Source organism: Collimonas sp. PA-H2 (assembly GCF_002564105.1).
Taxonomy (GTDB): domain Bacteria; phylum Pseudomonadota; class Gammaproteobacteria; order Burkholderiales; family Burkholderiaceae_D; genus Collimonas.
The window spans coordinates 115,344-169,943 of sequence record NZ_PDBX01000001.1 but is presented as its reverse complement, the minus strand read 5'-3'; the positions used below and the strand labels follow the sequence as shown (position 1 = coordinate 169,943).

The window sequence follows — 54,600 nt, the reverse complement described above, 5'->3', positions numbered from 1 at the left end:
CACTCGCGTAGGGAAGGGCGTCAAAGCCTACACCCAGGCTAAGACGGCTACTTACGAGCAGCGGTGAGCTGGGCGGAGAAGACGGCGATGCGTGGCGCCAGTCCCTTGGCTGGACCTGTCGAACTGTTCGTTATTTTGTACATGCAAATCCCTGCGAGCTATTCCAAGGTGAAGCGCGTCAGGGCGATTTCCTGCGACTTGCGACCGACGGGCAAGCCTGATCTGGACAACATGGTTAGGGCATCAAGGACGCGTGCAGCAACATCGTTTGGGGTGATGACTCGTAGGTAGTGAAGATAGTCGCCAGTAAGCATTACACAGCGCGTGCATCTGCCACCGTTATTGCGGCTCCTGTGGGAGGGAATTCGTGATGGCAGGCACCAAGCGACCCCGCAAGGCATACAGGCCGAGAGGAGCATTCGTTCCGATGATGCGATGCACCCGCAATGATCTGGCGCTGGAGCTGAGACTGGCCATCGAGCTGCTGATTGCAGAGCCAAGCCCGGATGCCTACAACCAGCTCTCGACGATGCTGTTCGCAATGGGTAAGGCAAAGCGGTTTGTTGAGCGTCGTTCGATGATTGCCGATTTTCGCGCGAAAGCGGCAACGGACGATGGCAGCTATCCATTATTTGGGGGCGCCCATACTTGACCTAAGATGGGCCGTCAGGGTGCGTCAAGATCGAGCATCAATGCTATGGATCGGAACCGGTCTTGCTCAAGTTGGTTCTGATAGCATAATTCCCGGACCGTCACTGCGCAGCAGATTTTGGTCATGAAATTTCGATACGCTTGCCGTTGTAGCTGGCCCTGAGCGCCTTCTTGCACCAATACAGCGATTTTTCCTGTTTCGGCTCGCGATTGGTTAATAGGCACATAGTCGTTACGCCAAAGACGTAGAGCTTGAACCACCATGCGAGGCTGAACTCTATCGACTCTGTGGACATGGCAGTTTCGCGAAAACAATGGCGATAGGGATCGCCGGCAGGAAAGCTTTCTTTCAACACTTCGTCCAATGTGCCGCCGACGTGACTTTCCTTACCTAGAATAACGTTCTCTTCCTGACGCTGAAAATCAGCTTTGCGATGAATAATCGTTTCGATGTTCATTTTTTTTTCACTCTCCTTTCGGAAGCTGACTTAGTTGAATCAAGTCGCAATTATTATTTAAGCGCAAATTATTGATGTACCTACCGTGTTCGTATGCCTTTAAATTAGGACCAATACTGCTGACTTTCCATCAGTCGAGAACTATTCGTGACGTAGGACTTCAACACCTCATTAATTCTGTGAACGAGCGAGCTTTTCTCTAGGCTTATGTACGGCCCAGCACATTGCTGCTTCAAAGACTTTTTGTGTCAAAAAAATAGCCCTTTGAGAGGGCTATTTATCATACTGTGATTGAGAAACCAATTGTTCCATCGTTTGGCGGTAATTATCCAGGCTAGTTAGCAGGCCAGACAAAAACTATCGACTGTGTACCGCGTTTTTCCTTTACCACGACTTTTGTCTGTGCATCGCCGCCGACTTCTGCACGAATGCTATAGGTACCGGTACGCGGAAATCTGATCAGTAGTATCGGAGCGGAGCAGGTCGTTTGCAACGTCGCTTTGCCGTTCTTATCCGAAATATCGATATTGACGTCCGCTAGATAACTGCCACTTCGCGAGGCAAAGGTCGACATCAGGTCATATGTTTTTGCTGTGCGTTTCATGTAATTGGATTCATCCAAACCGACGCCGCCACACAAATAAGTAAAGCCATTTTCTGTTTTTGGCTGCACATGGAGCGTAGTGACAGAAAGCGGGGGAGCCTTAAGTTGCTGCGCTTCAGACTGCATTCCAGGAAGCGTTGGAGACGTTGGAGAGGGCGTTGGCGGCGGTTTTATTCCAGGAGGCATCGGTTGCGTTTCGTCCGGTATTTCCGGCGGGGTCGGGGGCGATTGCGCCAGTACAGAAGACGATAGGCCGAGTATTATTATCAACGAGATCGTGTTCGTATTCATTGTTGGATCCCCTATAAGCGCTTGCCTGTTTAATACGAGGAACTGCTACTGGTCCCGCTCGCTGCGCCAGGCGTGGTCGGAGTCGTTCCGGGTGTGGTGTTTGCTGGTGGTGTGCCGGCTGCCGGCGCGCCTTGTGAAGCTGGGGCTTGCATTGGCGCCTCTCGCGGTGGTATGCCATCAGGTTTTTTGCAACCAACCAAGACGATGCCCGCGATAACCGTCGCGATAAATATCGGTTTGCTTAACATATGACCTCCATTAAAGATTGGTTGGTATATCGCGTGCCGAAGAACAAAAACACGCGTTCGCGCTAGCAAGGTGTTGAAGGGTGCGCCATCCGATCGCACTTCAGTTGAAGTGCGCACCGCAGATGCCACGCAGCCTCACAACACAATTGCTGTTGGTGTCGACTTTAATATCATTCGCGTAGGTCATTTTTTCGGCTGTCAGCTTGGCCTTTGTTTTGGTTGCGATGACGTCGCCCTTGACTATCGTGGCCTGTTATTCCTGGCCGATGGATAGTCGGTTTCGCAGTTTTCGACAGGCACCAGCAACGCGCCGATCACGAGGCAGGTAGTGGTTAATTTGACTTTCATGATTACTCCTTGCCTTGATAATGTGAAATTTGTGCGGACAGTTTGCGCACTCTAATTGCACATTCAATTTAATAGAGGTAATCCGATGCTGTCATTAGGTAGGTTGAGTCAAGCCTTGACGATGAATTCCCGCATATGGGCGCCAGTCTTGTTCTTGAATGATCAGTCAATCACTGATTTTATTCAATATAGGAGTCGTGAACAATTTTGCAAGAATTCTACTTGCAGTCGCGGCGACCACGGTTTTCCGAGCATCTGATCATCTTATCTATTACACCTATTTGTGAGAATGATTTTTGGTATGGGGATTTTTACCAAGTTCCTTCCAGCTTGTTTCCGTCATTTCGACGCCAAAATGTTTGGCTGCTGCCTTGATATTTTCGAACGCGATATCGCGTTCACCGTCAGATACGTCATCTACCTGATCAAACTGCGCCAGCGCACTCCTGACATGTGAGGAATTGGTCATAGGCTCTTTGCGCTGTTTTGGAAATGCGAATGCGCTCTCAGGTAAATGATCTCGGTCCTTGCTGCTTAACTCGCCATGCTGGGCATGCGGCTTCCATGTTGTCTGGCTCATATCTCTCTCCTAGTACAGACTCCGTTAATGTCAGAGCCTCAACTGATTGCAAAGTTCTGGGTCCACTCAACAAATGCACCGATCTGAAATTTTCTGTATTTCGCTGATGTAGGCAATTGTAGTTGCTGTAAATAACTGTAAATAGGCATTGGGACTTGGTTTGACTGCACTACATTGAACCTGTCTCCTCCAACTCTCCCTAAGTTTTGGATTCCGCCCGCGGCCGCAAGTTCGCGGGCCTTTTTTTGTACTGTCATATCTGCGGTTTGATGTTGGTTTAAGTTCAGTCCGCACACCTGAGGGTGAACGTATCATCTCGTCGTGTATGTAGTTGATTCATTGCGTTATAAAAATCGCCTCAGTGCACGCTGATTTCCCGCAATACCGCGGCTCAACAGAAATGTTCCGCTAATTTTTGGAAAGCATATTCCCACGCTTGCCGGCTTCGTTAAATGCACTGCTTTTAACGCAGTTTGCAAAAAAAATCCTGGCCTAATCCGCGCGAGCGGTCAGCGCCAGCATGCGGCGATGCAATTTCTTTAACTTTTTGAAGAAAATAACTGATGCGTGATTTCACATTGTTAATCACTCGTTATTTTATTTTGACTGGGGTCGAAATATTTTTCCGGAAATTGGATTTTATTAATGGAATGCGCTGTCAGATTTCCTAATATTTAATTCGCTCTGGTACGCGCTTATAAAAATACACGCCAATGGCCTACAGAGTTGGGTTTCTCTTAGCCACATTCACATAAGAAAGGAATGCAATGAGCCTCGACACCATGACAAGCATCACCGAAGGCCCTGCGATAGTAGGTATTCAGCGGGACCGAAGTGACTTAGTAGACATGACAACATTTGCGCCTTTTTTTCTTATTGACGGCAGCTGTAGAGCACTGGTCCTGTTAGATGCAAGTTTTGAAGAGAAGGCACACATATTCGAGGAGCGATCAGCAGAAGGTTGGACGGGTAACGGGCTTGACTGGAATTCCGTTGCACAGGTGATCATTGTGGAGCAGTTGCCAAAATTGGCCGATGAACTCACGTTCGATTCTGACGCCAGCCTGTTTTCTGCTTCCGGAGATATAGCGAGTTTGACGTTGCTAGGTAATGCCTTGAAAATCACTTTCGATGATGAACACGTTCTCAGAGATATCCTGTTTCGTGCCAAGTTGCATGACTAGCGGTCGAAGTGGCGTAGCGGAGAGTCCCGAATCGATGTCTGCTCAGTCGCACTTAAGCCAAATAAAGGCCGGATCGAGTAGTGATATTCGGTCCGGCCTTTTACCATTTTGGTTAGCTGCAATTTGTCCCAGCTTTCAAAAAAATGTAATTGCGGTCCGTTAGACGGAACTATTTAAGTAGCGGTCACTCATCTCACAACGAAGCAGCTCAAATAGTTGGTAGTTGTTAGGCAGATGATTCGATCGCTTCGCGACGGTCATTCATTCAACGCTGAAGAGGATCGAGGAAATCATCATGCACAGGACTTATCTTATTGAAACTGCCAATGCGGCTTTTACGCTCATGATCACAGGGACGCAACCCAGGGGGCCCTACAGCGCGACATATGTCGGGACTGCTCAAAAAATAGACTTGCCGTGGATAGACGACATCGGATTGGAAAATAACGATCTTGACGGTGCGGCGGAAGGCGTCGATTTCAATGCCCTTGTTGCCATGTGTCATCGAGAAATTACCAAGCGTGGCGGCGAGATCACCAGCATTGAAGACATCTCTGTCGGCAGTGGACTAGGCTTTCACATTGAAGGATATTAGTCTGATGTATTTCACGATTTTGGTGAGGCTTGTGTATTCAACGCCAGAATAGAGAAAGGAAAACAGCATGGCAGAACTGAATACCTACATCGTAGAAACAACCAACTCTTTTGTAACTCTTGCTATCTCAGATGGTAAGGATGGGGGCCATATCATGCAACATATGTTGGAGCACCACGAATAGACAGTTCCCGAAAAATTGATCCCGCTAAACCGCTGGTGGAAAAATTTGACGGGGAAAAAGAAGATCCGCATTTCGATGTTCTCTTGGCGGCATGCCACAAGGAAATCGCGGAGCGTGGCGGTGAAATAATCAGCATTAAGAAAATTTCCCTAGACGTAAAAGACATTCGGCCATCGCATTGAAAAACGGCAAAGTGGCGTCGTAAGGTATCGCGAACCAATGGCTGATCGTTAGCGCTAAAGCCAAGTAAGGGACGTGCTGGATAGCGATACTCCGGTCCTTTTTTGCGACCTTGTCTGTCAGCCTCAAATGAAAGCATTAATCCGCCGTTTGCCAGCGACGGCCTGCATATCGATGCGCGGCAGACCAGCATTACCACCAAATATTTGCAGACTAGTACAAAGCGGGGCTTTCATGGTTTTGCCGGCTATCACCACGATCAGCGTTCGCATTTTCGTTGATCGGCCATCTGAGTGCTGGCGCGTATTTGAGCCCGGTGCGCCGGCATGTCTTTTTACTGACTGGCGGCAATTGCCGACCGCCACCGACGCATTGCGGGCGACTAGATTTTCTTAGTGCGGTATTGCCGTCAGGGATTAGACCGAAGGAACACGGCCGGTCGTCGGGTGATTTCGGGAGCAGTGCGAATATATCATATGGGTAAGCAAGGGGAGCATGCCGCTAGACTATAGCGTCGGCGCACTATCTGGCGCCATTCGCCTAGTGCTCAAGATGGCGGACAAACATCATATTACAGGCAAGCCGGTAGAGGTCATGCGGCAAGTCAATCGTATTTTTGTGCTGTCAGGAATCATTCTAGATCTATTCGCCGGATCTGGTTCGACGCTGGTTGTCGCAGCAATGGATGGCTCTCAATGAGGTGGATGCGAATTGTCGCCGCATGATCGGGTAGTGATTAACACCAGACTGCAAACGCTAAAACTCGCTGATGTTGCAGTAATAAATCACGAATCAACGTTTGATTGGCAGTCGTTGAAAACCACCGATGGACGAGCCAGATTTTTATGATCCATTTTTTTGCGATCTTGGCATTTGATATCTTGCGCTCGGGCGGATTGCCATATAAATTATTCATATGGCAATGAAGCGGCTCGCCTTAAAAACTCAAAAATTGCCGCCCATATGGGAATTATTTAGGTCGTTTTTTTGATCACTAAATAAGGCAAGACCCGCATAATTTGTGGGGACTTGCCATGATTCGATCGCTTTGCGAGGGTCGTTCATCCAACGTCAGAGCGAATCGAGGCAGCCATCATGCATAGGACTTATCTTATCGGAACCACCGATGCAATTTTTACGTTCGTAGTTGCAGAAATGAAACCCGGCGGTCCTTACAGCGCCACATACATTGGTACAGTGCGACGCGCTGGACGATCTCAGCCAGATAGTTCCAAATGGGAAAAAAACCATCTGGATGGCGCGGCGGAAGGCGTCGATTTCAATGCCCTTGTCGCCATGTGTCATCGAGAAATGGCCAAGCGTGGCAGGGGGATTGTCAGCATTGAAGATATCTCCGGTAGCAGTGGAATATAGACTCTCACATCGGAGGATGTTAGTCAGACGCATTTTACGATTTTAGCGAGGCTTGTGTATTCAATGCCAGTACAGAGAAAGGAAAACATCATGCATACGCTAAAAACCCACATTGTGGAAACGACCGATGCATTTGTCGCCCTGGCTGTTTCCGTTCAAGAAAATGGCGGTCCGTAACGTGCGAATTTTGTTTGAGCGTCGCGCATGTCCGGCCTCTTGGAAATAGATAGTACAAAAAGCAGCGAGCAATTTTAAAGCGCATCGCGAGTCAATGTCTGGTCTGTAAGCCGAGTAGCGGCCGGGTCGAATATCCGAGGTCATATGGAAAAACGATGCAAATGAGGGTTTTGCGGGAAAAATCCCTAATTGCGGAAACAACGATAAAAGGCCCCCATCGCTGAGAGCCTTTTAATAATTGGTGCTCGAGGCCGGACTTGAACCGGAACTCCCTTACGAGGGAGAGATTTTAAGTTTTTTGCGTAGGCCACTTGCATTCCATGCAGGTGCGTAACGGGGCTGGGGTGCGGTGTCAAACTTGGCGATGACGCACTGTTCGCATTTTTTGCCTACGCTGCCCCTCCGTACCTCTCGCAATCAATGGTTTTTTTTGTGGTTTTTTTTGAGGGCATTTCAGGGGTGATATAGGGGTATGCCGCCCTATGACGTCTCTGCGAAGGCGCATAAAATCGATGCCTTAAATTGGTTCGAGTCCAACCGTGCCTACCGGTATTCTTGAAGTTGTGGGAATGCTGGGATAGTTCTGGATTAACTCCGGAATTGATCAAAGAAAAATTTTTTGTAAGCAATGCTGAATGGAAGCCTGATATGGCTTCCATTTTTGCTTTTCGGGTGCCGTGTTCTGCTGCATCTATTCACTTCGCGCAAGCAGCAAATAGCATTTGCATGACCCGGTTACCGGGCAACGCGTTTTGGATTCACTCCAGTTGCTAAATTAACATGGTCGTTACTTAATTGTCCGCGTCGACGTTAGCAAACGCGCAGGCGGTTCAGGGACGGATATCCTCCTTAGCCGTCATTGGCTCGGCATCATCGATTTAGTTGCCTGAACGGCGATAGTGACCATTTCTATTATCATGGGGGCTTGGCATGCATATATACAGGAGGCAGTCATGGAGATGAAACGCATCAACGTCGGCAAGCTGCGTGCTATAGGATATGAACCGCGGGAGCGTACGCTGCGGGTTGAACTCGACGATGGAAGCGTCATAGATTATTCGGGTGTCGGGAACGAGGTCTGGCGCCGGCTGTCGACCTCAGGTGCGGCATGGAGCTATTACCGCGACAACATAGAAGAGGAATTCTCAAGCCGTCGAGGTGTCGCGCGGACCGAAAAGAAATCTAACCCCCTTGATGAACTGTTTAAAGCAGCCGGCGATGATGCAGAATCTTAAGCGGCATCGAGGCTTCGTGGCTGAAATTGTTGACGAGTTATGGAGTCGCGTAGTTTAAGAGGGGGCGCCAGATGGCGTGTCCATGTTTCCCTGGCCATAGATTGATTTGCCGCCGCCACTGCGCTAAAGCGGACAAAGGGATTTTCCATCACAGGAGTGAACACAATGTTCGTCTATATTTTTCGAGGCCCCGGCCGCGTGTTTGGTTTTACGGCAGCCGAGACGGGAGCGAATCTGCCTGCAAGGTTCGCTCCCTGGGTTTCATTTAAGCAGCTGGAACTGAGCCGTGACCAACCGACTCCAGGCGTTGACTCGGGAGAGTGCCTGGACGATATCGAGAAGCATGGCTTCCACATCACGGATGCTCACGTTCGCATTACTGATAAGGTTGTTTGACGCCGGATTTGATGTGTCGGTTATCGTCGGTACAGCTGACGGCCAGCGATTTCCTCTGATTGCCGCCGGCTAGAGGGCCAGCCCCGCTATCCGGCCGGGAACTGCAAACAGGATGAAAGTCATGAAAGACAAGCAAGATGCGGCGCCAGACAGCACAGCGGCGCGAGTCGCCTTGTGGCGTGCTTTGCATGTCGAGGCCGATCCGCCGCCGCATGTGCTGGAAGACGAAATCGGCCTTAAGCTGCTGGCTCCGGACGAGGACTGGCGCCGCCGCGGAGACATGGACCCACAGTTCACGCGTCCCTTCCGCGCCTCGATCGTGGCGCGTGCCCGCTTCATTGAGGACCTTGTCGTGGAACAGGCCGGCCGCGGGCTTGGTCAGTATGTCATCCTCGGCGCCGGCCTTGACAGCTTCGCACAGCGCAGGCCGGAGATCGCGTCCCGCCTAAAGGTGTTCGAGATCGACCAGCCAGGCCCTCAGGCATGGAAGCGTCAGCGCCTGATCGAACTCGGCTTCGGCGTTCCGGACTGGCTGCGCTTCGTGCCGGTCGATTTCGAGGCCGGGGAGGGCTGGCGCGACGGGCTCGCGACCGCCGGCTTCGATGACAGCAAGCCGGCAATCGTGGTCTCCACGGGCGTCAGCATGTATCTCACCAAGGATGCGAACGCTGCCACGCTGCGCCAAGTCGCGGCGCTGGCCCCGGGATCGGCGCTGGCCATGACGTTCCTGCTGCCGCTGGAGCTGGCGGACCCCGAGATACGTCCCGGGCTGGAAATGGCGGAGAAAGGCGCGCGCGCGAGCGGGACACCTTTCCTCAGCTTCTTCACGCCGCCGGAGATCCTGGCGCTAGCCCGCCAAGCCGGCTTTGGAGAAGCACGGCACGTCTCGGCGGCCGATCTGACAAGGCGCTACTTCATGCACAGGACTGATGGTCTGCGTCCGCCAAGCAATGCGGAGGAATTGCTGGTGGCAACTACATAGCTGCCGCACACTTCCGACCGACGTGACGCCCGAATGACTGCCCCATCTTGGAAGCTGCCGTAGAGATCCCTCTGGCCGGAGGGCAGTTCAGCGCCGTAAGCGTCCGCAAACCACGTTCACCACAGCCAACGAGGAACTCGGCTCTTGTACTGTTCCCACTGAATACCGTGCATGCGTGATAGCCAAGGTTCTTCGCCGAACACCACACGCAGATGAAACGCCACGGCGACGACGAAAGCATAAATGAGTAGCCCGGGGGAGCCGAATGTGGCTGCCCAACCGAGCAATATCAACGTCACCGCGATATACATGGGATTGCGCGAGTAACGGTAGGGCCCCGTTTCAACCAAACGAGTTGGCGGCGCCCAAGGAGCAAGCGTTCCCTTTCCAATAACATAGAACTCACATACACACCAAAGCAGGGCTGCGAAGCCAACTGTCAGAGGCACGAGACCCAAAGGGTGGACCAGCATGGTGCGCGCAGTGGCCCAGAGCCAAACCATCGGGACGAGGATTGCAACCACGCCTGGCAGGGCAACGAAGGCAATGAGCGCACGGAAGAACATGGGTCCCTAACAGTTTCAATAAAAATGTGAGCCGCCGGTCTGCATGAATGTTGCGAATCGATCAATCGCATCATAAACTGAAGGTACTCATTCACCCGGGGGGACGCAATGTACAAGCATCTTCTACTACCGATCGATGGTTCTCCATTATCTGAAATTGCAATTCAAAATACCATGCGGTTCGCCAAAAGCATCAATGCAAAGGTGACCGGCTTTTACGTGAGTCCGCCATACCATGCATTGTCTTTACAGATGGAAATGCTGGCGGAGACAGAAGATGATTTCGCCAAACACAGCCGGGTTCAAGCGGAACGGTTGCTTGGAACCATTGAAGACGCCGCCAGTGTGGCCGGCGTATCTTGCAATACTACGTATGCAATCGGCGCCCACCCTTATGAAGAAATCATCAAGGCAGCCAATGACAACGGATGCGACCTGATCACCATGGCGTCGCATGGCCGAAAAGGAGTGAAGGGCCTGTTGCTCGGTAGCGAAGCGCAGAAAGTTTTAACGCATAGCAAGATACCGGTGCTCGTGTATCGGTAGGATTTGATTGCGTTGGCGGAGTGAACTGGTCGCAGCATCGGATCTTGCATCCGAGCCGCATTGTCGATCATTTATTTCGTTAAAGTTGGTAGATGGCAACCAGCGAGGCGGCATATTCAAAAGGTTTTTTGTATTCCGGCAGGCTGTAATGCACGACATTGGCCATTTTTGTCAGTCGGCTTTTGAACGCCACGAGATTCGCCGTCGCGTCGGATCTCTGTAAAAAGAAGAAATAGCATGCTTCGCTGATGACGGATTTGATGGATGAGTCAACATTTTGTCCGTACAAAGCCAGGACTGCCAATGCTTGAATTTTATGGATGTACTCGTTAATCAATTCTTCTTCGATATGCGCGTCCATAGCGAACTCCCAAAACAAAATTCGTAGAAGAAATGACATGAATTCATCTTAGTAATCGAGATGAAATTTGTCCATGGCCCGGATCGGCTTTAGCAAAATTTATAAATACCGTGCGGCAATGGACTTCGACTATCTAGCGGCTTCGCACGGCCACGCGCACGTGTCAATGCAGTATCGAAATCGGCAAATCAATAGATCGAATGACGGTCGAATGAGGCGACAATTCTTTGTGGGAATTATTTGGATGCAGGGTAGTGCGGCGCTTGTCAACGTAGTTGCGGCGCCTGATTGCGCTGTGATTCAGCTTGCGCCAAAACATGCGCTTCCCGCTTGCCGGGAAGAGTATGATAGATGCCCCCTCTCTTTTTCTTATCTACTGGGGATGGGGATTCGTAATTTGGCATGTATCAAAGAATAATTTTTTCCAATAACAAGGAGAAGACTATCATGCTGCATTTCCACCATCCCTCTCATTCATCGCAGTATCATCATCTTGCATTCAAACTTGCCGTCGGCGTGGTGCTGGCCGGCTTGATTTCCGGCATTCCTCGCGTTGCCGCTGCAGATGAAACTGCGCTGGTACACCACTGGCTGATTGCCGATCAATTCAATAATCGTGTCATCGAGGTCGATCCACATACCCATCAAATTGTCTGGCAGTTCGGTAACGGTGCGGACAAGCCAGGGCCGCAGAGCATTGTCGGCATCAACGATGCCGAACGCGTCGGCGCTTTCACGTTGCTGTCTGGCACGGGCATTCCGCCCAGCTCCCCGCCGTTGCCAGGCTGCTCCGATCCGGTCAATGGCTGTCCTGATAACCGCGTAATCTTGATTGATCACCGCGGCAACATCGTTTGGCAATACGGTCAGAACGGTGGCGTGGCGGGCGCCGGCTTTAATCAGCTGAATACGCCGGTGCAAGCGGCGGTGCTGCCGCAATTCCAGCGTCGTCATGGCCTGCACGTGATCATTACCGACCAGGCGAACCAACGCATCATCGTGGTTGATCGCGCTCACCGGTTGATATGGCAATACGGCAGTACTGGAGTTGCCGGTAATGGCCCGAATCAATTGAACAATCCTAACAGCGCAGAGCAACTGGAAAACGGCAATATCCTGATCGCCGATGAAAACAATAACCGGGCCATCGAAGTCACCACCGATTTGCAGATCGTCAGGCAATTCACCGCCGGCGGGACGCTGAGCGGGGTTGCATTCGCCAGCCGGCTGCCTGGTGGCCATACCTTGATTACCGATTCCAACAACAACCGCATCGTCGAAGTCGATGGCAACGATGCGATCGTGTGGGAGTACCCCACCAACACAATGGCCGGGAGCAATGCCAATCCCTTGCCCACGCGCGCGGTTCGCCTGGAAAATGGCAACACCTTGATCAGCGATCAATTCAATAATCGCGTCATTGAGGTCACGCCAGCCAAGCAAATCGTGTTGCAGCAGGGCGCGCTCAATGTCGCCGGCAACGGCTTGAACCGCTTGAACGGTCCGTACGACGCAAAAGTGATCGGGGATTTCACTGGATTGACGCCGCCACGCGATGTTGATGGCAGCGAGTGACAGCCGTTTGGCGTAAGTTTCCAGAGGATGCCATCATTCGGCATCCTCTTTTCCTTTGTCATGGGGCATCACTATCGGCCAGGTCTGTACCCGGTTTTAGTGCGACGGATCGGGCGTTGATTCTTGCTGCGCTATTACGCCATTTTGGTGATTTGCAAGGGTAGCGCTATTTTCTTGCCGACTGTCGATCCGGTCTTGTGAGCGGAATTCCCTTCTCCTATTCAAGAAATCGCAACGATCATTGATTTGCGCCAGCATCTGATGCAGTTCTTGATCATGAATTGAGCGTCGCGCCAAAATGTGCCAGAGTGCGTTTTCGTTCCATCGATAAAACCGTGTATAAATGCTTTTCGGTTTTCCGAAATGGGGCGGAATATCGGCCCAGGCTTTTCTATTCAAGATTACCCACAATACGGCTTCAACAAACGCACGATATTCATGTTGAGTTAAGTCCAGCCTGGTCGTTCGCGACAGGATGTACGCCACTTTATCCCATTGACCGTCGCTAAGTTTTCCGGTGTATTTAATCGATTTCATTGTGTCCTTGGAGGTGAAAATTCTTTGGGTAATTGAATTTTTTCGCACATCATCATCTGACAAATACGTAAATATCTCGAATAGGAAAACCGTGGCGCATTTAACGCTGGAGAAGATGGCACTTCACAATGTTTTGTAAACTTGCTGCCTGGACCAATTGCTTGCATCGCCATCAGAGTCGACTCCCCGTACCTGAATGTAGTAGACCGTTTTTGGAGTAAGCGAGGCGATTACGTGTCGATAAGGAGGAAAACTATTCGTGTCGGCCAGTACATCGATCGGCACTTGCGGGCCGCTGGGATCACCTTTTCTAACCATGAATTGATAAGCAGTGATCGTTCGATCCATGACGGGAGCCGACCACGCCAGGGTTATAGAGTTATGGCTGACATCAACAGTCCTCACAATAGGTGTCCTGGAAAACTTCATTTCCCAATATTCTGCTGTCATGATTTTTCTAGTTCAAAAGTAGATAGGAGAACGCGAGGTCAATGAGACGGGATTTACGGTTATTTTTCAACTGGCAAACGTTACAGTCATGGCTGTAATGCCGTTCAGTCAAGACTGAACGGCATTTTTATTTGCGGAACTCGTAGGGTGGGGCACTCCGTGCCCACGCGGACGGGCCGGGGCGCGTAGCCGGGGCACGAATGGCAGGGACACGAATATCCATGATGCTGCGTGGGCACGGAGTACCCACCCTACGCCATGTCGTTCTGCCCTAACTGAACAGCATTACAGTCATGGCTGTGTTTTTTATCAAGTTCAATCGATAGCTGATTTGGGAAAATCCTGCAGCGCGCAACGATATTATTGATAAGGATCAAGCTCGATGGGGGCAGTTTTGTAGCGCCGCAGTAGGGCGCCGCCAGGAACATGGCATTCAGGTATCGTCTTACCGTTGGCGAGGTGGAAAACAATCGGCAGGTAGTCCAGCTTTACCTGACCCCACAAGGGAGGAAGCATCAAGGAATTTCTCGCTTTCGAGTATGTCTATACCCGCCAGCGTTGACCTGCGCCGCAACCTGCTGAGGCGCAGGTCAACAGCGGTTGCCGGCACCTAATCCCACAGCCAGCTCCAGAACCCGGGCAGGCGCACGACTTGCGCACTGTCGCGTACGCTTCTTGCCAAGGCCGCGCGCTCCAGCGCGGCCTTGTCGTCGTAAAACGGCTTGCTTGCAGTCGGCAGCTGGACCGCGCTTGCGCAATCCATCAGTATCTGCAAGTATTCCGCCATGTGATCGGCGGTGTAGCTATTTACATCGTGAAAACTCACCACCACCGGGATGCTGCCATCGACCGTCGGCAACTCGCCTGCCGCAATCCGCTCGCGCACGTCAGTCAACAGATGCAGCATGTTGGAGCGCCTTCTCAGGCTGGCCTTGATGCCATATATCTTGCCGTCGTTCGCGCTCAGATCCGTCAGCAAAACGTGCATGCCTTGCTGCTGGTAAGCGGCAAAAGTACGCTTGTCGTAGTTCCAGAACGGCGGGCGGACCAGCGTCGGCGGACTGCCCTGGATCGAGGTAATGTCGGCGATGCCATCGTTTAGCGATTGCGCGAATTTTTCGGGGTTGAGGAAGCGATGGTTTGCATGATGTGGCGTGGCGGTATGAAAGCCAAGCAAATGCCCTTCATCGGTTTCCTGCCGCATTATGTTGCGCCCAAAGTCCGTCTCGCCAGCGCCAGACGATCGGGTTTGCACAAAAAAGAGGGCTTTGATACCGGATTGCAGCGGATTGTGCGCAAGCGTGTTCAGTATGGACAGTGTCGGATTGTCAGTCCTTGGCCTGGCCGGGCCGTCATCGAAAGTCAGCAGGAAGCGGATTGGCGCTTGAGATTTCAAGCGCTCGGCAGTTTGAGGCGACATGGGAACCGGTTCGATGGCGCAGCCGGTGGCGCCGATCGTCACGAAAATCACGATCAGGTTGAAAATGATCTTTTTGACATGTCGCGATGAGATGGGAATTACGTTGTGCAATGGCACTAGTGACACGGGAAGCGAAGACATACGATGACAGGCAGTAGGGCAGTGATGGACTTGGGAAGGCGATGCAGCGCGAATGATACGCCCTTGGCCTGCGCTGTTCGCTGGCTGTTACAAACAACTACAGTTGCGGTGATTTCGTAGAAGTGTCTTCAATGCCGATTTCAAGCGATTTTCAGATTTTCTTATGCGTCGCGCCGTTTCATTGCAATTCCGCCTGTGCCCGCTATGTCATGCTCGTTGCCATGCCCGAAAAGCCGTAATATCGGAACAGTCATTGCCGTAGTCGCCAGTGCCATGATAAAAAGCATCGTGTACACGGAAGGCGGTAGAATCCCTAGCTTCAAGCCAAGCGTCAGGACGATCAGCTCCATGAGTCCGCGCGTATTCATCAACGCGCCGATCACGCTGGCGTCGCGATGTTCGACGCCCGATACGCGCGCCCCCAGATAACTGCCGCCGAACTTGCCGGCAACCCCGCCGATAAGGAACAAGCCAAACCACAGCCAGAAATTTGGCAAGGAAATATTTCCCGCTGTGGCCTGGATGCCTGCCAGCGCGAAAAATACCGGCATCAGTATCAACGCCACAAATCCCTCGACCTTGGCGCGCCATTCAATTTTCAGCCCGGGCAGGTCGCGCAGCACCAATCCAGCCATCAGGGCGCCGAATGCGCTGTGAAAGCCGATTTCTGCCGTGATCCAGGAAGATAGCAATACATAGCAGATCACCGCGGGCAACACGAGCGAGGTAACGCTGGACGCCGGCTGGCGCGCAATTATCCTGGCCCAAAGCGGTCGGGCTATCAGCATGGAGAGCGCGGAAAAAATCAGCAGGAGCGCCACATTGCGGGCTATATGCTGCCATGTAAAACTGCCGGTCGAGAGCGCCGTGATCATTGCCAGCAGCAGCCAGCCAAGCAGGTCCGTCAGGGATGCCGCCGCCAATGCAACTGTCGCCGTGAACCTGCCTTCCATCTGCAAATCCATCACGATGCGCGCCATCACCGGCATGGCGGAAATGGATAATGCAAGGCCGCAAAACAGCACATAGCCGAGAACCGGGACCTGCGGTGCGAGCGCCGCTCTGGATACCACAGCAATCGCGCAGCCGATCGCGAACGGGAAGACGATTCCCGATAGCGCGACAGCAAGCGGTATGCGCATTTGTACGCGTCCCTGGAGACTTTTCAGGTCCAGGTGCAGCCCAAGCTGGAACATCAGAAAAACCAGGCCGAGTTCGCCGAATTGCGACATCACCGGCATTACCGCATTGGAGAACACGATGTTATAAAAATCCGTGTTGATCGCACCCAGAACTGCTGGCCCGAGTATCAGGCCGGCGGCGATTTCCCCAACCACGCGGCTTTGTCCTAGCCGTTTGGCCAGGGCGCCGCACAACACCGTGGCAAGAATGATGATGCAAAGCTGAACCGGCCACATTGCCATTTTGAGTCCTGAAGATGGATTTGCTGAGGCGCCATGCCTGGCGTATGCAAAAGCGTTCGAAACGAAAGAGATGCATTCAATGCAGATATCGAACGCGTTGCGGATTTTACACTGCGGACGGCCCGCTGATGACCGGCAAGCGTGCGTGTATATTTGTAAGCCGTCTTCGAAGGCTGCCGCTCCGTGCTCGCGCAAAACGCGGGCGGGGCCTGCATCATGGATATCGGCACTCTCGCGTACCCATTTGACGTTCGTTTAATCCCGGTATGGTTGGTGAACCGGAAAGCTTATCAGGCTACATGGCGCAATAGTGCTCCGGGAAATTGCTCTCAGTTTTGCCGGCTATATATTTCCAGCCATGCAAAGCAAAGCAGCAGCAGAAATAAGATGGAAAAATGCGACAGCATCGGATGAGACGCGCACCACTTGGAAAACGCAGGCGACATGGCAAAGGCCGCCGGCGCAAATATGAAAAAAAATAAACCTGCTGAGATAGCTATGGTGAGCAATGTTTGTACTTTTCGCATTACGTCCTGCCTGGGATTCATCTTGGATTCTTACCCCATTCAACTTTCCAGAACGGTCTCATGTCATATATTTATTTGACTGGAATTCACGCGAAAATAAGTCGAACTGGTCGCAACCAGGGAGAGCGCATAGTCAATAGTCTTCTTATAGTCAGGCAAACTCTGGTGTGTGCGATCGATTACAGCCGTCAGAGCACTTTTGAACGCCCTCAAATTGGCATGGAAATTTCCTGCCTTGATCAAAACCAGATAGTCGCGAACGTCGCCGATCACCATTCTTACGTCGCATCGGACATTCACGCCATATAAGGTCAGCGTCGCAAGTCTCAAAATCTTGTCGACGCTTTCATTGAGAAATTTATCTTCAATAAAGGTTTCCATTTATGCGTCTCGTAAATATGGTCGTGAATGACAATAAAAGGCATCCTAATGATCCGCGTGCCCTTAGTCCATCGGACTCGATGCGGTTTAACAATTGTTAATAAATAAAATTGAAAATGTGAAATAAAGTGTGTTTCCTGATACACAAATGGTTCATCCGAACATCTTGAAACTATCCCGCGCACGCGGAAAAGGGCATTGGCGAACAGCTTGGATATCTCTGCTTCATGCTTCGAAATGGGCGTGCAGATAAATAAGGCCGATAAAAAAGCCGGAGTATCACTACCCCGGCCTGCGGTTACCTGGTTTTAACGCTACTGCTCCAGCCTTGATTCGTAATTCAGTGTTGCTTCATTTGAAGATTTAAGCGTTTGAGATCTGGCGTTTACAATGACATCCATCAACTGTTCAATGATGTCGCCAAGAGTCGTATCCTGCCGCCTTGCCAGCCGCCTTAGTTTTTTGTGATGCTTTTCGCTGATGCCGGTGATGATCTGCACATCGCCCGCCAGTACCAGTTCATCTCTTGCAAAACACAACCAGTAGATAAGGACACAAGCGAGAGTCCCCAGAACGAAAAACTGAAACTCTGCTGACCGCCTCCCAGTATCGCGCCACAGCTCGACTCCGGCCATCAGGCTTGCTAGAAGCACACTAAGCCAGATGATCGCAATTAGTCGCAGAATCTTTCTTGCTCTCCCAATATCGTCATACAAGAAACGCCTGCGGATTAGTTGTCGGAATTCTTTCATATCATTCCCCTTTAGCAGATCAAGCGACCATGGCGTCGAAAGAACGATTCGAGCGGATTGCAAAAGAATTATCTAACGTGCGCCGCTTCCCCCGAGTGATAAACCTAGTACATTTCGATATGAAAACAATGTTGTATTTTCCATGTATTGCATTCGTCATCCCGGTCGCGGCAGCTACGCTATTGATCGCTACGCGCCTCCGCTAGTGCAATCGTCAAGTGCTGCACTTTCTTTTTCAGCTGGTTGCGTTCTTCGGTGAGTGCAACGACCAACAGCATCAGCCGATGAATTTCTATTTGTTCAGGCGTGGCGTCGCTCGGCGGTTCCTCCTGTTCAGCCTTGGGCGGCAGCCGGGCTTCACGCACCTGCCTGGCTGCCTGGCGCAATTCCTTCTTGCCTCCTGCGACCGCCGCGATCTGCTGTTCGTTAGGCAAAGACGCCACGGCCGCCGCGGCGTTAATGGAAATGATGCCCGACTTTACTGCGCCGACCAGCTCCGGCGCGGCGGTCTTCTGGATTTTCTCGATTTGCCCCAGGGTCGCGCTGCTCACCCGCGCGGCGCGCGCGACAGTTTCCCGGGTCCATGGCGGATCGCCTCCGGACTGGCCGGGGGCAGCCGTCCCGGTTGGCTCGGTGCCAGCTTGTTCGGTTTTCGCCTGCGTCAGCCGCGCCGCGACGATTTCTTTCTTGCGCAGGGCGAGCACGCCGCGTTGGAAATCCGATACGCTGCGCCGCCCGAGGTGGTTGTCGATCATCCACAGGTGAACATCGTCGATGGATTGGAAGGTATCGTTCTGCAGGGTATTGAAAGGGATGCCGTGCTTCTGGCAGATGCCGTAGCGGTTATGCCCGTCCACCAGAAGATCGCCCCACAACACCAGCGCATCGCGACATCCCTCAGACAGCAGGCTGCGCTCCAGCGCAGCGAATTCGTCTTCGGTTAGCGGATCGATATAGGCACGGAGCTGTTCGTCAATAGTGATGGTCATGGTTCATAAAAAAATCAGGCATAGGGCCGCTAGTGTACGTTGTGCCGCCGCTTTTGCAGCGCACGGTGGCCCGGTATTTTAAAAAAAATGACAGAATTTGGGAGTTGGCATCCGCGCTGCCGCCCGATCGTGCTACAGATACGGCGGGGCGCTGAACTGGCGCAAGTACAAGCTCACCAATTTATTGGTTAACAATTTTTAACAGGTGTAATGCGGCGGTCTTAGATGTGATTTATTGCATCATTGATTGTTTCCCAAAAAAATAAAGATATAGTTCGTCATACTAAACAACTGTGTGAGATAAATATGAAACGTATTCTCTGTGCGACCGCATTCATAGCACTCAGCGCCGCAGCTTTCATGCCAACCCAGGCAATGGCGCAAATAGGCGTGAACATCACGATTGGAACACCGCCGCCGCCGCCAAGATATGAGTCGGTGCCGCCGCCGCGCGTCGGCTACGTGTGGGCGCCCGGCTATTGGAACTGGGACGGCGGCAGGCATGTCTGGGCCGGCGGTCATTGGGAAAGAGCGCGCACCGGCTATCAGTACGATCGGCCGGAGTGGCGCCAGGGAAGCAATGGATGGGAATTGCGTCGCGGCGGCTGGCGCCAAGGCGGAGAGCGATATGAGCAACGTCGTGATGACCGTCGTGATGACCGTCACGGCGACGACAGGCGCGATGATGACGGAGGCCGCTATCATTGCCCACCAGGACAAGCGAAAAAAGGCAATTGCTAGTTCATCCTGAAGCAAAAGGACCAAAGCCCGCATTTATGCGGGCTTTTGCGTATTTATCGAGTTCCTGGATCCAGCGCCATATTGAGGGCATGAAATTTCGTGCCCGATGTTGAATATTTCATATTTTTGATTCTTGTTAAAAAATTTGTAGATAGCTCCACTAATATGTAGAATTATCTACATGAATGTATACGCTGTACTCATTACCAGCCTTCCAACGGAAAACGCAACAATTCGCATGCGCGCATGGCGGGCGCTCAAGGCATCCGGCGCCGCCGTGTTGCGCGATGGCGTTTATCTGATGCCGGAGCCCTGCCGCGACGCATTGGAAGCGGTTGCAGCTGACGTGCTGTCAGGCGGCGGGACTGCCATGGTGCTGCGCGTTGAAGAACCTGACGGCACTGATTTCGTCGGACTGTTCGACCGTAGCGAGGACTACGCAGCATTGCTGGCAGATGCCGCCAAAGTGCAGGAAGCCTTGACGGCCGATACGGCGCTGGATGGACTGAGGCAGATCCGCAAGTTGCGCAAGACCTTTGCCAGCGTCGCCGATATTGATTTCTTCCCCGGTGAAGCCCAACGGCAAGCCGATGCGGCCTTGCAAGAACTGGCGCTGACGGCGGCCCGCGTGCTGGCGCCAGACGAGCCTCATCCGGTCGATGGCACGATCTCCCGTCTGTCCGCGGAACAGTATCAGGGACGCATTTGGGCAACCCGCCGCCGCCCTTGGGTCGACCGGCTGGCCTGTGCCTGGCTGATCCGGCGTTTTATTGATCCGCAAGCCCGGCTGCTATGGCTGGCGTCCCCCAGCGACTGTCCTGCCGATGCCCTGGGCTTTGATTTCGATGGCGCGACCTTCAGCCATGCCGGCGGCCGCGTCAGCTTTGAGGTATTGCTAGCGAGTTTCGATCTTGAGCAAAGCGCGCTCAAGCGGCTTGGTGCACTGGTGCATTACCTGGATGTCGGCGGCGTGCAGCCGCCCGAGTCTGCCGGGATTGAAAGTGTCCTCGCCGGCCTGCGTGAAGCCATCGCGGATGACGATCAACTTCTGGCGGTAGCCAGCAACGTGTTTGACGGGCTGCTGACCGCGTTTCAAAAGGAATCCGCATCGCAACAGGAGTCGTAACAACCATGGACGAATCAAGCAAACCGACTTACACCCTGTGGCAACTTGTGCTGTACTTTCTGCGCTTGGGTACGTTTGGCTTTGGCGGGCCGGTCGCACTGGTAGGTTATATGCACCGCGACCTGGTGGAAAGGCGCGGCTGGATCAGCGAATCCGATTACAAGGAAGGACTGGCGCTGGCCCAGATCGCACCCGGTCCGCTGGCTGCACAACTGGGTATCTATTTGGGCTTCGTGCACTTCCGGATCCGCGGAGCGACCGCAGCAGGGCTTGCATTCGTGCTGCCTTCATTCTTGATGGTGGTCGCCCTGGGATGGGCCTATGTTGGATTCGGCGGGCTGACCTGGATGCAATCGGTTTTCTATGGCGTGGGCGCTTCAGTGATCGGTATCATGGCCATCAGTGCGCATAAACTCGCGAGCAAGAACCTGGGGCGCGACAAACTGCTGTGGGGCATCTTCCTGTTGTTGGCGGCAGTAACCATCATCACGCAATCGGAAATCGCATTGCTGTTCATTGGCGCGGGTGTGCTGGTTTGGGTGATCCGCTGCAAGCCCAAGTTCGGTACATCGAGCCTAGCCGTGCTGCTACCGACGCAGTTACCAAATATTGCTCTCGCATCCGCGACGGACACCAATACCCTGATTCAAATTGCGCTGTTCTTTACCAAGGCAGGGGCCTTCGTTTTTGGCTCGGGTCTGGCCATCGTGCCCTTTCTCTATGGCGGGGTTGTGACGGAGCATCACTGGCTCACCGAAAAGCAGTTTGTCGATGCCGTGGCCGTCGCGATGATTACTCCCGGGCCGGTGGTGATCACTACCGGTTTCATTGGCTACCTGATCAGCGGCTTGCCCGGAGCCATCCTGGCGGCAGTGGCGACTTTTGTTCCCTGCTACCTGGCGACCGTAATCGCCGCTCCATACTTCAAGAAATACGGCAAGCTGCCGGCGCTGATCGCGTTCGTCGATGGCATTACAGCGGCAGCCATCGGCGCTATTGCCGGTTCAGTGGTGGTGATCGCACAAAGATCGATTACGGATATTCCGACTGCGCTGCTGGCGCTTGCGACTGCGGCGTTGCTATGGAAATTCAAGAAATTGCCTGAACCCGTCATCGTGATTGGCGCGGCGTTGATCGGGATAGCGATTTATCCCTTGATGCATCATTGACGCACGATAGCGACCAGAACCAGCGCCGATACCTGGATAAATTATCGATCATGGCGTGGTCATCCATGACGCGCGCCATGCCTGGCGCAGGCGTTGTTAAAACGAAAAGTATCATTGGCTGCCCAAAATGTGACGCCAGCTGTTTTAGCAAGACAGTTTACACGTTGGAGTCCTTTCTATAGGGTACCCCCCTATCCTATATAGGAGGAAGCATGGGCCATACTGTGAAAGACAAGCAAAAGCTCCTGAACCGGGTGCGGCGCATCCGCGGCCAGCTGGATGCCATCGAGCGCGCCCTGGAAGAGGAGCAGGGCTGCATGGATGTGCTCCAGCAAATCACCAGCTGCCGTGGCGCCATGAACGGCTTGCTGGCTGTGGTCCTGGAAGACCATATCCGCACCCACCTGGTCGATGCCGAGGCCCATGACGGCGAGCAGGGAGGCGGCAAGGAGCAGCTTATCAATGTCGTCCACAGCTATTTCAAGTGAGCCTGCCATGAGTGAATTTTACGAAACGCCATTCAAGGTTGAGCATGACCACGTTTTCCTGGGCGAAGGGCACGACAAGAACGGGCGCAAGACCTGGGCTGTCATCGCACTCTGCAGTGCGATGATGCTGGCCGAGATTATTGGTGGACACCTATTCGGTTCGCTGGCGCTGGTGGCGGACGGCATGCACATGTCGACCCACGCCGGCGCCATGCTGATTGCAGCGTTTGCCTATACCTACGCTCGCAAGCACGCGAACGACCCGCGCTTTGTCTTCGGCACCGGTAAACTGGGCGACCTCGCAGGATTTACCAGTGCCATCATCCTGGCGATGATCGCCATGCTGATTGGCTATGAAGCGATTGACCGCTTGCTGTCGCCGCTGCCGATACGCTTCGGTGAAGCGATCCCCATTGCCGTGGCCGGCTTGCTGGTCAATATCGCCAGCGCGTGGCTGTTGAGCGGCGCGGATCATCATGGCCATAGCCACGGTCACGCTCACGCTCACGATCAGCACGCCGGACACGGTCATGGCGAGGAAGTACAGCAGATAGAAACGCCGTCCGGCGTGCTGGCGCTGTCGATTTTCGAGGATGGCGTGCCGCCGGTTTTCCGCATCAGGGCCGAAAGCGCAGCTGCCGGGTTGCCAACACAGGATGTGACCGTGACGACCGTGCGGCCTGACGGTGCGCGCCAGGTGTTCGCGTTCGCAAGGACCGCCGATTTTCTGCAGTCGACTACGGACATCCCGGAGCCGCACACCTTCAGGGCAGTGGTGACGCTGGCCGATGGCGAGCACGCCGTCAGTTTCGCAGAACACGATCATGCAGATGATGGGCACGGCGTCGACACGCGCGACCACAACATGCGGGCAGCCTACATCCACGTCATTGCCGACGCCGCCGTCTCGGTGCTGGCGATTATCGGGCTGCTGCTGGCGAAAACCTTTGGCTGGCTCTGGATGGACCCGCTGGCCGGCATCGTCGGCGCCCTGGTGATCGCTAACTGGTCATACGGCCTGATCCGCGATACCGGAGCCAACCTGATGGATATCAATCCAAGTGGCGCGATGGCAGGCAAGGTGCGCGCTGCGGTCGAAACCGCGGGAGACAAGCTGGTCGATCTGCACGTATGGCGCCTTGGCCCAGGTCACTTCGCGGCGGTGGTTTCTGTCGTCACCCAGGAGTCCTTGCGCGGTCCCGATTTCTATCACGGCGTGCTGCGGCGATTCAAGGGGCTGTCGCACATCACGGTCGAAGTACACGCGCAGCAGCGGGCAGTTTGACTTATGAGTGCTGGCTCGCCATGTGTTGAAATATGCAAATTCGATGGAAAAACCGGCTTTTGCATCGCCTGCCTGCGGACGCGGGAGGAGTGCAGGGACTGGAAAAAGATGAAGGACAGCCGGCGGCATCAGATATTGCAGGACCGCCGGAGGCGGGAGAGCAGGCTGCCAAAATAGGGCTGGGCGCTCTCTTTTGCCGATAATCGACTGAGTCTGCGCCCCTGCTGCACAGATTCGGTCCGCTGCGGCTTGTGGCATGGATAAAATCGATTTTAAAAATAATCATTGACCTTCCCACAGGGGGAACGCTGATAATGCGCTACATCGCTTGACAAAAAATATCGTCGTTGCTTACTATGAATTAAGCAAAAACCTATAAACCATGAAATTCTTTCGCTCATCCCGCTTGATTACAGCATGCATCGTGCTGGTCAGCATGCTGTTCATGCAGCTTGCGGTGGCGGGATACGCTTGTCCGAATTTGAATATCGGACAGGCCGACGAATCGGTATCGGTATCGATGTCCATGTCGATGGACGACGATCTGGCAATGAGCGGATGCGCCGGCGCCGATAAGGCGCAACCCAGCCTTTGCCACGCCAACGACCAAGCAGGAAACCAGTCGCTGGACAAGCCGCAGATGCCGCATGTGCAGCCTTTTGTGGCCGCGGCGCTGACGCTGGTGTTCCGCAACGTCGAATTGATCGACCATGCCGTTGACACCCAACCGAACTCTCTTCTTCTGGCGCGCACTACCGCGCCGCCGCTATCCATCCGTAACTGCTGTTTCCGTATTTAACGCTCCAGATCGCCTAGCCCGTCGTCGCCGTGCCGTGTGCACGCTCGATGTTGTCTATTGCTGTCTGGAGGTTTCATGCCGTCCCTCGCATTTTCTACATTTTCCGCGCACCGCACGGTGCGCCACACGGTTCTTCTGTTATCCGCAAGAATCGGTCTCGCCGCGCTGGCAGGGTCGCTTGCGCTCGTTGCCAACGTCTACGCAGTCGAGGCGCCATTAACGCTGGCAGAAGCCCAGCGCCGCGCCATCGATCGTTCACGCCAACTGACGGCGCAGGATTACTCCATCGCCGCTGCACGCGACATGGCGGTTGCTGCCGGCCAGCTGCCCGATCCGGTATTGAAAGCCGGCATCGACAACCTGCCGGTCACCGGCCGCGACCGCGGCAGTCTCAATAGCGATTTCATGACCATGCGCCGGATCGGCGTGATGCAGGAGATTACGGGTTCCGACAAACGCCGTTTGCGCTCTGACCGCTTCCAGCTTGAAGCGCAAAAGACCCTTGCCGAGAAAACCGTGGCGACGGCGGCCATTGAGCGAGATACCGCGCTGGCCTGGCTTGACCGCTACTACGCGGACGCGATGGCAGCGGTTGTCGCGGAACAGGGGGCGCAAGCGAGGCTGGAAATCCAATCGGCCGAAGGCGCCTACCGCGCCGGCCGCGGCAGTCAGGCCGATGTCTTCGCTGCCCAGAGCGCGCTGGCGATGTTTGACGATCGCGCCAGTGAAATCCGGCGCCGTGTACGCAACGCCAATACGATGCTGGCGCGCTGGATTGGCAATGCCTCGGATCTCGCTTTGGCAGAAAAACCTGCTACCGACGCCATCCGCCTGGATCTGGCGACCCTCGACAGCGCGATTGCACATCATCCTGAAATCGCGGTCTTGAGCAAGCAGGTCGAAGTCGCCGAGACAGACGCAAAGCTGGCGAAAGCCAATGAAAAGGCCGACTGGACCGTGGAGGTAGGGTTCCAGCAGCGTAGTGCGGCGTATTCCAACATGGTGTCTGTCGGCCTGTCGATCCCGCTGCAATGGGACCGGAAGAATCGCCAGGACCGCGAGCTGTCTGCCAAGCTGGCAGTGGTGGAACAAGCCAAGGCCGAGCGTGAAGACATGCTGCGCAGCCATGTGGCGGAGACCAAGAGCATGATCGAGGAGTGGCAAAACGACCGCGAGCGCCATGCACGTTATGAGAGCGAACTGATCCCGCTGGCCAATCAGCGCACGCTGGCAGCGATCGCTGCCTACCGGGGTGGCAAGGCTAGCCTGGCCGATGTGCTGGCGGCGCGCCGCAACGTGATCGATATCCGCATCCAGGCATTGCAACTGGCGACGGACACCGACCGCCTGTGGGCGCAACTGAATTTTCTCTTTCCGACCGATGCTGCGATGACGCACGCGGCAATGAACCAGGATACCCAATGAAGAACAAGAAAATATTCATCGCCGCAGCAATTGCGGCGCTCGTCGGGGCCGGCGGCTACGGTCTGTATTCGGCTGGCATGCATCATGGCAAGAAGATGGCCGCATCCATGCCGGATGACGCAACTGCGGCGCCGGCCGGCGAGCAGAAAGCCGCCGATTCAGGCAAGAAAGTGCTGTATTGGCATGATCCGATGGTGCCGGGGCAAAAATTCGACAAGCCTGGCAAATCGCCATTCATGGATATGCAGCTGGTGCCTGTCTATGCCGGCGATGCGTCTGACGAAGGTAAGGTCAGCATCAGCCCGCGCGTGCAGCAGAATCTGGGCATCCGTACTGCCGCGGTGATTCGGGGCAAGCTGACGTCGGCAGTGATGGCTGTGGGCAGCGTCGCTTATAACGAGCGCGATGTCGCGCTGGTGCAGGCGCGCAGCAATGGCTTCCTGGAACGGCTATATGTGCGCGCGCCGCTCGATCAGGTACGCAAAGGGCAGGCGCTGGCTGAATTATATGTGCCGGAATGGGTGGCCGCCCAGGAAGAATACCTCTCAGTCAGGCGCATGCAGGGAAACGGCATGGACAGCCTGCTTGGCGGCGCGCGTCAGCGCATGCGCCTGGCCGGCATGAACGACGAGCAGATCCGCCTGGTGGAAGCTAGCGGCAAGGTACAGGCGCGCCTGACGCTGTTTGCGCCGATCAGCGGCGTGGTGTCCGAGCTGGCCGTGCGCGAAGGCATGACGGTGATGGTGGGGGCGCCGATGTTCAAAATTAACGGCTTGGCCACGATCTGGGTCAATGCCGATGTGCCTGAAGGGCTGGCGGCCCAGGTGCGGCCTGGCAATGCGGTCGAAGCGCGCACGCCGGCACTGCCGGGGACGGTGTTCAAAGGCAAGGTCAGCGCGATCCTGCCGGATGTGAATTCTGCGACGCGCACGCTCAAGGCGCGCATTGAGTTGGCCAACCCGTCCGGCCAGCTGGTGCCGGGCATGTTTGCGACGATAAATTTCTCTTCCAACGTAAGTAAAGACATCTTGCTGGTACCTACCGAAGCGGTAATACGGACCGGAACGCGCAATGTCGTCATGGTGGCGCAAGGAGATGGAAAATTTGCGCCGGCCGAGGTTGAAATCGGCAGCGAGAGCAACGGCCAGACCGAAATCCGTAAAGGATTGGATGCCGGACAAAATGTAGTGGTCTCCGGTCAGTTCCTGATCGATTCCGAAGCCAGCTTGAGCGGAACCGAAATCCGGATGGCAGACGTGGCTGCGCCGGCAGCAAGCCAGGCCAGCGGGCCGACACATCACGGCGCAGGCAAGGTTGAAAGCATCACCAAGGATGAAATCACGATCTCGCATGGACCGATTCCCAGCTTGCAATGGGGCGCGATGACGATGGGCTTCAAGACGCCGGCGGCTGGCCTGCCGGGCAATATCGCGGTTGGCGATAATGTCGTATTTGAGATCCATGCTGATAAAGATGACGCATTCCAGATAACGACGATTGCCCCGGCTGCCGCCGGCATGAAAACACCAGCCGGGCCGGCAGGAGCGGCGCCATGATCGCGCGGCTGATCCGCTGGTCCATCGCCAACCGCTTTCTGGTGCTGCTGGCGACGGTGATGGTGACCGCCTGGGGCATGTGGTCGCTGTCGCGCACGCCGCTGGATGCAATCCCCGATTTGTCGGATGTGCAGGTGATTATCCGCACCAGCTATCCGGGCCAGGCGCCGCAGATCGTCGAAAACCAGGTCACCTATCCGCTCACTACCACCATGTTGTCGGTGCCGGGAGCAAAGACGGTGCGCGGGTATTCCTTTTTCGGCGATTCTTTCGTCTACATTCTGTTTGAAGACGGCACCGATCCTTACTGGGCGCGTTCTAGGGTGCTGGAATACCTTAACCAGGTGCAGTCGCGCCTGCCGCCGCAAGCCAAAACCGCGCTTGGCCCGGATGCCACCGGCGTCGGCTGGGTCTACGAATATGCACTGGTCGATCATAGCGGCAAGATGGATCTGTCGCAGTTGCGCGCCTTGCAGGACTGGTTTCTCAAGTATGAGTTGAAAGCGGTGCCGAATGTCTCGGAAGTGGCCAGCATAGGCGGCATGGTGCGGCAGTACCAGATCGTGCTCGATCCGGACAAGATGCGCGCCTACAACATTCCGCAAGCGAAGATCATCGCCGCCGTGCAGAATGCCAACCAGGAAACCGGCGGTTCCGTGCTGGAACTGGGAGAAGCCGAATACATGGTGCGCGCATCAGGCTACTTGAAATCGCTGGACGACTTCCGCAAGATTCCCTTGATGACGACTGACGCCGGCGTCTCGGTGCGCCTGGGCGACGTCGCTCGCATCCAGGTCGGTCCCGAAATGCGGCGTGGGATTGCCGAGCTGAATGGCGAAGGCGAGGTCGCCGGCGGCGTGATCATCATGCGTTCCGGTAAAAACGCACTGGAAACCATAGCCGCGGTGAAGGCCAAGCTGAAAATATTGAAAGCGAGTTTACCGCCCGGCGTCGAGATCGTCACGACTTACGACCGCTCAAGCCTGATCAAGCGCGCCGTCAGCAATCTGCAGGAAAAACTGATCGAGGAATTCATCGTTGTCGCCGTGGTGTGCGCCATCTTCCTGTTTCATATGCGCTCGGCGCTGGTTGCCATCGTCACGCTGCCAATCGGTATCCTGATCGCCTTTATCGTCATGTACTACCAGGGAGTCAACGCCAATATCATGTCGCTGGGCGGGATTGCGATCGCTGTCGGCGCCATGGTCGATGCCGCCGTGGTGATGATCGAGAATGCCCACAAGCATATTGAAGCCTGGAACCACGCTCATCCTGGAGAAAAACTGAAAGGCGATGAACATTGGCGCGTCGTCGGCGACGCCGCAGCGGAAGTGGGACCGGCCTTGTTTTTCTCGCTGTTGATCATCGTGCTCTCGTTCATTCCGGTGTTTACGCTGGAGGCGCAGGAAGGGCGGCTGTTTTCTCCGCTGGCCTTTACCAAGACCTATGCCATGGCTGCCGCGGCCGGCCTGGCGGTCACGCTGATTCCGGTCTTGATGGGCTATCTGATTCGCGGCCGGATCCCGGATGAGCAAAAGAATCCGCTCAATCGTTTTCTGATCGCACTCTACCGTCCGTTGCTAGATATAGTGTTGCGTTTCCCCAAGCTGACCTTGCTGGGAGCAGCCCTGGTAGCGGCCGTGACGATATGGCCGATGACGCGGCTGGGCGGCGAGTTCATGCCGCCGCTGGACGAGGGCGATGTGCTGTACATGCCGTCGGCGCTGCCAGGCCTTTCGGCCGGCAAGGTGCAGCAATTGCTGCAGCAGACCGACCGCCTGATCAAGACCGTGCCGGAAGTGCAGAGCGTGTTCGGCAAGGCTGGCCGCGCCGAGAGCGCCACCGACCCGGCGCCGCTGGAAATGTTTGAAACCATGATCCAGTTCAAGCCTCATGATCAGTGGCGTCCTGGCATGACGTCGGAAAAGCTGATCCAGGAACTGGACCGCATCGTCAAGGTGCCCGGGCTGTCGAATATCTGGGTGCCGCCGATACGCAACCGTATCGACATGCTGGCCACCGGCATCAAAAGTCCGGTCGGGGTCAAGGTCGCCGGTGTCAGCCTGCAGGAAATCGACCGTATCACCGGTGAGATCGAACGTGCCGTCAAACATGTGCCGGGAGTGTCGTCGGCGCTGGCCGAGCGCCTGAATGGCGGACGCTATGTCGACGTCAATATCGATCGCGACGGCGCCGCCCGCTATGGCTTGAATATCGCCGATGTGCAGAGCGTCGTGGCGGCAGCCATAGGCGGCGACAACATCGGCGAAACCATCGAAGGACTGCAGCGCTTTCCGATCAATGTGCGCTACCCGCGCGAGCTGCGCGATTCGGTCGAAAAACTGCGGCAGCTGCCGATATTGACGGAACGCGGCGCGCAAATCCGGCTGGGCGATGTAGCGGCGATCCGCATCGACGATGGTCCGCCGATGCTGAAAAGCGAGAATGCGCGCTTGTCGGGCTGGGTCTACGTCGATATCCGCGATCGCGACCTCAGTTCCACCGTGCGCGATATGCAGCGAGCCGTGGCAAAGGAAGTCAAATTGCCGGCCGGGTACTCGATCGCCTGGTCAGGGCAGTTCGAATATCTGGAACGCGCTAGCGCCAAACTAAAAATCGTGGTGCCTGCCACCTTGCTCATCATCCTCGTCCTGCTGTATCTGACTTTCAAGCGCTTTGACGAAGCGTTCCTGATCATGGGAACGCTGCCATTTGCGCTGGCCGGCGGTATCTGGCTGCTGTGGCTGCTCGATTACCACCTGTCGGTCGCCGGCGGCGTCGGCTTCATTGCCTTGGCCGGCGTCTCGGCTGAATTCGGCGTGATCATGCTGCTGTATTTGAAACACGCGTGGGAGGAACGGCTTGTTGCCGGCAAGGACAGCGAAGCCGATCTGCTCGATGCGATACGCGAGGGAGCCGTGCTGCGGGTACGGCCCAAGGCGATGACGGTGGCTGTCATTATCGCCGGACTGGTGCCGATCATGCTTGGGACCGGCACCGGATCGGAAGTCATGCAACGCATCGCTGCGCCGATGGTAGGCGGCATGATCACGGCGCCGCTGCTGTCGATGTTTGTGGTGCCGGCGGTTTATCTGCTGCTGCGCCGGCGCCGGATGCGCGTCGCCGCAGCGGCGCTGCCGGTTGAGGACAGATCGCGATGAAGCCATTGATCTCATGGCGCTTGCGCCGGATCAGCATGTGCTGCGTATTGTGCGCGGCTGTGCTGATCGCTTTGGCGTGGACCGCTCAGGCCGGCGCTTTACCGTTGCAGAGCGACAGACTGGTCGCGCTGACAAGCGGACAGCCGCCGACCATGACGGCTTGCCTGCCATGCGCTTCCTGTTACCTGGCGCCGCCTGCCGTTGCAAGTATTCACGGCAACGGCGACCATCCAGGGCTGATGTACATCGCGACGACGCGACGTTTTATTGCAGCAAACGAATCTGAGATAGTTGTTCCTGATTTTTCAGTTCGGCCAACCCTGGCGCTACGCGTCGTGTACTGCAGGTGGCTGAATTAGCTCGGCGTTGTGAATCTGATGAAACCATATCGACTATCAACTTACCGGGAAATACATCATGAAAAAATTACTACTCACCTTGCTCTGCATTAGTACAATCGGCGCCGCTTTGCCAGCTTTCGCCGGTCCCGACTGGCAACTGATCGAACAGGCACGCAAGGCTAAGCAGCTTGAGCTTGCGCAGACAGCAGCCAGTAAAGACCAGCAGGCCGGAATGGACGGGATGATGAAGGACTGCATGGAAAATATGGGCGGCATGGCAAGCATGAATCCTCAGGCAGCGATGGGCGCCAAAGCGGGGACGACGGCTTGGCATGACATTTATAACGGCCATTGAAGCGTAAGGAAGTCGTAGTAAGCGCCTGGGTAACCAGGAGCGGCCACCATCCGGTGTACATTTGTCCATTGGATGGGGGTTAGCTGTTCCAAATCACCCCCTCAATTTTAAAAAAGGAAACGAGCATGAAACCTACCGCAGCCCTGTCCCTGATTCTGGCGCTGTCCGCATCCGGAGCGGCTTTCGCGCAGTCAGGCGGCGCCAAGACCACGGAGATGAAAGGCATGGATATGAAGGCAATGCCGATGGACAATATGAATTCTGGCTCCACGGCGAAAACGGCAACCCACCAGGCTACCGGCGTGGTAAAGGCCGTTGACACGGTGAAGGGCACAGTGACGCTGGCGCATGGACCTGTCAAAACCCTGAACTGGCCGGCCATGACGATGACCTTCACTGTGAAGGACAAGATGTTCTTCGACAAGCTTGCCGCCGATAAGAAAGTGACCATCGATTTCGTCAAGCAGGGCGCGGACTATGTTGTTACCAGCGTGAAGTAAGTGCTGCAAGGGCAGGCGGCTCGTTCCGAGTTCTGAGGGGTAAGCAGTCAGACGAAGGTGCGTGGCGCCCGCTCACAGGCAGGGCTGTGTGACTTACAGAATCGTGGATGGATATCCAGAGTCATGCTAAAAAGCTCAGGAAGAGAGCGTCTCTGATATTCTGCAGCGACGCCGAACGCTTATTGTGCTGAATATTTCCAGAACCGGGCGGTGCCCGCCTTGGCATTTAACCTGCAATATTATTGAAAAATTGATGCAAACAACTCACACTGTTGCCGCTTTTGATTTCGACGGCACCATCTCTACCGGCGACAGCCTGCGCGACTTTGTGTTGTACGCAGTCGGCCGTGGCCGCTTTGCCCTTGGCGTGCTACGCGCCTCTCCCTGGCTCCTTGGCTTGCTAGCCGGCGTGTGCGGGCGGGGTCCCGCCAAAGCACATTTTCTTGCCGCCGCCATAGGCAGCATGAGGCAAACCAGGTTGGAGGAGCTGGCGGGTGATTATGCCGTTCACAAGTTGCCAGCCTTGGTCCGCCCCGAAATGATCGCCAGGATCGAGGAGCATAAGCGCCTTGGTCACCGGCTGGTCCTGGTTAGTGCGTCGCCATCCTTATATCTGAAGCATTGGGCCGCAAGTGCGGGTTTTGATGCTGTTCTGGCGACCGAGCTTGAATTTCTTGATGACCTGTTTTCCGGCCGCCTGGCCTCGCCGAATTGCTGGGGACCGCAGAAGGTGCAGCGCTTGCAGCAATGGTTCGCCGGCAGCCCGCCAGAGAAGCTATACGCGTATGGCGATAGCCGAGGCGACCGGGAAATGCTTGCCCTTGCCGATTTCGGGTGGCTGCGCGGATCCGCAGCCATGCCTCAGCTTGCTGACTGGCCGCGCAAAGCGGCGGCAAACTGAGCAGGATCTGCAAATCCCGCTCGTCACGACATCCGCCAGATAGATATTGCGTATAGGCATTGCCGGCAAATTTTAACGACGATGAGCGGCCGATGCGGTGTATAAATATCGGATGTCACGGCGTGCGTGACAGGGCGGCGGGTGTAGTGCCCGCCTGGAAATCATCGTGAGGAGAGTGCTATGCCAAAGTACGTGATCGAGCGTGAAATTCCCGGGGCCGGGAAATTGTCGCCGCAAGAACTCCAGGCCATTTCGCAAAAATCATGCGGCGTGCTGAGCAAGATGGGGCCGCAGATTCAATGGCTGCAAAGCTATGTTACCGGCGACAAGATTTATTGCGTTTATATCGCACCGGACGAAGCGATGGTCAGGGAGCATGCCCAGCAAGGGGGCTTCCCCGCAAACCGTATCTCCGAAGTTGTGTCGATTATTGACCCGGTTACTGCGGAATGATGCGGCTCGGGTGCTCCGGAAAAACCTGGGCCGGGCCTGGGATTGCCGGGGCAAACTGACCGTTCGCCGAGAGTCGTGGCGGCTGGTCAGATCAAGTCTAAGTCAGGACAACTCAATGACCGGTCCTGCATATTCGAAGCTCGTGCCTGGCAACGATAATGGAACGGCGCATTTCGGTGGATAGCTTCACGGCATTGCCGCCGACAAAACTTCCTTGCCCAATCGCGCGGCCCGCTTGAACGCTTGCGGCGGCTGGCCGAACTTGCGTAAAAATGCCCGCCGCATCCGTTCAGGATCTGAAAATCCGGTCTCCCTCGCCACCACGTCGATAGAGTGATTACTGTCTTCCAGCATGGCGCGCGCCGCTTCCACTCTTAAGGCTTCAACCGCCTTTGCCGGCGACTGCCCGGTTTCGCTGCGGAAGCTGCGGCTGAACTGGCGCCGGCTCAGGTTGGCGGCATCGGCCAGTTCGTCTACCGACAGTTCCCTGGCCAGGTTACGCTTGGCGTAACTGAGCGCGCTCTGGATACGGTCTGATTTCGCCTGCATTTCCAGCAGCGCTGAAAACTGCGACTGGCCGCCGCTGCGGCGGTGATACACCACCATCATTTTCGCGATCGAACTGGCGCTGGCGGCGCCCAAGTCCTGTTCCACCATGGCCAGGGCCAGGTCGATGCAGGCGGTCATGCCGGCCGAGGTCCAGACCTTGCCGTCGTTGATGAAAATCCGGTCCTCTTCAACCCTGGTCTTCGGATACCTGTGCTGCAGTTCGCGCGCTTGCGCCCAATGCGTGGTGACGCGGCGTCCGTCCAGCAAACCGGCTTCGGCAAGAATAAAGGCACCGGTGCAGATGCTGGCGGTGCGGCGCGATGCCTCACTCGACCGTTGCAGGAAATCGATGAGGCCAGGCGACGACACCACCGCCTCCATGGCGCCGGTGACCATCACGGTGTCGTAGATGCGGGCATTGAAGGGATGGCTGTCGATCTTGACGCCGGACGAACTGCGCACCGGTCCGCCATGTTCCGACAGCACAGCCAGATCGTAGGTGGGACCGCTGGGGCCATCGTTGGCCAGCTCGAATACCGAGACGGCAGCCATGTCGACCAGCTGAAAGCCGTCGAAAACGACAAAGGCGATGGATTTTTTCATATTGTCCCAATTCGAGGTAAATATGTCATTTGGGATATATCTTGGACTCCTACACTGTGCTTGTCAACGTTCAAAACCGGCCGGATAGACAGTTCGGCAACATCTCATCGAGGATACAAAATGACTACGCAAACCAAGCAGGACACAGCCCTGATAACCGGCGCATCGACTGGCATCGGCGCCGTTTACGCCAACCGCCTGGCGCGTCGCGGCTACGATTTGATACTGGTAGCCCGCAACCAGGACAAGCTGAACCAGTTAGCGCGCCAGCTGTCCGCAAGCAGCGGTCGGAAGATCGATACCATCAAGGCCGATTTGAGTCTGAAGAGCGACTTGCAAATCGTTGAGCAGCGGCTGGCCAGCGATGCCAGCATCACGATGCTGGTCAACAATGCCGGTCTCGGCGCTACCAAAAGCCTGGTCGATTCGACGCCGGAGGAACTCGATGAGCTGATCACGCTGAATGTGCAGGCGTTGACCCGCCTGACGCGCGCCGTCGCGCCGGCCATGGTCGGACGCGGGCATGGCACGATCGTCAATATTTCATCGATCGCGGCGCTGGCGCCGGAAATCCTGAACGGCAGCTACGGCGGCACCAAGGCATATGTCCTGGCGCTGACGCAGTCGCTGGACCATGAGCTGTCCGAAAAAGGCGTGCGCGTACAGGCGGTGCTGCCCGGTGCAATCAGCACGCCATTCTGGGATCGTGCCGGTTTGCCGGTACAGCATCTGCCGAACGAGATTGTAATGACGGCGGAAGATCTGGTCGATGCTGCGCTGGCGGGGCTCGACCAAGGCGAGCTGGTGACGTTGCCGTCGCTGCCGGATCTGGATGACTGGAGCCGTTTCGACGACGCCCGCAAGGCGCTGAAGCCGAATCTGTCCCACGTTAAACCGGCGTCGCGCTACCGGGTCGGAGTCTGACCGGCAGCATAGCCGGCCGGGCATCGTGATTGCGGAGTTGGAGCGCCGATCACCTCGCTTATAATGCCAGGATCTTGTCCATCCCTGTCAGCCGTCATTGCGGCATCTCATAAGCGAAATCTTCATGATCATCAAACCACGCGTACGCGGCTTCATCTGTGTCACTACCCATCCGGCCGGCTGCGCAGAAAACGTGCGGCAGCAGATCGACTATGTCACGGCGAAGGGGGCGATCGCAGACGGTCCGAAAAAAGTGCTGGTGATAGGCGCCTCGACCGGATACGGACTTGCCGCGCGCATCACGGCGGCGTTTGGCTGCGGCGCCGATACGCTCGGCGTGTTCTTTGAGCGTGCGGGCAGCGACACCAAGCCCGGCACTCCCGGCTGGTATAACAGCGCCGCATTCCACCAGTTTGCCGCGGCCAAAGGTCTGTATGCGAAAAGCATCAACGGCGACGGCTTTTCCGACGACATCAAGCACAAGACCATCGAGGCTATCAAGCAGGACCTCGGCCAGGTCGACCTGGTCGTGTATAGCCTGGCGGCGCCGCGGCGCACCCACCCGAAGACCGGCGAAGTCTTCAGCTCGACGCTGAAGCCAGTTGGCCAGGCAGTCAGCTTCCGCGGCCTCGATACTGACAAGGAAGTGATCAAGGAATCGACCCTGGAACCGGCCACCCAGGAAGAGATCGATAACACGGTGGCAGTCATGGGCGGCGAAGACTGGCAGATGTGGATAGATGCGCTGCAGGCGGCCGGAGTCCTGGCCGACGGCGCGAAGACGACCGCTTTCACCTATCTGGGCGAGAAGATCACCCACGACATCTACTGGAATGGTTCCATCGGCGCCGCCAAGAAGGATCTGGACCGGAAAGTGCTCGCTATCCGCCAAAAATTGGCAGCCAAGGGCGGCGATGCGCGCGTCTCGGTGCTGAAAGCCGTGGTAACCCAGGCCAGCTCGGCCATTCCCATGATGCCGCTCTACCTGTCGCTGCTGTTCAAGGTCATGAAGGAGCGGGGTACGCATGAGGGTTGTATCGAACAGCTCTACGCACTCTACAACGACAGCCTGTACGGCAAGACGCCATGCATGGACCCGGAAGGCCGGCTGCGCACCGATTACAAGGAACTGGATCCGCAAGTCCAGGCCCAGGTGCAGCAGCTCTGGAACCAGGTCACCAGCGACAATATCTACGAGCTGACCGACTTTGCCGGCTACAAGCGAGAATTCTTGCGCCTCTTCGGATTCGAGATCGAAGAGGTGGATTATGAAGCGGACGTCAGCTGCGAAGTGGAGATTCCCAACCTGGTCCAGGCGTAGGCGGCTGCTGAGCGCGGGTAGGCTCCCAAGTCCGGTTCGCTGTATTTCCTGTAAAAAATGCCTATACCCGTCCGGGTGTGGGCATGATCAACGTGCTGCGCTGAAATTTATGCTGCGCCTGCCTCGGATTCCTCCCGTGCCGCATTTTATTTTTCCGCGCATATCAAGCGGAAGCCGAGGCGGGTTTGCAAGCCGTCTTCGCGTTCTCCCAGATATCGCTTATTCAGCTCCGCGGGACCAAGATCCTTGGTTACGTGCAGTCCCATGCTCTGCAGTTTCTTTTGCAGGGACATCGGATTGAACGATGTTTTCCACGGCTCCCCTTGCTCCTCGACGAGGTTGCTTATGTATTCGCCTAAAGCATAATCAATGGGACTGAGCATGGAAGGCTGCACCCTGTAATCGAATGTGATGCCGCTTTCCCTGGGCAGCGATGCGACGAATTTCAGCGTATCGAAGATTGCTTCCTCGGATAGGTAGACGGTGACGCCTAGCCAGGAAAAATAGGCTGGCTGGTCTGTACGAAAACCGGCTTCCTGCAATCTCTCGGCCAAGGTGGCTTTTTCAAAATCGATGGCGACAAAGGTCATGGAATCGGGTATGCCGATACCGGCTTCTTTCAGGATGTCGATTTTCCAGGCCTGGGTCGAGGGGTGATCTACTTCATAAACATGCAACCCCTGGTCGCGGTAGCCGTTCCTGAACGCAAAGGTATCCAGGCCAGCGCCCAGGACGACGTATTGTTTTACGCTGGCGGCTACCGCCCGGCGCAATTCATCTTCCGCCAGCAGGCTCCGCGCCGCCAGAGCGGCCCGCAAGTCACGGGATATGGGGTCGTTGAACTGGGCAGGGTCGTGACGGATGCTGGCTTCTCCCGCGGGACCAAGTATGGACAAGGCCATCGGATCGCTGAATATGACAGGCTTGTCCAGCAATTGGTGGGCGGCCCGCATTGCCGCGACCCAACGCGCGGTCCAGCTCGGTTTTCCTGCCTGAACGATATTTTCTTGTAGCGGATTCATCCTGCTTCTCCTGTATCTGAACGCGACTAGGCGTCGCTTGAGGCCGGCACGGCTTTGATTCTGCGCAAGCCGCCAAGGCCGGCCCCGATGTCATGGCAAGATGACGCTCCGGGAGGGCCTGAACGTCCTGTGCGATTGCAGGCACTTGCGGTCGACGAAAGTGGAGTCAATTGCTCACTGAAAACGGAAGATAAATATAGCGGGGAAGAATCGGGTACCCAAACGTGCTTCTTTCCCCGCAGGCATCGGCGTTGACGGCAAGAATGGCTTGCCAGTCCTGCTCGGAATATTCCAAGCCTGTCCGCGTCTGTTCTGTGATGAGGCGATCTATCGCCTTTGTATTGCATTCGAAAAACGCGTCTTTTTTTTCATGGGTAAGCGGAATGGCTAGGCGTGTCGTCATGACACAGGCAAATATTGCACTGACAAATAAAATGCTTACGCGTATTTTTTTCATATGCCGCCTTCAATTTTCAAGCAGTTTTGATATCGAATGGCAAGGTGCCAAAGAGACAGAACGGTCATGAAAGCCGCCGATCCAATCCCGAAAATGTAAATGCTGCCGTGGACCAGGACTCCACCTGGGGTTGCCTGCTGCTTGTCCCAATATAGATTGAATGGGAGCGGCGCGGAACTGCCGGAATTTACAGGTCGGGGCGGAGCAGCGCTGCACGCCGGCGACAGCTGCCCGGTAAAATCACCAGTACCGCATGTGTGGCCTGGTGTGCTACCATTTTTTTCAAAAGCTGAAAGGAGCGGCATCATTCACGAACTTGAATTCCGATATAAGGATTACTTTGTTTCTCCTCGCGTGCGGAAAATATCCCTGCATGGCCTTGAGAGGCTTTGTGCTGAGTTCGTCATAGTTCATCTCGGCGAGGCTTCCCGGGCTGAGATATTCAGCACCGAACAATACTTCGACAGCGAAACTGAAGCATTGGATTGCGCCAGGCAGCGTGCGATTGCCTACATCGACGAGCTGCTTCCCTGATGGGATTTCTCACGAACGTTGTTGCTAGAACGTTCATGCCCCAATTTGAAATAAAGTAACAAGAGGGACGACCGCCAGAGGCGGGAGTATTGCCGGCCGTTTCTGGCGCACGGCATACTGCACCACCCGCTACATGGAACGGCGCCCTTGAAAAGAGGGCGCTGCCACGTATGCGGCCGCGCCTCGCCTGGCGCTCTTCAATCGTAGGTAGCGGCCAAGGTCACACTGCTAAAAGCCTGCCTGGCGTTGAGTAATATGTAATACCAGCGCTTGCTTGCCGGCGCGCTTATCGTAATGCTTTCGCGGTTGCCGGCGCCGTTGCTGACGGCGTCGTAGGACGCCGGGCTGGGATAGCGATCCAGCGCAACGTACAGATCGACGTCGCCGCTGCCGCCGCTGGTCCTCAATTTCAGGTTTTTTGCGCCTTCTGGCAGTTGGATATAGGCATAAGTCCGCTCCGTGGCGGAAAAGCCGCTGATCGCGCAATTCTTACCCAGGTAGCTGGACGAGGCGCAGCTTGGCAGTTGCGGGCCATCTGGCAGCGGCGGTTCACCGCTAGTGCCGGCGCTCATGACCCAGCTGGCAAACTCGCTATCATAGCGGGCGCCGATATACGCCATGGTGTTCTGGTAGCCCTCGTAGTCGCCGACGCGGAATTTTCCGGTAATGACATCGACATCATTGCGATGACGCTCGAACATGAAGCGCGTCGCCATATATCCCCAGCGATATGCGCGCAGCTGGTAGTCGTTCATGGCATAGGTATTGCCGAAAATCTGGCTCAGGCGGTAGACGCCACTACGGCTGCTGTCGATCGCCTCCTGGTCGTCATTCTTCTTGGACAGATACTCCGCCAAACCTTCAATCCACCAGACGGTCGGCTTGGCGGTGCTGGCGCCGAAATCGCCGAACATGTCGAAGCGGCCGTCGAGGTAATGGATATATTCGTGTTCCAGATTCCATATCTTGAATAGCGGACGCATCCAGGAAGCCTGGTGGGCAATGAAGCGGGCCTGGTTGCCGGCGCCGTCAGGGCTGCCTTCCAGATATATGCCGCCGTTGTTGGTGCTGATGCCGTAGATCGCCGCCGCATATTTGCTGTAATTGCTATAGTCGTCGAACACCACGACTTCCAGCGAAGTATTGTGATCATTGGCGACCGCCTTGCCGCCGGTTTGCAGCATGTCGTGGAAATATGCTTCTTCCGTCTTCAGCAGTGCGCACGATGCCTGCATCTGCGCCGGGTTCATGTCCTGGGCGCGGATGCTGATGGATGGACTGCAGGTATATTTGTTTTTCAGGACGGCGTCGGCCAGCCTGGCTTCGAAATTGCAGGTGCCGTATTCGGCGCAATTGGCGTTGTCGTTATATTTAACCGAAACCGCCGCCGCCAGCCAGAGTTCGCTGCCGGCGCCGGTCATGCTGGTGTCGGCCAGGAGCGCCTGGATCATGGCCTTGACGGCGTTTTTCTGAGCCGGGTACTGGAAGAAGCGGAAGGCTTCGTTGGCAGCATCGGTGAGCTGGTAGGCGGTTTCGGTGGGCAGCAGGGCGCTCTTGTTGCTGACGACAAAATTGTTCAGCGCGGCGGCATATGTCGCATCGTTCTGCAGCATCAGCTTGCCATCGGCTCTGCCGTGGGCATAGAAAATCACGGTCAGCGCGCCGGTAAAGCCGCCGGCTGCAGTCGGCTGGCGCAGCGCTTGCGCTGCATTCGGATTGCTGACGGTGTTGGTGTAGCGCAGCACCAGGTTCTTCATGCTGCCCAGATAGTATGGTTCATCGCCCATGTTGGTGATCAGCTTCAGCGTTTCGCTGGCGCTGGTCGGCGCCACGGCGTTTTCCCTGAACAGAAAATCGCCATCGACCAGCTGCCTGATCGGCGGCCGCAGGGCGGCAAGCAGTGATGAGGACGGAGCGGAAATGACGTTGCTGCTGGCAAGATAGTAGCCGGCGCGCAGGTAGATCAGCAGATTGACCAGGGCCCGGCTGCCGGCGTTGTAGGTACGGGCCTCCTGCGTGAAGCGGTTGGCGACGGCGCTGAAGTTACCGGCCGAGTATGCTTTGGCAGCCTGGGCGGCTGTCAGCGAGAACAAGCCGTAATGGCATTCATAGTCAGGCAGGTTGACAATATAGTCGGCCAGGGCATTGCCGTCATAGCCCGTCAATACATCCATATCCCGGCAATCCGGCGCGGCGGCCGTGCTTTTGCTGCGGTTGCCGGCGGCTGGCCGGGTCAGTGGCGGCAGCAAGTCGGTCCGCGGTTTTTTGCTTGGAGACAGGTTGAATCGCGACTGTTCCGGCGATGGCGGCAGGGTTTGCCGGGCACGCGGCATCGGCGCCTGGGTCGCCAGCGCCGGTTCCGGCGTGGCGGCCGGAACAGCGGCGGCATAAGACTGCAGGCTGAGCACCATCAAGCCTGCCAGCCAGAATGTATTCTTTGGAATCATCATCGGTTTATTGTCCTCATGTGAATTGCGGCGGCGCACCTCGCTGCAGGAGGTCAACGGCCGCCGGTCGGATAAAGTACATTGCCCGGATCAGGGTAAATAGCTGTCAGAGTTTGCAGGTAGGTGGCGGCCGGCGGCTGCAGGGCATGCTGGCCGAGCAGAAAAAACGCCGGTGCAGCGAGGTTTTCCGGGATTTTCGTGTGCCGGAAATAATTTTGATAAGAGGGTCTTGAAAATACGTTTGGCAACGCAATATCGGTAAAGTCTCCTCCAACTCTCCCTAAGTTTTGGATTTAACCCGCTGCCGCAAGGCTGGCGGGTTTTTTTTTCGCCGCTTGCGTCTCTTCGCAGGTGGACGGCGATTTGATAGCGTGCGCTAGGATTGTCATCCTGGAATTACAGGCTGTATCTTGATATCAGCAATAATAGATGCTGTCATGACAACAACTCTGCATGCATTGAGGACTTGCCGCCATCGAGCGATGCCGCTCAACACCAAGACGAACAGCTAGAAAAGCCTGCTGGTCTATGTATGGCTAGCGGCAGCTGTCATCCGTTAGATCGACATGCTGCGCAACATCTTCGACGCTTCCCGGTTGGCGATCAGCTGGGTGCCGTCGCGCATCTGGATTTGCAGCTGAGACTGGTCGTCCGCTCTCATCGATTCGACAAAATCCAGGTTGATCAAGGTTGAGCGGTGAATGCGGATGAATTTCCCCGGGTCGAGCCGCGTACTCAGTTCCGATAGTCCGATGCGCACCAGGAAGGTTTTTTTCCTGGCTGCGATCACGGTGTATTTCTCTTCCGATTTCAGATATTCGATCTCATCCGTCGCCAGCGGGAAAATATGGCCGCGGTCGCGTACCAGGATCCGCTTCAGCATGGCGGTTTCCTGCTCGGCTGCCTGCTTCAGCGCCAGTTGCAGCAGATCTTTGGATGGCACGGCGACCTCCAGCAATCGTTCGACAGCGGCATCAAAGCGCTCGCGCGAGAACGGCTTGAGGAGATAGTCGATCGCGTTCAGTTCGAATGCGATGACCGCATACTGGTCATAGGCGGTAGTAAAGATGAAATCCGGCGCGTGGGTCAGACGCTGCAGCACTTCCAGGCCGGTCATTTCCGGCATTTGAATGTCCATGAACACGGCGTCGGGCGCCAGCTTGTCGATCTGTTTCAGGGCGCTGGCGCCATCCGCGGCTTCGCCGACCAGGCGCAACTGCGGATGCGCCTGGATCCAGTCGCGCAGGGTTTCCCGGGCGAGCGGCTCATCTTCTGCAATAAAGACGGTTTTTGTTTTCATGGCTCTTTATGAGGTTGGTGAGATTGCGTCAGGGGGAGAGCAATCAGGCCGCTTCGAGCGGAATCGACAGGTGTATGGCGCAGCCGGCGCCCGGCGCCGTCCTGATCTCCAGATTTCCGCGCTGGCCGTATTCCAGCTGCAGGCGCCGGGCCACTGTCTTTACGCCTAGTCCGGCCGATTCCTTCATGGCGAGCTTGTCGCAGCCGGGGCCGTCGTCGCTGACCGTGATGTCGATGCCTTTGCCGGAGCTATTGATGTGGGCGCTGATAGCCAGCTTTCCCGGCCGGCTGTGCGGATTGAAGGCATGCTTGATGCTGTTTTCCACCAGCGGCTGCACGGTCAGCGCCGGCAGCAGATGGTAGCGGGCGGCATCGTCGATATCCCATTCAACATGCAGGCGGCTGCCCAGGCGCAGCGCTTCGAGGGCAAGATAGTCGCGCACAAACTTGAGTTCCTCATCCAGCGTCACCATGGTGTCTCCGCTTTTTTCGGTATCGAGAATATAGCGCAGCATGTCCGAAAATTTAAGCAGCGCAGTCTCTGCTGCGCTTGACTCCTTGCGGGTGAGGGCGATGATGGAATGCAGCGTGTTGAACAGGAAATGAGGATTCAATTTATTGCGCAGCGCCGTCAATTCCGACTTTGCCAGCAAGGCTTCGGCCTGCGCAATCGCGACAGACTGCAAGCGGGTGGTCTCGATGGCGCGGATGGCGTGGAAGATGCCTGCGCTGACCGCATACATCATGAGGTAGCCCCAGGATTGCCATATGAGCCATTGCTCTACATCTGATTTGGAAGCCTCCGGATTGCCATAGTAAAAAACAATGGTGGCTGCCAGAGACATGCACAGCACGGTGAGGAACAGGGCCGATCCGATGTGAATTGCGGCCGACGCCGCCGTACTGCGATTGCTGCGCTTCAGGTACCCGGTCAGCGGCCATACCAGGAACAGAAGAGGGATCGCCGGACCAAGGCAGCATGCCGCCGAAAGCAGGCCCTGTCCAACCCTGATATTGCCGTTGAACAGGCCTTCGCCCTGGGTCGCAAGAAAATAAAATAGAAAAACGGGCAACCAGGCAGCCAGATAGAGTAGCCAGATGCGACGACGCATGCTCGGTCCTTGTCAAATCTCCGATGCCCGATTGTCTACCAGAATGCAGTATTTGCGGCAGGCCTTGGTCTGAATTGAGGAAATCAGTGGCTGAAATGCCGGAATCGGAGATTTTCCGCCAGCTCAACGGGCCCGAGGATTGCTGCCGGTCCCGTCTAGCCTGCGGCGGACCACCTGCACAAGCTGGCCATGCGCTCGCGCCGCCGGAATCCAAGTTTTTCATAGAGCCGGGCGGCATGGTGGTTCTGGTCGGCCACCATTACCAGGCGGGCGGCGCGCCCGAAACCGTGTTCCGCAACATGATGCACCAGGGCGCGGCAAATGCCCCGGTTGCGATAAGAGGGTGCCGTGAAGACGGCCTGGAAGCGGCCGGTATCCCCGGCGAAAAATATACCGAGATTGGCAACCTGCCTGTCTCCAATAAATGCTCCCCACCAGTCACCGTGATTATTGCCGATCATTTGCTGGTACATCGCTTGTAATCCGGCCAGATAGCGCAAGAATTCCTGTTCCGGAAAGTGACCGGCGTTTTCGGCAATCTTCAGCGCCTGCCAGTCTGACCAGTCGGCCGCATTGCGATAGCGGCGCAGTGTGATTTCCGGGGAATATTGCGCAGCTGCGGCCAGATCCTGTGGATGGGCGATCAGAACGGTGTTTTCACTGAACTCATAACCGGCTTCGATAAATGCATCCGGTGTCATCGTCGCATCGCCGCGTACCGGCCACAAAAAAGTGTGATGCTTGATCAGCGGCGGCGCTCCTACAAGCTGACGGAAATCGTTTTCCAGCCGCGGGCGATCTTGATTGCGGGGCGCGTGTTCCAGCACCAGCAGGTTGCCGAAATAGTAGTCAGGAGTTGCGGGCGTCCGTACCACCGTGTATTCGCCATGGCGAATGACTTCTCCCTGGACGCGATTGAACATCAGTTCGGTCAGGATGCCCCAATGCGGGCTATTTTCTTCTTGTTTTTTCATGGTCGGATAAATACAAAATGGCCACATTCTTGCCAGGGCAAAGCCCGCGGTTCATACCCGGCTGGATATTCTTGCGCAGACCAGGCTGATACTGCGCTAACATTGGTTCGCCATCAACCACTGCTATCAACCGATGCGTCCAGTTCCGAAGAAAGTGCTGATTGCCGTAGCCGTCATATGCGTCATTATCGCGCTGGCGATTTTGCTTGGCCTTGCCTACGACAAGCGCCGATGGCTGGCATCATGCGACAGCGGCAATGAACTTTTCCGCCAGGAACAGAGCGTGCAAACCTGCGAACTGCAGTACGTAAAATCAAAAAAATAGGGCCGCGCAGCGCTTGCGGACCGCCATTCCCGATCTTATCTTTCGGTCAGCGCCAGCTTGACCGCCAGCGCGCCGAACGCGGTTGCAAAGCTGCGGCGCATCCATGTCATCACGCTTGGCCGGGTTATTACATGGTCGCGCATGACGGCGGCAAAGATGCCGTAGAGGGAAAAAATCACGAAAGTGGCCAGCATGAAGGTGCCGGACAGCTCGAGCATGCGGAATAGCGGATGGCTTTCTTGCGGGCTGACGAATTGCGGCAGGAAGGCGACAAAGAAGATGGACAGCTTGGGGTTAAGGATGTTGATGAGGATGCCGTCGATGATCACGCGCAGGTCGGAGCGCTGGTCCACGGCGCCCTCCACGCGTAATGCGCCTTTTTCGCGCAGCGAGTTCCAGGCCATGAACAGCAGGTAAGCGATGCCGGCATATTTGATGGCGTTGAAGGCCATGGCGCTGGAATGCAGTACCGCTGCCAGCCCCAGCATGGCGGCGGCAAGATGCGGCAGGATCCCGAGAGTACAGCTGAAGGCCGCCAGCACGCTGGCTTTGGCGCCGCGCGACAAGCCGGCGGAAAGCGTATAGATGACGCCGGTGCCGGGCGAGGCGACGATGATCAAGGTGGTCAGCAAAAATCCCAGTGTCATGAGTTTGTCTCCACTATTCAACTTGCGCGTCCGATCCAGCTGCGCCGGTTTCAAAGTTTATCATTGAAAGCAACGGGGAGATTTCCAGAGAGCACGAATTTGCTTGAGAAAGGGGGATTCAAGGCAAGGGGATTGCAAGAACGGCGGCCTTGCCGCGGCCCGCTGAAAAGAAAATGGGAGCACATAGCTGCTCCCATTTTTTTGATTCTCAGATCGCTTGCGACAATGCCCTCCGGACGGGACAGGCAATCGCACAGACTCAAGGTCCTGGCGAGTCTTCGAATAAGCTGGTTTTCCTGCCTAACGCACGAAGAATTTCCAGTTTCTCCGTTCGCTATTTCACATCAAGGAGCTTTGATATTGGATGCTTGCTTACCCTTAGGGCCTTGAGTGACATCAAATTGCACTTTTTGACCTTCCTTGAGCGTCTTGAAGCCATCCATGGTGATTGCGGAAAAGTGCGCAAACAAATCTTCGCCGCCATCGTCCGGTGTAATGAAGCCGAAACCCTTGGAATCATTGAACCACTTAACAGTACCTGTTGCCATGATAATCTCTCAATTAATTACACATCGTATTAGTGCTAAAGCGCTTGGCTTTTCACTAACTAATTTACACACGATCAAACTTTGAAGTGTGGCCACGCACTCAGACTAATGGTGCCAAGAGGTCGCTTCTGTACGCTAACCAACTTAAGACGGTTCGTCAATAGCGAATATGCATGGGCGGTGTTGTTTTCGTGCCAATCCTCTATTTTGTCATCTTGTTCACTGTTAGCGGACCGCCGCCAGCGTCTGCAGAAACTGCCTGCACCACCAGTGCACATTGTATTTGCGGACATTCGCCAGCAGCGCCGCGTGGCGCGCCTGGCGCTCGGCCAGCGGCATTTGCAAGGCGCGCTGGATTGCCTGCGCGGTGCCTGGAATGTCATAGGGATTGACCAGCAGCGCTTGTTTCAGCTGTTCGGCGGCGCCGGCGAAACGAGACAGCACCAGCACACCCGGATCGGCTTCATCTTGCGCTGCAATAAATTCCTTGGCGACCAGGTTCATGCCGTCGCGCAGCGGCGTCACCAGGGCGACGTCGCAAGCCCGGTACAGGCCGGGCAGCCGTTTGCGCGCCACCGTGCGATGGATGTAGCGGATCGGCATCCAGTCGAAATCGCCGTAATTGCCGTTGATGGCGCCGCACAGGCTTTCCAGTTCGTGCTGGATGTCGGCATAGGCGTCGACGTCTTCGCGGCTGGGCGAGGCTACCTGCAGCAGGGTGGCGCTGTGCTGGTTCTCTGGGTATTCGCGCAACAGTTCGTTAAAGGCGCGTATGCGCTGCGGCAAGCCTTTCGAATAATCCAGGCGGTCGACGCCGACCAGCAAGCGCCGCCGTGAATATTCAGTGCGCGTGCTCTCGTAGGTATCGACGGCCTCGCGCGCGCGTCCCAGCCGTTGGAATTCGTCTACGTCTATGCCGATCGGGAAGGCGCCGGCCTGCACGGTGCTGTTGAAGGCACGGAACTGGCCGGCGCCTATGGTTTCGGCGGTGGCTTCGGCTTTCACGTAATGCGAGAAATTCAGCAGGTCGGCTTCGCTCTGGAAGCCCACCAGGTCGTAAGCGAAGAGGGCCCGCATCAGCCATTCGTGCGAGGGAATCGCCGCTAGTATCTGCTGCGGCGGCAGCGGGATGTGGAGGAAGAAGCCGATGCGGTTGCCGCAGCCCATGGCGCGCAATTCAGCAGCCAGCGGAATCAGGTGGTAATCGTGGACCCAGATCATGTCGTCCGGCTTGAGCAGCGGCATCAGCTTGCGCGCGAACAGATGGTTGACGCGCCGATAGCCGCTCAGGTAACCGGATTCCAGGTTGGCGAGGTCGAGCCGGTAATGGAATACCGGCCACAGCACGCCGTTGGCATAGCCGCGGTAATAGGCGTCGTGGTCTTCCTGGCACAAATCGATTTCGGCCAGCGTCACCGGCCCCGCCTGATGCAGGCGCAGCTCGCCCTCGCCGGGAGTGCCGTCCTTGATTACGTCGCCGCTCCAGCCGAACCACAGGCCGCCAGTGCTTTTCAGGGTTTCGCCGAGCGCCACCGCCAGACCTCCCGCCGCCGGTTTGCGCGGATCGGCAAGTCGGTTGGATACTACTACCAGACGTGACATAGGCGCTTCCTTTCTTGATTTTAAAAACATAGGATGGGAAGGGGACTGCTGTCAGGATTCAGATGGCGCTCTCCCAGGCGGCCGACAAGCGCATCGCACAGTTGATGATGCCAACCATGGAATAGGTCTGCGGGAAGTTGCCCCACATTTCGCCTGTGACCGGATGGGTGTCTTCCGACAGCAGGCCGACATGGTTGCGGGCCGCCAGCATGGCTTCGAAAATCTCGCGCGCCTGTTGTTTGCGGCCGATGCGCGCCAGCGCGTCGATGCGCCAGAAGGTGCAGATATTGAAAGCGGTTTCCGGCCGGCCGAAATCGTCGGGCGCTTCGTAGCGCCGCATGTAGGGGCCGTCGCACAGGTATTTTTCGAGCGTGTCGACGGTAGCGATAAAGCGCTCGTCGGTAGGCGCCACCAGGCCTACCTCCACCATCAGCAAGACGCTGGCGTCGAGATCGCGGCCGCCGAAACTCTCGGCATAGGCTTGCCGTTCTTCATTCCACGAGTCGTTCAGGATGCGCTGGCCGATGGTCGCCGCGCGTTCATGCCAGTAGCCGGCGCGTTCGCCCAGTTCCAGCTTGCCGGCGATCTTGGCCAGGCGGTCGCAGGCGGCCCAGCTCATCAGCGCCGACGAAGTATGGATGCGCGAACGGGTGCGCAGCTCCCACATGCCGGCATCCGGCTGGTCATACAGTGCGAACGCGCGTTCGCCCACCGCTTCCAGATGCCGGAACTGCTCGACGCCGGAACGATGCAGCAGCCGCTCGTCGTGAAACGATTGCGCCGCGCCGAGGATGATATTGCCGTAGACATCGTGCTGGAAATGCTCGTAAGCCTGGTTGCCGACCCGGACCGGCGCATGATGGCGGTAGCCGGGCAAGTGGTCGAGCGTCAGTTCCGGCAAGGCTTCTTCCAGACCGATGCCGTACAAGGGTTGCACGTGGCCGCCGGCGCTGCGCACCACGACATTGCCGAGCCAGCGCAGATAGTCTTCCATGGTGCCCAGTTCCGACAGGCTGTTGAGCGCGCGCACCACGAAAAAGGCGTCGCGCAGCCAGCAATAGCGATAGTCCCAGTTGCGCGCGCTGCCGGGCGCTTCCGGCACGCTGGTGGTCATGGCGGCGATTATCGCGCCGGTATCTTCATACAGCGACAGCTTGAGCGTGATGGCGGCGCGGATCACCGCCGCCTGCCATTCCAGCGGCGTCGCCAGGGCCCGGCTCCAGCCGCGCCAATAGGCAAGCGTTTCCTGCTCCAGGTGACGCGCGGTATCGCCGATGCCTTCGCTCATGGTCTCGTCCGGCCCTAGGATGAAATTCAAGGGGCGGCTGACGACGAACGAAGTCTCGGCCAGCAGATAGCTGAGCGGAGCGTCGGTACTCAGGCGCAAGGTTTGCGCTGCGCCGATATAGCGGATGTGGTTGCTGCCGCGGCTGATCGCCGGCGCCTCGCGGCCCCAGTCGAAACGCGGGCGCAGCATGATGCGCAGGCGTGGCGCGCCGCTCAGCGGCTGGACGCGGCGGACGATCGTCAGCGGCCGGAAGAAGCGCCCGCGGCTGGGAAAGCGCGGCGCGAAATCGGTGATCTCCACGCCCTGGCCCAAGGTATCGTACAAACGGGTGTGCAGCACGGCGGTATTGGCTTCATACCACTGCTCGCTATGCGAAAAATTCTCTAGCTGGAAACTCCACAGGCTGCCGTTGTCGGTGGTGTCGAGCAGGGCGTTGAACACCGGATCGCCATCGAAGCGAGGCAGGCAGCACCACACGATGCGCCCCAGTTTGTCGATCAGGGCGTTGAAGGAACAATTGCCGATAACGCCAAGATCGAGCGACGAGGTGGAGGGAATTGCGACATCGGCGACAACCGAAGCAGCGGCCGACGTTTCCGTGGGGAGCGTGGTCATGGTTTCTTCCTTCACTTTGGTTATTGCAGAACCTGGGCCAGCATGGTGCGTACCGCGGCGGCGCTGGCGATGCGGGCGTGCGCCAGGCTGTCGCCGGGGCCGACCTTGATGCCGAGGCCGCCGCCCGACTGCACCCAGGCGAAGCCGGCCTCATCGGTGCTGTCGTCGCCTATGAAAACCGGGCGCCGGCCGATGAACGGCGGCTCCTGCATGAAGGCGGCAATCGCGCTGCCTTTGTCGGCATCCGCGGCCTTGGCTTCCACCACCATTTTGCCGCGCAGCAGAGCAAATCCGGCTTCGTGCCGCAGCGCCGCCGTCATCGCCTGCACGCAGGCCTGTTCAAGTTCCGGCGCGCGGCGGTAGTGCAGCGCCAAGGCGCCGCGTTTTACTTCCAGCAGCAGGCCGGCGTGTTGCGCCACCAAGGGATTGAGATGCGCCAGCAGGCGTTCGATCGAGGGCACCGGCAGCTGCGTCATGCAGCCATCGGCGCTGCGCCGCTCGACGCCGTGGACGCCCGCCGCGGGTAAACGCAAGGGGGCGAGGAAGTGATCGATCTGTTCCAGCGGACGGCCGCTGACGATGGCGAGCGCGCCGCCAGCCGCCCGTTGCAGCCGTTGCAAGCTTGTTATCAGGCCTGGCGGCACCAATACGCTCTCCGGGCGGGGAGCAAGATCGACCAGGGTATTGTCGAAGTCCAGAAACAGCGCATCGACGCTAAAGTCGTAAGCATGGTTTGGTAGGGGCATGCTATGTATGGCGGATTAAGCAAGGATTAGTTCCCGTGACGAATATGACGCATGCCAGTTTGACATCAAAGCGGATGCCGGCTTACGGCAACGTGAGCCGCAAGCCTGAGTGTCAGAAACCCTGCGCTTTCATTGCCTCGAATTCCATGGCGGCATTGCGCTCTTCGCTGGCTTCGATCGGCTCCATCGCGTCATCGACAAAGGTGGCGGCGCGTTCGGCTGCGCTCTTTGCCGAATCCAGGTTGAGGCCTGACTCTCCATCATCTTCGCCGGGCGGTTCCAGCATGTCCTTCAGCATGGCGCTCAGTTCCGGCGTATCCCACGGCTCGCCGTGGCGCTTCTTGACGTTGATGTAATGGCGGATTTCCGCATCTTGCTCTGGCGTCAACGGCAGCCCGCGAAAACTGCTCTTCGGATCAATCTCGGTCATGATGCCTCTCCCGATCTGCACTGCTTGAGCTTTGAGTGTAGACCTATTGTGGCCGCTAGTGGCGGCCCGGGAGAATTTTATGCCGGTTTTTTTCGCATTTTTTATCCGCTGCCCGGCTGGCGCCCTACAGTTTGGGGATGCGGATGCGGCTCACCATCAAGGCGCCCGACACCGCAAACATCATCACCATGGGATGAAACTGGAAGCCGCCGACGTAGACCACGCCCAGCCACAGCTGTTCGCCGAGAGCGCCATTCCAGGCGGCAGCGGCCAGCACCAGCACCAGCAGCATGGAAGTGGGGATCGGCGTGCCTTCGAAATATTTCACCTTGCCGTCGCCGTCGGACAGCTTTTCCGAAGTGACGTTATAGCGCGCCAGGCGCGATACCCCGCAGGCGACGAAAAATACCAGGATGATGCGGTCCACCAGCCCCTGCATGCCGCAGCCGTAGGCGATGATCGCCGGCGCCACGCCAAATGAAATCACGTCGGCCAGCGAATCCAGCTCGCGCCCCATGGCAGAGCTTTGCGCGCGCCAGCGGGCGATGCTGCCATCGAGAATATCGAACACCAGCGCCGCCGGAATCAGGGCGCAGGCGATGAGCAGATGCAGTACTTCGCGCGTCTGCAGATAGGTCATTACGGAAAACAGGGAGCCGACGCCGCAAAATGCGTTGCTGAGGGTGAACCAGTCAGCGAGATGGAACTCGCGAATCATTGAAAACGGCTTTGGTTTGGTCATTGCTTTTATCCGGGAGCTTATAGTGATAAGAGGGGAGGGAAAATCTCAGCCCCGAATTTATCACATAGAGGATGCGCGCCGGTAACTGTCGCTCTCTGTCATCGGACAGTGCGGATGACAGAGAGTGCGTTAAAAGCCGGGAACCGCCCGGCAGGCGCCGCGAGGCGTCAGCGGCTGTCGGCCTTGGCCAGCACCGGCTGGGTCCGGTACATGTCAGGGAACAGGCGCTTGAGATCGTCGATCTTGGGTAAATCGTTGACGACAATGTAGGGATAGCTCGGATTGCGCGTCAGGAAGTTTTGGTGGTAAGACTCGGCGGGATAGAAGCCGCGCAGCGCTTCCACCTTGGTGGCGAGCGCATTGCTGAACACTTTGGCGTGGTCGATCTGCGTCACATAAGCCTGCGCCACCTTGCGCTGCATGTCGTTGGCCGGGAACACAGCGGAGCGGTATTGGCTGCCGGTATCCGGTCCCTGGCGGTTCAGCTCGGTGGGATCGTGCGCCACCGAGAAAAATATCTGCAGCAGCTTGCCGTAGGTGACCTGGGTCGGGTCATAGGTGATCTGCACCGATTCCGCATGGCCGGTATCGCCTTCGCTGACCCGGTTGTACTGGGCGGTGTCGCGGCTGCCGCCGGCGTAGCCTGAGACCACATTGCTGACGCCGCGCACGTGCTGGAATACGCCTTGCACGCCCCAGAAGCAGCCGCCGGCAAACACCGCGGTCTCCGAATGTTCAGTCGCGACGGCCGTTTCGTCGCTGACCGGGGCGGGAACCATCTTTGCGGCTTCCGAGGAAAAGGCGAGATTCTGGCTGAACAGCAATGCCGCGCCGAGCGCGCAGGCGGCCAGCACGCCCCCGGTCCAGGGCAAGCCAGTGCTCACTGATTTTGTCTTTGTTGCTAACTTGTCCATGATGGTCATCCTCTTGGTTGTGATAAGTAAGGCAGCGCTGGTACTTAGTCGGCAGAGGAGAGATTTCCTTACGGACGATCGGTTCCGTTTCCGCGCATCGCTTGAGCCGATATTGCTTTGCCAATTCGTCCGTGGCAACATGCCATGGCCGCTTTCCGGCTGCTTAAACTTATCTACGAGAGAGAGTGTATGACGGTTTCATTAAGGTTGCCGGTGGCTGCGGATTACGCCGTTATCGCAGGGTGGATTGCCGATGCGGCAGCCTGTGCCCGCTGGGCCGGTCCGCAGCTGGCCTATCCCTTCGAGCCGGTACAGCTGCCGCAACTGCTGCATGTGCAGTCCGGCGCCAGCTACACGCTTTGCGAAGGAGATGCCGATATTCTCGGTTTTGGCCAGTACCGGCTGCGCCAGCCTGGCGTTGCGCATCTGTGCCGCATCGCCATTGCGCCGCAAGCGCGCGGCAGGGGGTTGGGCAAGATCTTGTGCAGCTTGCTGCTGGAAGAAGCGGTTCGTGCCTATGGCGTCAGCGCCGCGACCTTGCGCGTATATCGCGACAATCCGGCGGCGCACGCGATTTACGCCGGGCTCGGGTTTGTCGAGGTCGCGGCGGAATCGACTCCCGAGGTGCTATGGATGCAGGCGCAGATCAGCCACGCTGGCCTAGCGATGCCGCCGCTGGCCGCGGACGCAATAAAGTCTGCCTGAGCCAGGCGTTCAGCGGATCCGAATAGAAGCGTGCGCTCAGACCGGCCACCAGGGCGGACAGCAGCAGGAACAAGGCCAGCACCGGTAGCTTCCAGGCATAAGGCATGGCGCCTTTCGGCACCACGCTGCGCATCAGTCCGAGGACGACGATATGGAACAAGTACAGCTCATAGCTGTGCCGCCCCAGCCAGCGGATTGCGGCCAGCAGGCGGTTTCCTTGCAGCCAGGCCGGGACGTTTTCATTACGCGCGCCCAGCAGCAGCACCGCAGTGCCGGCGGCGATCAGGCTGAAGCCGAAGATCTCATGGCCATCGATGCCGCGCAGGTAAATGCTCACCACCAGGCATGCGGCGGCGACCTGGGCCAGGCGCCAGAGCCACCCCTGCAGGCGTACCTTTCTGGCCAACAGCGCGGCAAGGCAGCCAAAGGCGACCGCATCGAAACAGGCGGCGTAGCCGTACATGAAATAGATTTCGTCAGTGGTATGGAAGCTGCGGTAAATCGGCCCGATGACAATTGCCGCCATCCATATGGCAGCGACGGGCCACTCGCGTTTCAGGCCGAAGCAGAGCAGGGGAAACAGCAGGTAGAAAACTTCTTCCACCGACAGCGACCAGTAGATATTCATCGCGTAATTGAAATACCAGGCATGCTGCATCAAGACGTTGTGCCAGAAGGTCAGCACCGACAGCACTGCCAGCGGCATGCCGACGGCCGGCCAGCCCGGCTCGGCGACGTTCATGAAGGCAGGCTGGCCGAGCATGCCGAGTATGACGATGATGGCCAGCGCCGCCAGCAGGCAGGGGAAGATGCGCGCCATGCGGAAGACATAGAAGCGCTTGATGTCGACTTGGGCCAGACTGCCATAGCGCTTGATGGTGGTGGCGGTGATCAGGTAACCGGAAATCGCGAAGAACATGGTGACGCCGTAGTTGCCGTTGAGCGTCAGCGCGCGGATGGCTTCCTTGGAGAGCAGATAGCGCAGCGGACTGTCGGTCAGCGAATAGGACAGCTGGTAATGCAGCAGCAAAACCAGGCAGATCGAAATCCCTCTGAGTAAATCTATTCTGAAGTTGCGGCCAGCAGTCATCGGGTTTCCCGGCGAGTTTTTAGTATGGCAGATTCTACTTTTTATTCGCGCACGGCTGCAGGCAGAAAGGCGCTTTTTTTCGCCCGGATTAATTCACGCCGCTGGCAGCCGGCAGCAAATGCAGCTGCGCGTACTGCAGCAGCATGATGGTTTTGCCGTCGGCGATTTCACCGCTAGCCACCATCTGCATGGCGCGTTCCAGCGTCAGTTCCAGCACCTGGATATCCTCGCCCTCGTCCTGCAGGCCGCC

At 56.5% G+C, this 54,600-nt stretch carries 61 protein-coding genes and 1 pseudogene (2 of these 62 running past the window's edge); 30 read left to right on the top strand and 32 right to left on the bottom strand.

Annotated features, from left to right (window positions below; genetic code table 11):
• Positions 1-291 (top strand): annotated as a pseudogene (locus BCF11_RS28555) (RusA family crossover junction endodeoxyribonuclease) (it extends 110 nt beyond the left edge of the window).
• A 136-nt stretch (positions 292-427) separates the two neighbouring features.
• Positions 428-652, top strand: a complete 225-nt coding sequence (locus tag BCF11_RS00735) for a hypothetical protein (protein WP_098493042.1) — start codon at positions 428-430, stop codon at positions 650-652.
• A 121-nt stretch (positions 653-773) separates the two neighbouring features.
• Here the strand turns inward: BCF11_RS00735 and BCF11_RS00730 are convergent, their stop codons facing one another.
• The 3 genes from BCF11_RS00730 to BCF11_RS00720 form a co-directional block, all read right to left on the bottom strand.
• Positions 774-1,109: a hypothetical protein gene (locus BCF11_RS00730; protein WP_098493041.1), complete on the bottom strand. Its 336-nt coding sequence runs from the start codon at positions 1,107-1,109 to the stop codon at positions 774-776.
• A gap of 334 nt (positions 1,110-1,443) precedes the next feature.
• Positions 1,444-2,004 carry a hypothetical protein gene (locus BCF11_RS27335; protein ID WP_143751215.1) on the bottom strand — a complete coding sequence of 187 codons (561 nt, stop codon included), beginning with the start codon at positions 2,002-2,004 and terminating at the stop codon, positions 1,444-1,446.
• A gap of 873 nt (positions 2,005-2,877) precedes the next feature.
• Positions 2,878-3,180: a DUF6582 domain-containing protein gene (locus BCF11_RS00720; protein WP_098493039.1), complete on the bottom strand. Its 303-nt coding sequence runs from the start codon at positions 3,178-3,180 to the stop codon at positions 2,878-2,880.
• A gap of 767 nt (positions 3,181-3,947) precedes the next feature.
• On the opposite strand from BCF11_RS00720, the gene BCF11_RS00715 reads away from it, so the two are divergent.
• Positions 3,948-4,364 carry an Imm51 family immunity protein gene (locus tag BCF11_RS00715; RefSeq protein ID WP_098493038.1) on the top strand — a complete coding sequence of 139 codons (417 nt, stop codon included), beginning with the start codon at positions 3,948-3,950 and terminating at the stop codon, positions 4,362-4,364.
• A gap of 295 nt (positions 4,365-4,659) precedes the next feature.
• Positions 4,660-4,959, top strand: a complete 300-nt coding sequence (locus tag BCF11_RS00710; protein ID WP_098493037.1) for a hypothetical protein — start codon at positions 4,660-4,662, stop codon at positions 4,957-4,959.
• A gap of 152 nt (positions 4,960-5,111) precedes the next feature.
• Here BCF11_RS00710 and BCF11_RS27330 read toward each other — a convergent pair whose 3' ends face one another.
• Positions 5,112-5,462, bottom strand: coding sequence for a phage virion morphogenesis protein (locus tag BCF11_RS27330; protein WP_233212322.1), 351 nt, complete (start codon positions 5,460-5,462; stop codon positions 5,112-5,114).
• Positions 5,449-5,595: a hypothetical protein gene (locus BCF11_RS28120; protein WP_199111228.1), complete on the bottom strand. Its 147-nt coding sequence runs from the start codon at positions 5,593-5,595 to the stop codon at positions 5,449-5,451. The genes BCF11_RS27330 and BCF11_RS28120 overlap by 14 nt, the downstream gene beginning before the upstream one ends.
• Positions 5,596-5,818: 223 nt before the next feature.
• On the opposite strand from BCF11_RS28120, the gene BCF11_RS00705 reads away from it, so the two are divergent.
• From BCF11_RS00705 to BCF11_RS00690, 5 genes are all read left to right on the top strand, one after another.
• Positions 5,819-6,022: a DNA methyltransferase gene (locus tag BCF11_RS00705; protein ID WP_098493036.1), complete on the top strand. Its 204-nt coding sequence runs from the start codon at positions 5,819-5,821 to the stop codon at positions 6,020-6,022.
• Between the two features lie 396 nt (positions 6,023-6,418).
• A complete protein-coding gene (locus BCF11_RS27325) occupies positions 6,419-6,697 on the top strand; it encodes a hypothetical protein (RefSeq protein WP_143751214.1) in 279 nt (92 codons plus the stop codon).
• Between the two features lie 1,130 nt (positions 6,698-7,827).
• Positions 7,828-8,109: a KTSC domain-containing protein gene (locus BCF11_RS00700; protein ID WP_098493035.1), complete on the top strand. Its 282-nt coding sequence runs from the start codon at positions 7,828-7,830 to the stop codon at positions 8,107-8,109.
• Positions 8,110-8,274: 165 nt separating this feature from the next.
• Positions 8,275-8,505, top strand: a complete 231-nt coding sequence (locus tag BCF11_RS00695) for a hypothetical protein (RefSeq protein WP_098493034.1) — start codon at positions 8,275-8,277, stop codon at positions 8,503-8,505.
• A 121-nt stretch (positions 8,506-8,626) separates the two neighbouring features.
• Complete coding sequence (locus tag BCF11_RS00690; protein ID WP_098497259.1) at positions 8,627-9,487, top strand: class I SAM-dependent methyltransferase; 861 nt, start codon at positions 8,627-8,629, stop codon at positions 9,485-9,487.
• Positions 9,488-9,603: 116 nt separating this feature from the next.
• On the opposite strand, the gene BCF11_RS00685 is transcribed toward BCF11_RS00690, so the two are convergent.
• Positions 9,604-10,053 carry an isoprenylcysteine carboxylmethyltransferase family protein gene (locus tag BCF11_RS00685; RefSeq protein WP_098493033.1) on the bottom strand — a complete coding sequence of 150 codons (450 nt, stop codon included), beginning with the start codon at positions 10,051-10,053 and terminating at the stop codon, positions 9,604-9,606.
• A 108-nt stretch (positions 10,054-10,161) separates the two neighbouring features.
• On the opposite strand from BCF11_RS00685, the gene BCF11_RS00680 reads away from it, so the two are divergent.
• Positions 10,162-10,599 carry a universal stress protein gene (locus BCF11_RS00680; protein ID WP_098493032.1) on the top strand — a complete coding sequence of 146 codons (438 nt, stop codon included), beginning with the start codon at positions 10,162-10,164 and terminating at the stop codon, positions 10,597-10,599.
• A gap of 79 nt (positions 10,600-10,678) precedes the next feature.
• Here the strand turns inward: BCF11_RS00680 and BCF11_RS00675 are convergent, their stop codons facing one another.
• Positions 10,679-10,960 carry a hypothetical protein gene (locus BCF11_RS00675; RefSeq protein ID WP_098493031.1) on the bottom strand — a complete coding sequence of 94 codons (282 nt, stop codon included), beginning with the start codon at positions 10,958-10,960 and terminating at the stop codon, positions 10,679-10,681.
• A 447-nt stretch (positions 10,961-11,407) separates the two neighbouring features.
• Between BCF11_RS00675 and BCF11_RS00665 the strand changes: the two genes are divergently transcribed.
• The gene (locus BCF11_RS00665) at positions 11,408-12,535 is read left to right on the top strand and encodes a hypothetical protein (RefSeq protein WP_098493029.1); all 1,128 of its coding nucleotides are present in this window, start codon (positions 11,408-11,410) and stop codon (positions 12,533-12,535) included.
• 96 nt (positions 12,536-12,631) lie between these two features.
• Here BCF11_RS00665 and BCF11_RS00660 read toward each other — a convergent pair whose 3' ends face one another.
• The 7 genes from BCF11_RS00660 to BCF11_RS00625 form a co-directional block, all read right to left on the bottom strand.
• Complete coding sequence (locus BCF11_RS00660) at positions 12,632-13,072, bottom strand: transposase (RefSeq protein ID WP_098493028.1); 441 nt, start codon at positions 13,070-13,072, stop codon at positions 12,632-12,634.
• 123 nt (positions 13,073-13,195) lie between these two features.
• Entirely contained in the window at positions 13,196-13,522 is a 327-nt protein-coding gene (locus BCF11_RS00655) for a fibronectin type III domain-containing protein (protein WP_098493027.1), read from the bottom strand.
• 610 nt (positions 13,523-14,132) lie between these two features.
• Positions 14,133-14,834 carry a polysaccharide deacetylase family protein gene (locus BCF11_RS00650; protein WP_369827829.1) on the bottom strand — a complete coding sequence of 234 codons (702 nt, stop codon included), beginning with the start codon at positions 14,832-14,834 and terminating at the stop codon, positions 14,133-14,135.
• Between the two features lie 410 nt (positions 14,835-15,244).
• Entirely contained in the window at positions 15,245-16,702 is a 1,458-nt protein-coding gene (locus BCF11_RS00645; RefSeq protein WP_233212321.1) for a cation:proton antiporter, read from the bottom strand.
• 395 nt (positions 16,703-17,097) lie between these two features.
• On the bottom strand, positions 17,098-17,415 hold the full coding sequence (locus tag BCF11_RS00635) for a hypothetical protein (RefSeq protein ID WP_098493023.1): 318 nt from the start codon (positions 17,413-17,415) through the stop codon (positions 17,098-17,100).
• Positions 17,416-17,729: 314 nt separating this feature from the next.
• Positions 17,730-18,167 carry a hypothetical protein gene (locus BCF11_RS00630; protein WP_098493022.1) on the bottom strand — a complete coding sequence of 146 codons (438 nt, stop codon included), beginning with the start codon at positions 18,165-18,167 and terminating at the stop codon, positions 17,730-17,732.
• A 179-nt stretch (positions 18,168-18,346) separates the two neighbouring features.
• Positions 18,347-19,156 carry a hypothetical protein gene (locus tag BCF11_RS00625; protein ID WP_098493021.1) on the bottom strand — a complete coding sequence of 270 codons (810 nt, stop codon included), beginning with the start codon at positions 19,154-19,156 and terminating at the stop codon, positions 18,347-18,349.
• Between the two features lie 306 nt (positions 19,157-19,462).
• Here BCF11_RS00625 and BCF11_RS00620 point away from each other — a divergent pair, with 306 nt between their 5' ends.
• The 15 genes from BCF11_RS00620 (at position 19,463) to BCF11_RS00555 (ending at position 33,456) form a co-directional block, all read left to right on the top strand.
• On the top strand, positions 19,463-19,897 hold the full coding sequence (locus BCF11_RS00620) for a YXWGXW repeat-containing protein (RefSeq protein WP_098493020.1): 435 nt from the start codon (positions 19,463-19,465) through the stop codon (positions 19,895-19,897).
• Positions 19,898-20,135: 238 nt separating this feature from the next.
• Positions 20,136-21,023 carry a chromate resistance protein ChrB domain-containing protein gene (locus BCF11_RS00615; protein WP_233212320.1) on the top strand — a complete coding sequence of 296 codons (888 nt, stop codon included), beginning with the start codon at positions 20,136-20,138 and terminating at the stop codon, positions 21,021-21,023.
• Between the two features lie 5 nt (positions 21,024-21,028).
• A complete protein-coding gene (locus BCF11_RS00610) occupies positions 21,029-22,192 on the top strand; it encodes a chromate transporter (RefSeq protein ID WP_098493018.1) in 1,164 nt (387 codons plus the stop codon).
• Positions 22,193-22,404: 212 nt separating this feature from the next.
• Positions 22,405-22,680 (top strand): metal/formaldehyde-sensitive transcriptional repressor, encoded by a 276-nt coding sequence (locus tag BCF11_RS00605; RefSeq protein ID WP_098493017.1) that lies wholly within the window; start codon positions 22,405-22,407, stop codon positions 22,678-22,680.
• Positions 22,681-22,687: 7 nt separating this feature from the next.
• Positions 22,688-23,965: a CDF family Co(II)/Ni(II) efflux transporter DmeF gene (gene dmeF / locus BCF11_RS00600; protein ID WP_098493016.1), complete on the top strand. Its 1,278-nt coding sequence runs from the start codon at positions 22,688-22,690 to the stop codon at positions 23,963-23,965.
• A gap of 3 nt (positions 23,966-23,968) precedes the next feature.
• Complete coding sequence (locus BCF11_RS00595) at positions 23,969-24,142, top strand: DUF1289 domain-containing protein (RefSeq protein ID WP_098493015.1); 174 nt, start codon at positions 23,969-23,971, stop codon at positions 24,140-24,142.
• 205 nt (positions 24,143-24,347) lie between these two features.
• Positions 24,348-24,764: a hypothetical protein gene (locus BCF11_RS00590; RefSeq protein WP_098493014.1), complete on the top strand. Its 417-nt coding sequence runs from the start codon at positions 24,348-24,350 to the stop codon at positions 24,762-24,764.
• A 75-nt stretch (positions 24,765-24,839) separates the two neighbouring features.
• Positions 24,840-26,189: a TolC family protein gene (locus BCF11_RS00585; RefSeq protein ID WP_098493013.1), complete on the top strand. Its 1,350-nt coding sequence runs from the start codon at positions 24,840-24,842 to the stop codon at positions 26,187-26,189.
• The gene (locus BCF11_RS00580; protein WP_098493012.1) at positions 26,186-27,745 is read left to right on the top strand and encodes an efflux RND transporter periplasmic adaptor subunit; all 1,560 of its coding nucleotides are present in this window, start codon (positions 26,186-26,188) and stop codon (positions 27,743-27,745) included. Before BCF11_RS00585 ends, BCF11_RS00580 begins: the two co-directional genes overlap by 4 nt.
• Positions 27,742-30,906, top strand: a complete 3,165-nt coding sequence (locus BCF11_RS00575) for an efflux RND transporter permease subunit (protein ID WP_098493011.1) — start codon at positions 27,742-27,744, stop codon at positions 30,904-30,906. Before BCF11_RS00580 ends, BCF11_RS00575 begins: the two co-directional genes overlap by 4 nt.
• Entirely contained in the window at positions 30,903-31,265 is a 363-nt protein-coding gene (locus tag BCF11_RS27320) for a hypothetical protein (protein ID WP_143751213.1), read from the top strand. Before BCF11_RS00575 ends, BCF11_RS27320 begins: the two co-directional genes overlap by 4 nt.
• A 58-nt stretch (positions 31,266-31,323) precedes the next feature.
• Positions 31,324-31,602 carry a hypothetical protein gene (locus BCF11_RS00570; protein WP_098493010.1) on the top strand — a complete coding sequence of 93 codons (279 nt, stop codon included), beginning with the start codon at positions 31,324-31,326 and terminating at the stop codon, positions 31,600-31,602.
• Positions 31,603-31,727: 125 nt separating this feature from the next.
• Positions 31,728-32,102, top strand: a complete 375-nt coding sequence (locus tag BCF11_RS00565; RefSeq protein ID WP_098493009.1) for a copper-binding protein — start codon at positions 31,728-31,730, stop codon at positions 32,100-32,102.
• A 253-nt stretch (positions 32,103-32,355) separates the two neighbouring features.
• Positions 32,356-33,003 (top strand): HAD-IB family hydrolase, encoded by a 648-nt coding sequence (locus BCF11_RS00560; protein WP_098493008.1) that lies wholly within the window; start codon positions 32,356-32,358, stop codon positions 33,001-33,003.
• A gap of 180 nt (positions 33,004-33,183) precedes the next feature.
• Positions 33,184-33,456 (top strand): DUF4242 domain-containing protein, encoded by a 273-nt coding sequence (locus BCF11_RS00555; protein WP_098493007.1) that lies wholly within the window; start codon positions 33,184-33,186, stop codon positions 33,454-33,456.
• 186 nt (positions 33,457-33,642) lie between these two features.
• Here the strand turns inward: BCF11_RS00555 and BCF11_RS00550 are convergent, their stop codons facing one another.
• On the bottom strand, positions 33,643-34,608 hold the full coding sequence (locus BCF11_RS00550) for a GlxA family transcriptional regulator (protein ID WP_098493006.1): 966 nt from the start codon (positions 34,606-34,608) through the stop codon (positions 33,643-33,645).
• Between the two features lie 120 nt (positions 34,609-34,728).
• Here BCF11_RS00550 and BCF11_RS00545 point away from each other — a divergent pair, with 120 nt between their 5' ends.
• The gene (locus tag BCF11_RS00545) at positions 34,729-35,532 is read left to right on the top strand and encodes an SDR family oxidoreductase (protein ID WP_098493005.1); all 804 of its coding nucleotides are present in this window, start codon (positions 34,729-34,731) and stop codon (positions 35,530-35,532) included.
• A gap of 124 nt (positions 35,533-35,656) precedes the next feature.
• Entirely contained in the window at positions 35,657-36,853 is a 1,197-nt protein-coding gene (fabV, locus tag BCF11_RS00540; protein WP_098493004.1) for an enoyl-ACP reductase FabV, read from the top strand.
• Positions 36,854-36,999: 146 nt separating this feature from the next.
• Here fabV and BCF11_RS00535 read toward each other — a convergent pair whose 3' ends face one another.
• Together BCF11_RS00535 and BCF11_RS00530 are read right to left on the bottom strand one after the other, a co-directional pair.
• Positions 37,000-37,875: a class I SAM-dependent methyltransferase gene (locus BCF11_RS00535; protein WP_098493003.1), complete on the bottom strand. Its 876-nt coding sequence runs from the start codon at positions 37,873-37,875 to the stop codon at positions 37,000-37,002.
• A gap of 166 nt (positions 37,876-38,041) precedes the next feature.
• A complete protein-coding gene (locus BCF11_RS00530; protein WP_098493002.1) occupies positions 38,042-38,332 on the bottom strand; it encodes a hypothetical protein in 291 nt (96 codons plus the stop codon).
• Positions 38,333-38,473: 141 nt separating this feature from the next.
• Here BCF11_RS00530 and BCF11_RS27315 point away from each other — a divergent pair, with 141 nt between their 5' ends.
• On the top strand, positions 38,474-38,866 hold the full coding sequence (locus BCF11_RS27315) for a hypothetical protein (RefSeq protein WP_158229117.1): 393 nt from the start codon (positions 38,474-38,476) through the stop codon (positions 38,864-38,866).
• A gap of 197 nt (positions 38,867-39,063) precedes the next feature.
• Here the strand turns inward: BCF11_RS27315 and BCF11_RS00520 are convergent, their stop codons facing one another.
• The 13 genes from BCF11_RS00520 to msrA form a co-directional block, all read right to left on the bottom strand.
• On the bottom strand, positions 39,064-41,316 hold the full coding sequence (locus BCF11_RS00520; RefSeq protein ID WP_098497258.1) for a M9 family metallopeptidase: 2,253 nt from the start codon (positions 41,314-41,316) through the stop codon (positions 39,064-39,066).
• 50 nt (positions 41,317-41,366) lie between these two features.
• Positions 41,367-41,561, bottom strand: coding sequence for a hypothetical protein (locus BCF11_RS00515; RefSeq protein WP_098493000.1), 195 nt, complete (start codon positions 41,559-41,561; stop codon positions 41,367-41,369).
• Between the two features lie 308 nt (positions 41,562-41,869).
• Positions 41,870-42,613 carry a LytTR family DNA-binding domain-containing protein gene (locus BCF11_RS00510; protein ID WP_098492999.1) on the bottom strand — a complete coding sequence of 248 codons (744 nt, stop codon included), beginning with the start codon at positions 42,611-42,613 and terminating at the stop codon, positions 41,870-41,872.
• Between the two features lie 43 nt (positions 42,614-42,656).
• Positions 42,657-43,724 (bottom strand): sensor histidine kinase, encoded by a 1,068-nt coding sequence (locus BCF11_RS00505; RefSeq protein ID WP_098492998.1) that lies wholly within the window; start codon positions 43,722-43,724, stop codon positions 42,657-42,659.
• 155 nt (positions 43,725-43,879) lie between these two features.
• The gene (locus BCF11_RS00500; RefSeq protein WP_158229116.1) at positions 43,880-44,698 is read right to left on the bottom strand and encodes a GNAT family N-acetyltransferase; all 819 of its coding nucleotides are present in this window, start codon (positions 44,696-44,698) and stop codon (positions 43,880-43,882) included.
• Positions 44,699-45,058: 360 nt separating this feature from the next.
• Positions 45,059-45,670 (bottom strand): LysE family translocator, encoded by a 612-nt coding sequence (locus tag BCF11_RS00490; RefSeq protein WP_098497257.1) that lies wholly within the window; start codon positions 45,668-45,670, stop codon positions 45,059-45,061.
• A gap of 344 nt (positions 45,671-46,014) precedes the next feature.
• A complete protein-coding gene (locus BCF11_RS00485; protein ID WP_098492995.1) occupies positions 46,015-46,218 on the bottom strand; it encodes a cold-shock protein in 204 nt (67 codons plus the stop codon).
• Positions 46,219-46,443: 225 nt separating this feature from the next.
• Positions 46,444-47,820 carry an alpha,alpha-trehalose-phosphate synthase (UDP-forming) gene (gene otsA, locus BCF11_RS00480; protein WP_098492994.1) on the bottom strand — a complete coding sequence of 459 codons (1,377 nt, stop codon included), beginning with the start codon at positions 47,818-47,820 and terminating at the stop codon, positions 46,444-46,446.
• 58 nt (positions 47,821-47,878) lie between these two features.
• Complete coding sequence (locus BCF11_RS00475; RefSeq protein ID WP_098492993.1) at positions 47,879-49,723, bottom strand: glycoside hydrolase family 15 protein; 1,845 nt, start codon at positions 49,721-49,723, stop codon at positions 47,879-47,881.
• 20 nt (positions 49,724-49,743) lie between these two features.
• The gene (otsB, locus tag BCF11_RS00470) at positions 49,744-50,469 is read right to left on the bottom strand and encodes a trehalose-phosphatase (protein WP_098492992.1); all 726 of its coding nucleotides are present in this window, start codon (positions 50,467-50,469) and stop codon (positions 49,744-49,746) included.
• Between the two features lie 112 nt (positions 50,470-50,581).
• Positions 50,582-50,899, bottom strand: coding sequence for a hypothetical protein (locus tag BCF11_RS00465; protein ID WP_098492991.1), 318 nt, complete (start codon positions 50,897-50,899; stop codon positions 50,582-50,584).
• Between the two features lie 124 nt (positions 50,900-51,023).
• The gene (gene pssA, locus BCF11_RS00460; RefSeq protein ID WP_098492990.1) at positions 51,024-51,641 is read right to left on the bottom strand and encodes a CDP-diacylglycerol--serine O-phosphatidyltransferase; all 618 of its coding nucleotides are present in this window, start codon (positions 51,639-51,641) and stop codon (positions 51,024-51,026) included.
• A 167-nt stretch (positions 51,642-51,808) separates the two neighbouring features.
• Positions 51,809-52,555 carry a peptide-methionine (S)-S-oxide reductase MsrA gene (msrA, locus tag BCF11_RS00455; protein WP_233212319.1) on the bottom strand — a complete coding sequence of 249 codons (747 nt, stop codon included), beginning with the start codon at positions 52,553-52,555 and terminating at the stop codon, positions 51,809-51,811.
• A 189-nt stretch (positions 52,556-52,744) separates the two neighbouring features.
• Here msrA and BCF11_RS00450 point away from each other — a divergent pair, with 189 nt between their 5' ends.
• Positions 52,745-53,260 (top strand): GNAT family N-acetyltransferase, encoded by a 516-nt coding sequence (locus BCF11_RS00450; protein ID WP_158229115.1) that lies wholly within the window; start codon positions 52,745-52,747, stop codon positions 53,258-53,260.
• Here the strand turns inward: BCF11_RS00450 and BCF11_RS00445 are convergent.
• Positions 53,202-54,350, bottom strand: coding sequence for an acyltransferase (locus BCF11_RS00445; protein ID WP_098492987.1), 1,149 nt, complete (start codon positions 54,348-54,350; stop codon positions 53,202-53,204). The two genes, BCF11_RS00450 and BCF11_RS00445, sit on opposite strands and share 59 nt — an antisense overlap.
• An 88-nt stretch (positions 54,351-54,438) precedes the next feature.
• Positions 54,439-54,600, bottom strand: partial view of an NUDIX domain-containing protein gene (locus tag BCF11_RS00440; protein ID WP_098492986.1) — the 3' end only. It continues 435 nt past the right edge of the window; only the last 162 of its 597 coding nucleotides appear in the window; its start codon lies off the right edge, out of view; the stop codon is at positions 54,439-54,441.

Excerpts from the sequence above, each read along its gene's own strand:
- BCF11_RS00610 (WP_098493018.1), top strand. The coding sequence starts at position 21,029 with ATGGACGAATCAAGCAAACCGACTTACACCCTGTGGCAACTTGTGCTG.
- BCF11_RS00655 (WP_098493027.1), bottom strand. The coding sequence starts at position 13,522 with ATGACAGCAGAATATTGGGAAATGAAGTTTTCCAGGACACCTATTGTG.
- BCF11_RS00630 (WP_098493022.1), bottom strand. The coding sequence starts at position 18,167 with ATGAAAGAATTCCGACAACTAATCCGCAGGCGTTTCTTGTATGACGAT.
- BCF11_RS00580 (WP_098493012.1), top strand. The coding sequence starts at position 26,186 with ATGAAGAACAAGAAAATATTCATCGCCGCAGCAATTGCGGCGCTCGTC.
- BCF11_RS00555 (WP_098493007.1), top strand. The coding sequence starts at position 33,184 with ATGCCAAAGTACGTGATCGAGCGTGAAATTCCCGGGGCCGGGAAATTG.
- BCF11_RS00595 (WP_098493015.1), top strand. The coding sequence starts at position 23,969 with ATGAGTGCTGGCTCGCCATGTGTTGAAATATGCAAATTCGATGGAAAA.
- BCF11_RS00665 (WP_098493029.1), top strand. The coding sequence starts at position 11,408 with ATGCTGCATTTCCACCATCCCTCTCATTCATCGCAGTATCATCATCTT.
- BCF11_RS00620 (WP_098493020.1), top strand. The coding sequence starts at position 19,463 with ATGAAACGTATTCTCTGTGCGACCGCATTCATAGCACTCAGCGCCGCA.
- BCF11_RS00695 (WP_098493034.1), top strand. The coding sequence starts at position 8,275 with ATGTTCGTCTATATTTTTCGAGGCCCCGGCCGCGTGTTTGGTTTTACG.
- BCF11_RS00605 (WP_098493017.1), top strand. The coding sequence starts at position 22,405 with ATGGGCCATACTGTGAAAGACAAGCAAAAGCTCCTGAACCGGGTGCGG.
- BCF11_RS00545 (WP_098493005.1), top strand. The coding sequence starts at position 34,729 with ATGACTACGCAAACCAAGCAGGACACAGCCCTGATAACCGGCGCATCG.
- BCF11_RS00520 (WP_098497258.1), bottom strand. The coding sequence starts at position 41,316 with ATGATGATTCCAAAGAATACATTCTGGCTGGCAGGCTTGATGGTGCTC.
- otsB (WP_098492992.1), bottom strand. The coding sequence starts at position 50,469 with ATGCCCCTACCAAACCATGCTTACGACTTTAGCGTCGATGCGCTGTTT.
- BCF11_RS00505 (WP_098492998.1), bottom strand. The coding sequence starts at position 43,724 with ATGCGTCGTCGCATCTGGCTACTCTATCTGGCTGCCTGGTTGCCCGTT.
- BCF11_RS00575 (WP_098493011.1), top strand. The coding sequence starts at position 27,742 with ATGATCGCGCGGCTGATCCGCTGGTCCATCGCCAACCGCTTTCTGGTG.
- BCF11_RS00690 (WP_098497259.1), top strand. The coding sequence starts at position 8,627 with ATGAAAGACAAGCAAGATGCGGCGCCAGACAGCACAGCGGCGCGAGTC.
- dmeF (WP_098493016.1), top strand. The coding sequence starts at position 22,688 with ATGAGTGAATTTTACGAAACGCCATTCAAGGTTGAGCATGACCACGTT.
- BCF11_RS00700 (WP_098493035.1), top strand. The coding sequence starts at position 7,828 with ATGGAGATGAAACGCATCAACGTCGGCAAGCTGCGTGCTATAGGATAT.
- otsA (WP_098492994.1), bottom strand. The coding sequence starts at position 47,820 with ATGTCACGTCTGGTAGTAGTATCCAACCGACTTGCCGATCCGCGCAAA.
- BCF11_RS00500 (WP_158229116.1), bottom strand. The coding sequence starts at position 44,698 with ATGAAAAAACAAGAAGAAAATAGCCCGCATTGGGGCATCCTGACCGAA.
- BCF11_RS00590 (WP_098493014.1), top strand. The coding sequence starts at position 24,348 with ATGAAATTCTTTCGCTCATCCCGCTTGATTACAGCATGCATCGTGCTG.
- BCF11_RS00735 (WP_098493042.1), top strand. The coding sequence starts at position 428 with ATGATGCGATGCACCCGCAATGATCTGGCGCTGGAGCTGAGACTGGCC.
- pssA (WP_098492990.1), bottom strand. The coding sequence starts at position 51,641 with ATGACCAAACCAAAGCCGTTTTCAATGATTCGCGAGTTCCATCTCGCT.
- BCF11_RS00560 (WP_098493008.1), top strand. The coding sequence starts at position 32,356 with ATGCAAACAACTCACACTGTTGCCGCTTTTGATTTCGACGGCACCATC.
- BCF11_RS00535 (WP_098493003.1), bottom strand. The coding sequence starts at position 37,875 with ATGAATCCGCTACAAGAAAATATCGTTCAGGCAGGAAAACCGAGCTGG.
- BCF11_RS00585 (WP_098493013.1), top strand. The coding sequence starts at position 24,840 with ATGCCGTCCCTCGCATTTTCTACATTTTCCGCGCACCGCACGGTGCGC.
- BCF11_RS00675 (WP_098493031.1), bottom strand. The coding sequence starts at position 10,960 with ATGGACGCGCATATCGAAGAAGAATTGATTAACGAGTACATCCATAAA.
- BCF11_RS00680 (WP_098493032.1), top strand. The coding sequence starts at position 10,162 with ATGTACAAGCATCTTCTACTACCGATCGATGGTTCTCCATTATCTGAA.
- BCF11_RS00705 (WP_098493036.1), top strand. The coding sequence starts at position 5,819 with ATGCCGCTAGACTATAGCGTCGGCGCACTATCTGGCGCCATTCGCCTA.
- BCF11_RS00550 (WP_098493006.1), bottom strand. The coding sequence starts at position 34,608 with ATGAAAAAATCCATCGCCTTTGTCGTTTTCGACGGCTTTCAGCTGGTC.
- BCF11_RS00465 (WP_098492991.1), bottom strand. The coding sequence starts at position 50,899 with ATGACCGAGATTGATCCGAAGAGCAGTTTTCGCGGGCTGCCGTTGACG.
- BCF11_RS00685 (WP_098493033.1), bottom strand. The coding sequence starts at position 10,053 with ATGTTCTTCCGTGCGCTCATTGCCTTCGTTGCCCTGCCAGGCGTGGTT.
- BCF11_RS00490 (WP_098497257.1), bottom strand. The coding sequence starts at position 45,670 with ATGACACTGGGATTTTTGCTGACCACCTTGATCATCGTCGCCTCGCCC.
- BCF11_RS00625 (WP_098493021.1), bottom strand. The coding sequence starts at position 19,156 with ATGACCATCACTATTGACGAACAGCTCCGTGCCTATATCGATCCGCTA.
- BCF11_RS00570 (WP_098493010.1), top strand. The coding sequence starts at position 31,324 with ATGAAAAAATTACTACTCACCTTGCTCTGCATTAGTACAATCGGCGCC.
- BCF11_RS00530 (WP_098493002.1), bottom strand. The coding sequence starts at position 38,332 with ATGAAAAAAATACGCGTAAGCATTTTATTTGTCAGTGCAATATTTGCC.
- BCF11_RS00720 (WP_098493039.1), bottom strand. The coding sequence starts at position 3,180 with ATGAGCCAGACAACATGGAAGCCGCATGCCCAGCATGGCGAGTTAAGC.
- BCF11_RS00450 (WP_158229115.1), top strand. The coding sequence starts at position 52,745 with ATGACGGTTTCATTAAGGTTGCCGGTGGCTGCGGATTACGCCGTTATC.
- BCF11_RS28120 (WP_199111228.1), bottom strand. The coding sequence starts at position 5,595 with ATGCGAACGCTGATCGTGGTGATAGCCGGCAAAACCATGAAAGCCCCG.
- BCF11_RS27320 (WP_143751213.1), top strand. The coding sequence starts at position 30,903 with ATGAAGCCATTGATCTCATGGCGCTTGCGCCGGATCAGCATGTGCTGC.
- BCF11_RS00475 (WP_098492993.1), bottom strand. The coding sequence starts at position 49,723 with ATGACCACGCTCCCCACGGAAACGTCGGCCGCTGCTTCGGTTGTCGCC.
- BCF11_RS00445 (WP_098492987.1), bottom strand. The coding sequence starts at position 54,350 with ATGACTGCTGGCCGCAACTTCAGAATAGATTTACTCAGAGGGATTTCG.
- BCF11_RS27335 (WP_143751215.1), bottom strand. The coding sequence starts at position 2,004 with ATGAATACGAACACGATCTCGTTGATAATAATACTCGGCCTATCGTCT.
- BCF11_RS00660 (WP_098493028.1), bottom strand. The coding sequence starts at position 13,072 with ATGAAATCGATTAAATACACCGGAAAACTTAGCGACGGTCAATGGGAT.
- BCF11_RS00715 (WP_098493038.1), top strand. The coding sequence starts at position 3,948 with ATGAGCCTCGACACCATGACAAGCATCACCGAAGGCCCTGCGATAGTA.
- fabV (WP_098493004.1), top strand. The coding sequence starts at position 35,657 with ATGATCATCAAACCACGCGTACGCGGCTTCATCTGTGTCACTACCCAT.
- BCF11_RS27325 (WP_143751214.1), top strand. The coding sequence starts at position 6,419 with ATGCATAGGACTTATCTTATCGGAACCACCGATGCAATTTTTACGTTC.
- BCF11_RS00615 (WP_233212320.1), top strand. The coding sequence starts at position 20,136 with ATGCGCGCATGGCGGGCGCTCAAGGCATCCGGCGCCGCCGTGTTGCGC.
- BCF11_RS00635 (WP_098493023.1), bottom strand. The coding sequence starts at position 17,415 with ATGGAAACCTTTATTGAAGATAAATTTCTCAATGAAAGCGTCGACAAG.
- BCF11_RS27330 (WP_233212322.1), bottom strand. The coding sequence starts at position 5,462 with ATGCTTTCATTTGAGGCTGACAGACAAGGTCGCAAAAAAGGACCGGAG.
- BCF11_RS00485 (WP_098492995.1), bottom strand. The coding sequence starts at position 46,218 with ATGGCAACAGGTACTGTTAAGTGGTTCAATGATTCCAAGGGTTTCGGC.
- BCF11_RS00730 (WP_098493041.1), bottom strand. The coding sequence starts at position 1,109 with ATGAACATCGAAACGATTATTCATCGCAAAGCTGATTTTCAGCGTCAG.
- BCF11_RS00710 (WP_098493037.1), top strand. The coding sequence starts at position 4,660 with ATGCACAGGACTTATCTTATTGAAACTGCCAATGCGGCTTTTACGCTC.
- BCF11_RS00510 (WP_098492999.1), bottom strand. The coding sequence starts at position 42,613 with ATGAAAACAAAAACCGTCTTTATTGCAGAAGATGAGCCGCTCGCCCGG.
- BCF11_RS00565 (WP_098493009.1), top strand. The coding sequence starts at position 31,728 with ATGAAACCTACCGCAGCCCTGTCCCTGATTCTGGCGCTGTCCGCATCC.
- msrA (WP_233212319.1), bottom strand. The coding sequence starts at position 52,555 with ATGGACAAGTTAGCAACAAAGACAAAATCAGTGAGCACTGGCTTGCCC.